This is a genomic window from Paenibacillus terrae (assembly GCF_005217525.1).
Classification (GTDB): Bacteria; Bacillota; Bacilli; order Paenibacillales; family Paenibacillaceae; genus Paenibacillus; species Paenibacillus terrae_C.
In genome coordinates, this window is record NZ_PNXQ01000011.1 from 123,147 (window position 1) to 165,752 (window position 42,606).

Here is a 42,606-nt window from a genome sequence, read left to right on the forward strand (position 1 = left end):
GTGGGTCCAACAGGCCCAGCGGCTCCGATAGGCCCGGCAGCACCAACAGGCCCGGCAGCACCAACAGGTCCAACAGGCCCCACAGCTCCTTGTGGTCCGGCAGCACCCACCGGCCCTGGTCCACCGACAGGTCCTGGAGCACCGCCCGGACCAGCAGGTCCAGCAGGCCCAGCAGGTCCAGCAGGTCCAGCGGGCCCTTGTGGACCGGGGGTTCCTGCCGTGCCACCCAACGCAATACTGATAGCCGTTTCGGCGCTTCTGATTGCACTGATCAAACTGTCTTTAAGAGCAGGATCAAGGGGTTCCTGCAAAATAATAGACAATAAGACCTCCAACAGTTGTTGCAGTGTCGTTCCAACACCGATCGGGGAGAAAGGAGTGGCTTCCGACGCTACGATAGCCAGTTCCAACGCCGCTAATAAATCTGTCTTGACTGAGCCTCTAAGTCTCAATTTATTCGAGAGAGCTAATAACCGATGTAAAATCTGATGCAATGAAGTTATATTAGCCGCAGACGGGTGCGCGAAAACGAGCGGGATGATGGCGACTAATTCCTTAATCAGTTTGAGAAGTTCTTCCGTTTCTCTGCTAATTTTAGGTGGTTTGCAGTCCTCGTCTTTTTTTGAAGCCCCACTGAACCTGAACGGTTTTCTGTGTTTCATGTTCAAATATCTCCTCCTTCACATTTCTCCCTACTGTAGAGGTGACAGGTGGATCATCGCCCCGCTTCGCAGATATAACAGTATATTTTCTGAAGCGAAAAGGGTGAATCACCATACAACAATTATTATTGGAGGCTTGTACATAAGCTTTAATATCGATTTTCTGTATTTCCAAACCGGGCTTCCAACTTGTAACGCTGTATAAAATATTCGTTAATTGCGGAACGCGAGCTGTTAGCCGATCTGATCCAACCAAAATGAACAGGCTGCTGTGCAAAGCGCTCGATTTCCAGTAGATGAACGGATTGGCCTCGCTCCATGGTCGCCTTTTGAAAGGAATAGTCGTGACCTATTGAAATAGCAAGTCCCTCTAATATTGCGCTCTGAATTGCACTATCCGAGTTCGTCTTGAACAAAATATTCACGTCACCAAACTGTTCGGTAAAGTCTCTGATAAACATATTGATATAGTCATCCTTATATAAAACAAAGGAATAGGCTCTCATTTCCTCAGGGGTAATAGATTTCTGTGAAGCCAGCGGAGAGTTCCTTCCGACAACAACCATCATTTTGCCTTGGTAGAGGGTATCGAAGGGCAGAGCCTCCTGCTGTAGTAAATCCTCGGGAAGAGCGATCATGCCCAGATCAATTTTACCTTGCCGCACCAGTTGAAGGGTCTTTAGAGAGCCTTGTTCCGTGACCTCAATGTGAACTTCCGGATGCTCCTCTTTTAGCGAGACAATAACGTTGACCAGTGTCGCCATTTCCGCAGGCATAGTGCCCAAACGCAGTAAACCACTTAAGGCGTGCTTGCGGTTTTCTGATTCCAGCAGCATTTCTTGAATGATTTTTGTTGCTTCAAAAGCTTTCTTAATGAATAGCTGGCCTTCTTCCGTGGAGGTTGTACCGGATCTTGAACGGATGAACAGCTTGAGTCCAAGTTCTTTTTCGAGAGCGGTTATGGCCTGACTGATGGCGGATTGAGACACATGCAGACGTAGGGCTGCCTCGGAGAGTGATTTTACTTTATCGACCTCTACAACATAAGTTAATTGTTCCAAGTTCAAAACAACATTCACCCCACATATAAGTGTTACTTAATTAAAAGTAATTATAATTAATTTTAATTAACTTCTCAAGAAGAGTAAAATAACAATGACATAAAATTTGAAAGCGCTTAAAGGAGTGACATCATGAAAGCAGCCGTAATTTATGGAACCAAGGATGTACGTGTTGAAGAGGTCCAAGAGCCTGGCATACAGCCTGGCAAGGTCAAGGTCAAAGTTGAATGGGCCGGAATTTGTGGAAGTGATCTCCATGCGTATCATCACGGGGTAGGTGTATCTGAAACACCACATCCACTTACCAAGCGCGGACTTCCACTGGTGCTGGGGCACGAATTTGCTGGAGTGGTTACTGAGGTGGGAGAAGGCGTAGCCCATCTTTTACCCGGAGATCGGGTGGCGGTTGAGCCGATTGTGTACTCACAGGATGATTATTATGTACAGCAAGGGAAGTATAACCTGGCAAATAATTTCGGATTTCTAGGTCTTCAAGGTGACGGAGGCTTTGCTGAGTTCGCTCTGGTTGAAGCGCATCAGGCGCATAAGCTTCCTGACTCCGTGTCTCTTGAGGAAGGAGCCCTTATTGAGCCAACTGCTGTAGCAGTTCATGCCGTTCGGGAAAGTCAGTTGAAGATCGGGAATAGCGTGGTTGTCTTTGGAGCCGGCCCCATCGGTATTCTAACGATTATTGCCGCCAAATCGGCGGGTGCTGCGGAAATTATAGCCGTGGATATTTCCTCGGAAAGACTGGAGAAGGCTCTTGAGGTAGGGGCAACCGTTGTGATTAACAGTGCCAATGAAGATGTGACTGCCCAAATACTCTCCTTGCATGAATACGGGGTTGATATTGCTTATGAAGCGGCAGGCGTACAGGCTACGTTTACGAGCGGGTTGGAGGTGCTGAAAAAAGGAGGACAATTGGTCGTTGTCGCAGCATACGCGAAACCGGTGACTTTGGATGTGAACAGCATCCTGATCAAAGAAGTATCCATTCGAACCTCAATCGCCTATCGGCATATCTTCCCTGAAGTCATTGCTATGATTGCGGCAGGCAGACTGGATATTAAGAAGGTCATTACTCAAAAAATAACGCTGGATCGTATCGTAGAGGATGGTTTGGAGCTTTTAATTTCAGACAAGCGTCAATCTAAAATCTTAATTGATACGCAAGGTTAGTCCATATCATTCACAAATACAGCGCGGTCTCCGAATAACTCGGAAACCGCGCTGTATTGGTTTATAATCCATTAATCTATATAACTTAGTCAGTCTTATTTGAAAATACGTTCCAGCAGTTCAGCCATTTCACCTCGGCTGATAGCTGCTTTGGGTTGGAGCGTTCCATCAGGATAGCCGCTGATCCATCCGGAGGATACGGCTTTTTCCAAGGCTGCGGAAGCCCATGCAGCGATCTGCTGTTTATCCTTATAGGATTGCAAGGTGACCGCGCTTGTGGTGGCAGATGCCTTATCCGCCATCGCATGTGACAATATCACCATCGCCTGTTCACGAGTAAGACTCTCATCGGGGCTGAATGTCTGAGTAGTTATGCCTTCGATCCATCCCTGACGATGAGCGGCTTCCACGGTGGATGCAGCCCAGTGCCCTTTCATATCTGTAAATGAGGTAGGCACACTCTCATCTCCATTGGTCCCCAACGCTCGGGTCAGTATGGATACAAATTCTGCGCGGCTTACTGCACGCTCCGGACGCATCTTGCCATCTTTGTAGCCTTGTAGCCAGCCTTTGTCTGCCAGCGATTGCAAGGATTTCGCCGCCCAATGGCCTTGGATATCCGACCATACCGTAGCTGCACCTTGCGAATCCGCTGAATTTGTTGTGCCGTCCTGCACGTTTGTATTATCGGATGGAGATTTTGTATGGGTAGAAACTGCAATCGCAAAGGTACTAAACCGGGTCGTATCGAAGCCCACAGCCGACAGGTTCCCTTTTGAATCCCTCACAGCCGTACCTTTTAGAATCTCCTGCTCTCCATTGTCATGAATAACGAGAATAGAAAACTGGGGTTCCTTGCCCTGCAATTCACGGATGGACTCGGCATCCAGCGGCAGAACGATGTGCGATGTACTACCTGTAACGTTAGCCTTGATTTCCACAGCCGTGCCAATCAGTTTCAGGCTGGATTGTTGTCCGGCCCAATCGCGGATCTGCTGTGTACGCTGTGCATCTGCCCGTTGGAATGACAATGCAACGTCCTGCTGACCCGAGAACATACGGGTTAAGGCATCACTGGATAGCATCAGTGTTCCATATTGGGATATGACTGCGGCCCCGACTTTATCCCATGTATTCAGCGAAGAATAGGGAAGAACAACACGGCTGGTATCCTTTTCCTGTTCCAGATGAATATCCGCGTAAGCCTTGCCTTCCAGGCGGGCCTGAGTGATTTGTCCATCCAGAAATGCCGAAGAAGGAGTAAAGATGATGATGGCTTTTCCCTGTTCAGAAAATCCGGGTTGCAGTTGTATAAGAGAGTTGTTGTAGTCTTCGTCTTGGTCTTTTTTATTAGAATTGCCCGTGTCTACAATGACCTTAGCAGGAACGGTTACTTCGATCTGTTGTGTCAGGGCGTGAGAACCGTCGCTTACCTTGGTGACCTCCAGTATTACAGCAACCGTCGTTTGGGTTGCTGCTGGGAAGATAGCTCCATCTGTACGGATAATATCCGGCTGGCTACTACTGCTGATGATCAGGCGGAAGCCCTCGGGTACAGCAGGCAGCTTGAGCAGGGTATCATTTGCAGCAGGCGTTGTTAGGCTTGAGATGGAATCGGCTACACGTTGGGCAGTCAGTCCTTGGGCATACACCAATCTGGAAGGAGCGCTCTCCATGCCATTCACGATCTGTAGCACGTAATAGCTGATTCCCTCAGGAACAGGCGTAAATATATATTTCCCTTCTCCCGAAGCGGTCCCTTCGGCAATAAGCTCCTGCTGGGCATTGTACAGCTCAAGCCGTGCGCCCGGCCAAGCACCTGTAACGATCACCGAGGCGGTAGCGTCATTGCCTGCTGCGGCTTCAATAGCACGGGGCAGCACGTTTATGTGGCGTTCGGCTGGCTCAGCAGACCAACTTGAATTATCACTATAAGCATAGTTCAATACGTATACACTGGGCGTATTCGTATCCACGTTGCCGATACCTGTTAGTTCAGGTACCAGAACATTACCGTACACGCTGTCCAGCACGCTGGCTCCCGGATCGGTGAAGCTGCTGCCAGCTTCCAGAATGATCGGGTTGTTGCCGTTCAAACGTACATAGGGTGTATTCGGCAACGCCTTTAATACCGTGATCATGAATGATCTTTGTACGGAGGCTGAACCTTTGGATATAGTGGCCTTTAATTGTACATTCACATCACCGTCTATAAACTTCGGCCGATTTACTTGACCCGTACTGCTGAGAACGTCCGGTTGATCCGAGGACCAATCAATACGTGTGTCAAATGCTCCTGTATTGGGCAGAGTGATGGAATCCTTAATCCCCTGCGGGTAATCCAGTTTCAGGGTATTTGCTGCCAAATTCACTGCTTCATCAGCACTTACGGGCAGTGCGGGCACGAGCAGGCTGAATGTTTTTCGAAGTTCAACTCCGCCTCTTGTCAGAACAGCTTCCAGTGTAATGGGTTGATCGCCCTGTACATAGCTCGGGAACGTGACCTGACCGTTGTGATCCAGGAACTCGGGGTGATTCGAAGTCCATGACACCTGAACGCCGTTCAAGCCTTCTTTCGGCAAATATACGTCCCCGGTTACGGTGGTTACGGGTACATCAAGTGCCGCGTAAGCCGCGTTTACAGCTTCAATATCGTTCATCGGCAGACTGAGCACGTGTGCAGTGAAATTTTTTGTTTTCGTTAAGCCTTCGAGACGCAGGACAGCCGTCAGGGTAACATCTGTATTTCCATCAATATAGGAGGGTCTGCTAAGTGTTCCATCGGGTGCAATAACAAGCGGGTTAGCAGAGGACCATTCGATCTGGACGCCACCATAGCCGGATAATGGGAGAGAGACGTTTTCTTGCACTGCGGACAAATTGCCCAAGGATAGGCTATCTGCTGCCTGGTCCAGTGTGTCCTGGGCATTTACCTTCAATACAGTAACCTCAAAGGTTTGAGTATCCGAAGCGGTTCCCTTAGTAATCGTCGCGGTCAGTTTTACTTTCCGGTCGCCCAGATCGTAGCGCGGGCGTGTGACAGTCCCCTCATTGGTGATAATATCCGGGGTATCCGAACTCCAACTCACCGTTGTATCGTTCAATCCAGTCAGTGGGAGTGTCAGCCGTTGTGATACCGCAGCAGCCGAATCTCCTGATGCAAAGCCAGGAGCCAGTGCAGCTTTGGCCTGTGCAACATATTCCGCATCGGTCACCATATTCACTGTGACCTCTACGGGAGTACTATTGCCCTGAACGTTCACAGCCTGAAGGCTGTAAAGAGCCGCACCGGAAGGTAACGACGAAGCATCTGTGAATTGGGTTAATGGCCCTGTATACAGGGTAACGTTATTTCTGATGACCTTGTATGAAGTTGCGTAAGGAACGGCATCCCAGCTCAATTCCACCGCATTTCCTTTTTGGGTTCCTGTAAAATGACCTGGAGCCTGTGGAACGGGCAATCGTTCCCCATAAGCCTCAAATTCCATGACAGAAGCCCACTGGTTGTTTCTCGCATTTCCTTGATCAATATATAAGCGCAAGTATCGTGCAGTCACCGGGGAAATGCTTCGGCTATAACGAGCGTTAGCGTTATTTTGAACAGTATCGGAAGTAACCCAATTCGTTCCATCACTGCTCGTTTGCAATCGGAAACTGTAAGGGTCGCGCTGATCCTGCCATCCATTCATGATTCCCATCCCTGCTACACCGTAGCGATCCACGATATACCAGTCTCCCAGATTTACCTGAATCCATTTTTCACCGTTGCTGGCTTGATACCAGCGGCTTGTCGGCTCATAGGAGCCGTCCACTGCTCTGGCGGGTTCATAGGGCTGGCTGTAGCCGCTTGATGTTACGGGTTTGTTAAGCACTACATTTTCCGTACCAGCAGCACGGGCTTCATCCGTCCCTATAAGCAGAACCGCACCGCCGATAATGGGCAGCAGTGGAATCAGCAAACGATAGGGTTTTATTTTGTTGCGTGTGAAGTTATTGCCTTCGAGCACGCGATCACCTCTTCTTTAGAAAAATAGCATAGCGTTTTGCACACTCATTAGTCACGAGGCGGGTATGCGCCCTGAGTTGCGATGTAGTAGTTCACGTTCGGCATTGGAGAAGCCCCGCGCAGGTCAGGTAAAGCAAAGGTGCTTACTCCATCGCCACCAAAATTAGTGCCCAGCAGAGAGAATAATGCCGTATTTTGCGAAATGCTCAAGATCTGCCCTTCGCATTTTAACCATCCCCTGGGAGCGAAAGTGTAAGGATACATCGTAATTTCTCCGAGGTAAGGCATATCTGCTGCTTGTGCCTGCTTGGGACTTACCGCCGTTCCTCCTACCAAAATGACCGCTAACAAACTCAACACAGCGGCTTTCTTCCAAAGATGATTCTTCATACCTACAACCCCTTTTTAGATTCGAATAATGGACAAAAAATTCAACGAATTTGTGACGCTAGTCATGGAATGAAATGATACTATCATGGATTTGGGCTTTTTACATCGCTAGACACCTATCAAATAAACCATTTTATTCCTTTTATTAGGCAAGAATTTTATTCCACCAAGTAAGTATTCCTTGAAGGAATATCCCTTGTTATGTCTCGAATGTGTATCTGATGGTGGGAAAGCGGATCAATGCTCATGCATTTTTTTTCTAATCCAGGTAAATATATATACAAATCGTATGTATGCGAAGGGGGAAGGGACATGTGGCAGGCAATTGTAACTCATATGCCCAAATGGACAGTGTTAGTACAGGCTATCTTTTTGTCTCTTGTATCTTTACTCATCTTGTTGGCGTTCGACAAATTAAAACGGTGGACGGCAGAGAAAGCAGACGCAAGGAACGAATAGAGCTGCTTGAAGAACGCGACCGTACAGAGGAAGATGCTCGCGATCCTTCTGAAAGCAAAGATCCGAATGTACGTAGGAATGAGGACGAGAGCTATTCTGAGGATTATGAGGCGAATGTAACGAAGATGAGACAAGCCATAGTCGATATGGCGGATGTTAACGAAAAGTCTATTTTTCTGGATCATTTACAGGCCAGGGTGAGTCTGTTTTGTGTAGATGGCTTAACGGACAGGGCTAGCATGGATCAAAATATAATCAAGCCATTATTAGATTGGGGAAACTCAGACCAAGAGGAGGAAATACCGAAAGGCGACGCGCTACGGGATGTGGTTATCCGTCAAGTCATGCTTGTAGCAGAGACAGAGCATGCACAGGATGTGAAATATTCTTTGCAGAAGGTTTTGTTTGGCTCGATCGTACTCTTGATCGAGGGTACTTCAGGTGTACTTATTCTGGGTTCATCCAAGGGAAAAACTCGCGGAGTGGAGGAACCATTATCAGAATTGGTATTGCGAGATCCCCGGATTTCTACCCCACTATAGATTTTATTCCAGAAATCCGGGGGCGGTGGCGATGGCGATGGGGAGCACCATCCGACTGCGCAGTGGCGCGATAGGTAACTTTTAAGTTCGGCTTATACATTTCCCTAATTCTCTTGGATAGCAATTACGGTTTAATCAAACAGCGGCAGCGTTTCTTCCAACCACGTAATATAGCTTTCTTCCCGATTAATGGCACGGCTCAGCACCAGATAATGTCCGAATTGTTCAGAGTCGGGAGATTGAAGGTTTTCGTCCAGCAGCCGGAGTGAAGTCTTGCTCTCGTATAAATGCTCCAGCTTCTCTTTGCGTTTGGCAATCTGGTCCTCGAACAATCGTTTGTTCTCTTCTTTCGGGATGGCTGCTGAAAAATATAGCATAAGCATAAATTCATCCTTTTCCGTTTCCGGTAAATCTTTGGGACTCAGCAGCCATTCGGTCAGCTCCCGGGTTCCCTTGGGCGTGATGCAGTACAGCTTCTTTTCCAGCTTGGCTCCTGTAATGGAGGTGCGATATTCGATTAACTCTTCTTCGGTCAGCCTTTTGAGCTCAGGATAAATCTGACTGTGCTTGGCGCTCCAAAATTGCCCGATTTCCTTCTTGAATTGGCTCGTAATATCGTAGCCGCTCATTTCCTCTTTGTGAATTAGGCCCAGAATGGCATATTTTAATATACGTTTCAACGTAGCTCTCCTCGCAATGCGGTATTTGACAGTAGTATACCACAGTGCTACAATTTATATGTAATTAAAAACATGTTTAAGTTTACATGTTTAAGATTCTATACTTATTATTTTTGCATGATGTTCAATTCATGACAACTCATAATACGGAAAGAAGGATGCAGGATGGACAAGTTTATCGGCAGTCACATGATCTACACCTACGAGAATGGTTGGGAATACGAAATTTATATTAAAAATGAAGACACAATCGATTATCGCATTCATAGCGGCATGGTAGGCGGACGTTGGGTACGTGACCAGAAGGTGAATCTGGTAAAGCTGGTGGAGAATGTGTACAAAGTGTCTTGGACCGAACCGACTGGTACTGACGTTTCTTTGAACTTTATGCCAGAGGAAAAACGAATGCACGGCATTATTTTCTTCCCTAAATGGGTTCATGAGCATCCGGAAATCACTGTACGCTATCAGAACGATTTTATTCCGCTGATGGAAGAATCACGTGAAAAGTACGAAACCTATCCCAAATATGTTGTCCCTGAATTTGCAGATATTACATTCATAGAAAATGCGGGTGTAAACAACGAAAAATTGATTTCTCAAGCACCCTACGCAGGAATGACAGACGATATTCGTGCGGGTAAGCTGCAAGCATAATCAAGCATTTGCTGATGGTGTAAAGCCTGGGTCTGTGATGAGCAGCTCAGGCTTTTTTGTGCTGATTGGAGAGAGGGGGATTATCAGTGAGCGGGATTTAGAATGAATAGTAGACCAGACCATGCTCGATCAGATAAGAACGGCTAATCCGTGGTTTGACGATGGGCGTTGCAAGAGAGAGACTTTGCAGGTTCACGTGGGTGGTCAGGTCGGATAAGGCGGACAGAGCCAGCTCTGCTTTGACATGTCCCCAGTTGTCAGCGTGGTGCTGAATGTATTGGTGAGCCTCGGTAAAGGATAGACCCTTGAGCAAGGTAAACACGGAAGCCCATCGGACGAGGTCGAAGGTTCCTTTGATTTCAGGTAGCTCATATTCTGCCATACCTTGAGCGCCGTTACACGACATGGTGAGCAAGCCACAGCAGCGGTGCTGAACATGTTTAGAGTCTGGAAACTGACGATAGTCATACTGAATGATTGCCATGAAACCAATCCGTAATTGAGTTGCTTTGGACGTTTTGGGCTGGGCAAGCGTCATGCTCATGCTAGAATGGCCTCCTTCGATTCACCGTAAATAGGGATGGGAGAATCATACGTCACAGCGGATGTAATGTAAATCACAAACAAGGGCTTAAAATGAGGATGAGTAACGAAAACCGACTTTTAATACTCATGAAAGCGGATACTTTCATCCGTTTCTTTTATTATCTTGCCGATAGTCCTTTACAATGACAAAAAGACAACCCCGGATATCCTTATCCCGGGGATTGTCTTTATGCTCTCTTAGATCCAAAAATCATAAAACTGATCGCGGCTAGAACCCAGACACCAATACCGCCATAGAGCATGATCAAGCCAAAGCCGTGCACAAGCGCTGCATGGACGACGGCTCCAGACGCATCCAGTGAGGATAGTTCTGGCAAACTCTGCTTGAGAGATACAGTATTTCCGGCGGCTATTTTTTCGGCTACAGACCGCAATTGCACTGCATTGAGAGTCCCGGAAAGGGCACCCTTCAAATAGGACAGAATACCTTCCTGCAAGATGAATCCCATCACAGCGATGTTGATGGCTAGACTGATCAATCTGGCACTCATATCTATACCGGAAGCCATGCCTGCACGGGCACTCGGGACAGAGCCGGTAGTCGTGTTGGTCACAGGCGTGTTGGTTAAGCCCAGTCCTATACCAGCCAACAAGGAGCCAGGGAGCATGGTCAACCAACTGGCGTGATCGCTGCCGCTGCCATATTTCATCAAAATGAAGCCCATACCGAGGATGAACATACCTGATGGAATGACTATGCGCGGCTGATAGCGGAGTGAAAAACGCTCTGCCAGAGGTGGAATTACCAAGGTGGGCAGAGCATAAGCCAAGAGAGACAGCCCGGCGGGTACGATGCCGTAACCCAGGCCACTCTGGAAATAGATCGGCAGATAGATCATGAACGGCCAGAAACTGAAGTTCATGCCGATGGAGCCAAGGAGAGCGCCAGAGAAATTACGTATCTTGAATACGGAAAAGTCAAACATCGGATGGGCGCTGAGCTTTTCCGCGAATAGAAAAATAATGAAACTTATTGCTACTGCAATAAGGATGCTGATGGATGCTCTGCTGGTAAAGCCGAGTTCCGGCCCTTGCGTGATAAAGTATGCAAGGCCAAAAACTGTCAACGAAAGCGTGATGATGCCGATAATGTCCAGCTTTTTCACCTGCGGATCGCTGGACTCCTCTATGCCACCGAAAACAAGAATCAAAGTGAGGATGGTCAACGGAACGTGGACCAGGAAAACCCAATGCCAGTTCAACACGGCCACGATCATGCCGCCAATGATAGGTCCAAAACCGAGGCCGATACCGAACACGATCCCCCATATGCCAAAGGCTTTGCTGCGTTCTTGTCCTTCCTGAAACCGATGTGAAAGAATTGCTATCTGGCAAATCTGCATCGCACCAGCACCCACCCCTTGAAGAAACCGGCTGATGATCAGAACCGATGTGCTTTGCGCCAAGCCACAAATCAAGGATGTAATACCGAACAAGACGAGGCTGATAATAAAAATACGTCTCCTTCCATACCGGTCAGCCAGCGTTCCAACAGCCATCAGAACTGTGGCACATGCAATGGTGTAAGCGTTCATAATCCATTGCATATCCTTAAGATCGCCATGCAATACTTTTTCCAGAGTTGGCAGTATCACTGGCACACTGGAAATTTCGAGGCCGAACATCAATGCGGACAAACATATAGCGGCCAATGCAATGATGTTTTTGCGGGAAAAGGATAGGCTCACTGCGAGGTCCCCCCAGACTTTTGTTCATCTGCTACTGTTCCTGCCTTATTTAATACGTATTTGCTCAAGGGCAGCCATCCTCTCTATCTTTTCATGTTTGGTTCACCTTATCGATGTGAGTTTTATTATATAATCTATATCATTCATTTTACATAACGCAATCCATCCATTATGATGACTATACAAAGTAATTAAATGAATTTCTCAAAAAAACGTTAAATTTAAAGGAGAGCATTCAAAGTGGATCATGTAGACAAACAAATCCTCTTTCATCTTCAAAGTCAGGCAAGGATTTCAATGACGGAGCTAGGAAAATGCGTGGGTTTGTCCCAACCTGCTGTAACAGAACGAGTCAAACGAATGGAAGAAAAAGGGGTTATCAAGGAGTATCGCACTATCATCTCTCCTGAAAAAATAGGAAAGGATACGGCAGCCTATATATTGTTTCGGACTAGAGATTGCCATGCATTTCTTGATTTTGTCCATACATCTCCACATGTTGCCGAGTGCCACCGTATAAGCGGAGAACACAGTTATTTATTAAAAGTAGTGACCAGCTCGACGCGCACCCTCGAAGAGTTTAGCAACCAGTGTGATAAGTATGGAACCTACACGAGCCTGCTTGTCATGTCGTCACCGATCGATCATAGACTTCTCATTCATTCTCTGGAAGAAGCAAGTGGAGCTGCTCATTCAGAAAAAGATTAAGGATGAAAGAAGACACCCTCGGGTATCGGTATCCCCGGGGGTGTCTTCATCATGAAAATATATAGTTAAGCTGATTAAACGGGCGTTACGTCCTGAATCGCTTCTTCTTCTTTCCAAATCACGTTCTCGCGATAGTTTGATCCCCAATCGTACATCGCTCTCAGTACCGGAATCAGGCTTTCGCCATGCTCGGTCAATGAGTATTCCACATGCGGAGGAACGACAGGATAGACTTTACGAAGAATGAGTTGATCCTCCTCCAACTCGCGCAACTGGTTGGTCAGCATTTTTTGCGTAATGTGGGGAATCAGCTTTTTCAGTTCACCGAACCGCTTGGTGCCTTCTAGGCCGAGATGCCACAAAATAATCAGCTTCCATTTTCCGCCGATGACTGCGAGAGTTAATTCTTTATCACAATTAATCAGCTTCAAATCAATCCGATCTTTTACAGTAGTGATGTTCATCGACCTCCTGTCCGTAGTTACTCTAAGTATACTATTTATGGCTACTATACGCAAAAGGGGATACATCCATTTTGGAAACTAACCATACTTTTGGATACGGATGGACCGGACAGTGACGAGTAATGGTTTGTGAGCGTTTGGGAAAGCTATGACAGTTAAGAAGGAATGACGATGGTGTTAAATGATTCCGGCTCCAGCTCAAAATGATGTGTACCCTCTCCAGCGGACAGATTCAGCACACGTGATTCGTGGAACGGGTTGGCAATGACCACTACCGTTTGTCCGTCAGCATTGCGGAAAGCAACGGCATTTCCCGTCCATGATCCACGGAGTCCAATGCGTCTCGCACCCGGCAATACAAAATGAGAAAAGTGCTTCATCACGTAATATTCCGGGTTCAGGGTACGCTTACGATCCGCCGGATCAACGGTGATCATCGAATTTTGCTCCCATCCCCATGTGCTCTTGCCTTTTGGCTCCAAAACCATGTTCCAGTAAATATAAGCATTCACGCCATTGGTGAAGTAGTGCTGGTACAGGTTATATACATATTTGGCATAGTCCCACGAATTTTCTCCGTTCCCGCACTCATTTTCTGTCTGCATGTAACGAAGCTCGGGATAGCTGGCTACGGTGCGCTGGATGGCGTTTTTACCTGCCCACTGATAGCCCACGCCCTTAATATATTTGTAGGCCTCTGGGTCACTCAGCACGGTATGAGCATATTCATCGAATCCGGTGGACGTTTTCTTCATTAATTCTTCCCATGGATCGGGGGCATTGATGGTACCCAGCCAAATTTCAGTATCCAGTCCGTGCTCCTCGAAGGTAGGGCCCAAGTAGTCGCGGATAAATTCCCGCAGTTGTTCTCCGGTCCATACACAGGAAGGGAATTTTTGATCGGCAATGACTTCATTTTGAACATGGACCTGATGAATCGTAATGCCTGCCTCGCGGTAAGCCTGCACAAATTTGACGAAGTATAATGCATACGCTTTCAAAATATCCTTTTCCCAGCGCAGTGTGCCATAATTGTAAGCCTTGGGCGATTTCATCCATGTCGGCGGGCTCCAGGGTGAAGCGAACAGCTTCAAGTCCGGGTTAAGTTGTAACGCTTCCCGAATAAAAGGAATGAGATACTGCTGATCACGCTCGATGGAAAAATGCTTCATTTCCACGTCGCCATCCGTTTCATTGTGGCTATACCATTCCAGCGCGTAGTCACTGGCTCCAATAGGGAGTCGGCAAATCGTGAATTTGTGCTCGCCCTCCGGGTGGAAGAGAGAATGAAGCACCTGCGCCCGTTCGTCGCTCTTCAAATGATTCAAGGCCACATAGCCCAGTTCATTAAAACAGCCGCCAAAGCCTTCGACGAGCTGATGCGTTTCCCCCGTAATGGTCAGGTTGGCCTGCTCTTGGGTTTCGCTAAGATGATGAGATCGGGATTGCCAAGCTTGAGCTTTGGAAGTGGAAAACCACTGAATGGTCTGATTGGACATATATTACCCTCCTGTGAACGCTTTTTGTATCTCTTCTTATTATAGGGTAGGATCATAGGAGATGAGATGGTCTGAGCCAAGACAAATTTGCCCTAATCCAAGCTGGATTCTGCTGATCAGAAGTGCCAAGAACACATAAAGAACACATGTCTTTGGTATGCTGATGTCCTAGAATGACCGAAAGAGGTAAGTCAATTGAAAAAAAGGGTTCTTCTCGTCGAGGATGAAATACGAATCCGTGAAGTCATTGCGGATTATTTTAAACAGAATAATTGGGAAGTCTATGAAGCAGGCAATGGAAAAGATGCGCTAATCTGGTTTGATTCGGTGCAGCCCGACCTGATCATACTCGATATTATGATGCCGGAGCTGGATGGTTGGGAGGTATGCCGTCAGGTTCGCAGCCGTTCCGGGGTGCCGATCATTTTACTGACCGCCAAATCCGGTGATGATGATAAAATATTGGGCTTTGAGCTGGGAGCAGATGACTACGTTACCAAGCCTTTTAGCCCCAAGGTGCTGATCGCCCGCGCGAATGCGCTGATGAAACGGGTAGAGGGCCATGTGCTGCCTGAGTCGCATGTCCAGCGGTTCGGCACGGCGATTCTCAATACGATGGCTCGTCGGCTTGAGGTGGATCAGGCGGAAGTCGAGCTGACGCCCAAGGAGTATGAGTTGCTGCGGCTGCTTATACATAACAAAGGTATGGTCATTTCACGGGATGCGATACTTAGCCGGGTATGGGGGATCGACTTTGAAGGAGACACACGGGTCGTGGATACGCATATCAAAAAGCTGAGAAGCAAGCTGGGCCGTGAATCACGCCATATCCGAACTGTTTTTGGTACAGGCTACAGGTTTGAGGAGGAAGAATGAACAAACGGGGAGTTACCTTTAAATTGTTCATTATGACCGTTGTATTTTTTCTTTGTTTTTACGGCATGGTGATTTTGAGCCAATTGCTGTTTTTTGAAAAATTTTATCAGCAGCAGAAGATTGGACGCGTGGAAAGCCGTTTGCAAAGCTTTGGTCAAAGCTATGTCAAGGAAGCTTGGGGCTCCGACAGGGTTTCACGGGAGGCAGCCCGTTTTATGTTTCAGAATAAGAATCAGTTGGCGATTGTCACTTTGGACGGCAAAGTAAAGCTGGATGACCCGTTCCATATCAATCTCAGAAAAGCAGACGGACAGATCGTTAAAATATCGCTGTCTCTGTTTATGAGCCAATTTGGAGATGAACTGAGGGCGGCCCGGATTCAGCCGGGCGACTCATTAACCGTTGAAGGCGAAGTGTTGGAAACCAACGGCATCTCTTCTGCCAATTTCATTTATCCGACAGGCATTCAGAAGCCTGGCTCCAAACATATAGGAACGACATCGGAAGAGGCGAGCACAGAGGGCGGTGTAAGGTTGTCCGGTACGGTGACAGAAATTGTGCTGCCGGATCTGAAAACCTGGAGCCAGCGGCAAGGCTTGCTGTTTAGTGCTTTGGAGGAATGGTTTCCTTTGTCGCAGACCCATTTGGAGAAGCTCAAGAATTTTGAAGTGCTGGAGGAAGAGTGGAAGGAGCCTTGGACGGGTGTGCGTAATGCGGTCATTGTCCATCCTGTGCGACAAAGCACCGGAGAGATCGACCTGCTGTTCACAGTGACATCGTTGCAGGAAATCAGCGAGACGAATGAAGCTCTGCGCTGGTTCTATCTGTACTTGGGCATCGGGGGTTTTGCGCTGATTCTTATATTGTCCTTGTTCTATTCACGAATGGTAACCCGTCCGCTTATTGCCTTGAACAATACTGCCAAACGGATGGCTAAGCTCGATTTTACAGCCCATACACCGATTCGGCAAAATGATGAGCTGGGCAGCCTGTCCTACAGCATGTATACCCTGTCCCAGAACCTGGACACCGCTTTGCGCGAGCTTCAGGAGGCTAACCAGCAACTGATTGAGGACATGGAGCAGAAACAGAGGATGGAGGCTGTGCAGCAGGACTTTTTTGCCAACGCCTCTCATGAGCTGAAGACCCCGCTTAGTATTGTTAAAGGCTTCGCAGAAGGGCTACAGGATGGCGTTAGTGCCGGTAAGCAGGACCACTATATCAAGGTGATTGTGGAGGAAGCGGACAAAATGGAGCGACTGGTCAAGGATATGCTGGATCTCGCCAAGCTGGAGTCCGGTACTCTCAAGCTTCGCAAAACGACCTTTATACTGAGCGAGCTGGTGGAGGAAGTTGTGGATAAGCTGTTCCATCTGCTAAAGGAAAAGCATCTGGAGGCGGTCATTATCCCTGCGAATGAGCTGCCGATTCATGCCGATGCCGGATGGCTGGAGCAGGTTATTTTCAACTTCGTCATCAATGCCATCCGGCATGCCGATGAAGGAAGTTCGATTACGATCCGAATCGAAGGCTCCGGGGAAATCAATACCTTTTCCATTGAAAATAAAGGGGAAACGATTCCCGACGATCAGCTGGAGCAAATTTGGGAACGCTTTTACCGGGCCGAGCTTTCACGCAGCCGTCAGACAGGGGGAACCGGACTGGGACTGTCGATCGTCAAACGGATTTTGGATTTGCACGATTTTCGCTATATGGCGGAGAATACCAAGGATGGCGTTCGATTTGTCGTCATATTCGGAGGTTAAGCTATGGCAAAGGAGTCAAGCAGTATGAAATGGAATTGGTTACCCTCACTATGCACGATTGCAAATCTGGGGGCAGGGGTACTATCCCTGTTTTACACGATTCATGAGCAATATACGACCGCTTTTATTCTGATTATGGTGGCTGCCTTGTGGGATGTGCTGGACGGTTTACTGGCAAGGCTGCTGCATTGCTCCAGTGATTTTGGCAAGCAGCTCGATTCGCTGGCGGATGTAGTCTCATTTGGCGTTGCCCCTGCTTTCTTGACCTTGTTCTACCAACTGGGAGGTACACATTGGATGGGGCCCCTTGTGGCTGTTTTGTTTGTGATATGCGGTGCGGTAAGGCTGGCAAGATTCAATCTGTTAGCTTTTAGTAAAGGCTTCGTAGGCATGCCAATTACGGCTGCGGGTGTGATCTTGTCCTTCATGTTTTTATGGAGTGAGCATTTGCGGCCCGAATTATTGCTTGGGCTCATGGTAGTGCTTTCTTTCCTGATGGTTAGCCGTATTCCGTTCCCGTCCTTCAAAAAATAACCGATCAGGAGGTGGCACCCTATGGAATGGGCTATGAGCATGATTACACAATACGGGTACATTGCTATTTTTGCACTTCTTGCTCTCGGGATTATCGGCCTTCCGATTCCTGATGAAATTATTATGGTCTTTGTCGGCTATCTGTCCTCCATCATGGTACTGAATTATTCAATGTCTGTACTGGTCAGCTTTATGGGGGCCATGACAGGCATGATGATCAGCTACACACTGGGCAAAAAGCTGGGACAGCCTTTGGTGGATAAGCACGGCAAGTGGTTCGGGCTGACACCAAAGCGGTTTGCAAGGGTGAAGGTGTGGTTTACACGCTTCGGGCTGTGGACCATTCTGATCGGTTATTTCATTCCGGGAGTCAGGCATGCGACAAGCTACTTGTCTGGAATTAGCGCAATGCCTGTTCGAAAATATATGCTGGTGGCAAGTACAGGTTCTCTCGTATGGACCCTTATTTTTATCTCCATTGGTTATGTTACCGGAGCAAATATACACTTTCAGTAAGGCTATACCAAAAGTAATGTAGCATTTTTCATGTATTCCACCGATAATAATAAAGAAACGGTACAACCAGTGAGGGGATCTGTAGTGAACGCTTTTATGAAGCATACTGAAAAATTACCTAGTTTTCTGCAAATGATTCTGAATATCTCGTTGTTTCTGGTCGGACTGATTTTAAGCTTCTTGCTGCTGAAAGAAACATGGTCCATTTTCTCCTATGTTTTCTTGTCTACAGAGTTGGATAAGAATTACTACGAATTCACGGATGAGCTGCTTGTATTCTTTATGTATTTTGAGTTCATCGCATTAATTGTTAAGTACTTTAAAACTAATTTCCATTTTCCTTTACGTTATTTCATCTATATTGGCATTACGGCTGTCATCAGGCTCATTATTGTAGATCACGATGATGCCAAGAATACATTTTGGTGGTCCATTGCCATCCTGATCATGGTAGGTTCTCTATTGATCGCTAACAGTAAATTGTTAAAAAGAGAAAGCTGATCGTTAGGACAGATTACAAGGTTGACAGTCAAGAAGGAGAGAGGGAATAAAGACGAATGGTAAGAAATTGGATGAATCATGCGGGTGTTAGGCGGGTAGCCGTCCTTGCGATAATCATTTTGGCGTTGTTTTTATTAAGAAGCATGATGAATATTATTTTGTTAACCCTGCTGCTTACGATCCTGATCGGCAGTATATATAACGGAGTGACCAAGCTGATTAAGCGGTTCGCCAATGTGCCGCCTACGATTGTGCTGCTACTGGTGTATGTGGTGCTGATTCTGATCATCGTATGGGGAGTTTACCGGATGGTGCCGCTGATTAGCGTGCAGGTCAAGCAGGTGTACCTCATGATTCAGCAAGCATATATGTACCCGGATCGTAACAAATGGAACGAAACGATTATCGAATTTATGAATACGCTGAATGCTCAACGACTATTTGAGCCTGGCTTGAATGCAGTCATGAAAGTAAGTCAATTGGGCACACAACTGCTGGTGTCGATTATTTTGAGCTTATTCTTCCTGATGGAAAAATCCTATATTACACGCTTTACAGCTACGTTTAAGTATAGCAAGCTGGGGTGGTTTTTTGAAGAAGTGGGTCACTTTGGCCGCATGTTCCTGGATACGTTCGGGAAGGTGCTGGAGGCTCAACTGCTGATTTCACTGATTAACTGTATATTGACCACAATAGCGCTCTGGATTATGGGTTTTCCCAATCTGCTCGGTCTTGCATTGATCATCTTCGTATTGGGTCTGGTTCCGGTGGCAGGTGTGTTCATCTCACTGTTGCCGCTCGGTCTGATCGCCTTTAGCGTCGGAGGCATTCATTATGTTATCTATCTGATCATTCTGATCGTGGTGATCCATGCGATTGAAGCTTATTTCCTGAATCCGAAGCTGATGTCATCCAAAACCAATTTACCGATTTTCTTTACCTTTGTTGTCCTGATTTTCTCTGAACATCTGATTGGGATTTGGGGGTTGATTGTTGGTATTCCGCTGTTCGTCTTCTTCCTTGATCTGATCGGGGTACAGCGCAAGCAAGAGAAGGATACCTGATTTAACGAATGCCTGCGAAGCCGCAGGCATTTTTAAATTCTGGGTTATCTGTAGTACACTGAGTATAAAGATGTTGCCAGTTAAATAAGGAAACGAGATGATAAGGGTGGATCAGAAAACCAAGATACTGGCTATATCGGGGAGCCTTCGTCAAAAGTCCTCCAATACAGCCTTATTAAAGGCTACCATTGGGTTAGCGCCAGAGAATATGATATTTACGATGTATAACGGATTGGGTGAGCTTCCTCATTTTAACCCGGATCTGGATGTAGAAGACGGGCCGGCTTCCGTCAAGGAGCTGCGGGAACAACTGAAAGAAGCGGATGGGGTATTGATCTGTACGCCGGAATATGGGAATGGTGTTCCGGGTACTTTGAAAAATGCATTGGATTGGATCGTTTCTTCGGGTGAATTTGTAAATAAACCTACAGCAGTTATTAGCGCGTCACCTTCTCCTATGGGTGGGAATCTGGCCCATGCCTCTCTGTTGCTCACACTGCAAATGATCAATGCCGAGATTGTGGAAAATGGAAAGGTTATTATTCCGCATATCACATTGAAACTAAACCAGGAAGGCGTAATTACCGATTCTGAAACCAGGCAGGAGTTATATGCATTACTTCAAGGGCTTGAGCAAGCTTGCTCAAGATAGACAGTTTAGAGTAAAACAAAAGCAGACCCTTCATGAACACATCATGGAAGGATCTGCTTTTTAACTTAATCAAATGTTAGATAGTATCCAATAAGCTCTCATATACCTTTAATCGGGCATATACCGTTTCAAGTATCGGATATGCATCATTACTGCCAGAAGCCAATGCAAGAAGTGAACCATGCAGGTGACTCGCTTCAATCGGAAGCTTTTTATGCATATCACGCTGCATGGATGACATCATCTCCGGTCGTAAGGACTCCATCGTTTTCAATGTATGAGCTTCCATCTCTGAATCAATCGGCATCCCTGCGTTGCGAGCAAGTGTGACCATCTCATGCAGCAGCTTTTCGTATATAGCACGTGACTCTGCCGTGGCAAGTATAGTCCCGACAGAGGTATCCATTAGTGTTGTGATTCCGCTCAAGCTGGCAACAAATATATATTTCTGCCAAACTTCACGCTGGATGTCCTGACTGCGTGTGACTATGAAGCCTGCATGATCAAGATGATTCAGCAGTATTTGTGTACGCTCTGATTGCACACCGTTCCATTCACCGAAGACGATACGGTGGAATGGACTTGTCTGAACGACAGAACCATCATGATCTAGCGTAGTTTCGATATAACAAAGTCCGCCTAGCACTTTTTCCGGCCCGAACTGCTTGCGTAAAGAGTCAAAATGTTCATAACCGTTAAGTAACGGAAGAATCATGGTATGTTCACCGATATAGGGCTCAAGATCGAATTGCAATTGGGGCAGATGATACGCTTTGACCGCAACGATAATGCAGTCGAACGGCTCGACAGCTTCACCATATGTAATAGTACGGATTGGCGTCTGGAAATCTCCATGAACACTTTTAACAATCAGACCGTTCTCTTCCAACTGAGATTTTTTGGAAGGACGTACGAAGAAGGTCACGTCTTCTCCTTTTTGAACAAGACGTCCCCCGAAGTAGCCTCCTATCGCCCCTGCACCTACAATCAAAAATCGCATCATATGGTCCCTCCCTTTGCTTTTGCATTCCCATACAGTCGTTCTACTACGTTCTCATCTGCTTTAAAAACACGCTCTTCGCCCGGAAAAGAACGATCCTTCACGTCCTTGACATATTGCCCGATGCTGTCGCGGATCAGAGTACCTATATCCGAATATGTTTTTACGAACTTTTTCTCCCGGTAAGGAGAGGAGTATTGCAGCATGTCATGGTGGACTATACCAGCTTCCTCAGCCAAACGAGCAGACGGATAGTCATACGCCGTGATCATGCTTATAGGTAAACCTTCTCGTTTCATTTTCTTCAATTGCAAAATATTAAGCGCTTTTGGGGTTGCCATGGTTACATCCAATCCTTTCCCTACCTTTGTTTTAGATCACAAAAAAAACCTTTCAGCACATGGCCGAAAAGGTCCGAAAGGCAAAAAAAGAGTCAATTTGCGACCGTTCTTTTGTCTCGGTCCTTGCGGATCAGAGCAAAATCCAACGAGTTCACCTCCATAGGCTCACACATCTACATATTGAATTACACTAAACTAGAGTACCGTTCGAAGTTGTCGATACAGCCTCTCACGGAAGTATATCAAAATATAGGGTTCTTGCATAACTTTCTCTGCAATACGAACAGAACAAGCCCTTCCAACTTCCTGATAGGAAGTGAAAGGGCTGTTCAGCTTGCAGATACAGTATATGAAATATCGCTCAAAGCTTTAGGAAAGGTAAACGACCATTAAGAAAATCCGGGCAGAACGGCGGAAGCGGACATAAAGAAATCCCGTCAGCATTAACGCCCATAGAACAAGGTCCACAATCGGAATCGTCCCGAAGGTCACTCCTTTTGCCTGCGCGTCATACTCTAATTGTAGCATGGACGTGATGTATTTGAAGAGCATGAAGATGATATAATAGGGCACAAATAGCTTTATAGGCTATGTCTGAGCAGAGGAGAGAAGGCTGATGTATGAGAAGATTGTGGCATATGGTCTAAGCAAAAAAGAAGCGATAGAGGATTACCCTTTTGGTCCTGAGCCACTGGTGCTGAAGGTGGGAGGCAAAGTATTTGCTCTCCTAAGGGAAGCGAATGGAATTTGCCAAGTATCTTTGAAATGTGATCCGGTTATTGCGGAAAACCTGCGTGAGCAAAACAAGGCGATTAAGCCGGGCTATCATTTAAATAAAAAGCATTGGAACACGGTAACGGTCGATTCTACTTTCCCGCTGGAGGATTTGTACAGCATGATCGACCACTCGTACGATCTGGTTTTCAAAAGCTTGACCAAAGCGCAACGTGAAGCCATTACGATGAGAATACGGGTAACCGATCTGTGAAAGGTGTGTTATAAACCAGCATACCATCTTTGGCGAGGTAACCGATGGAATGGAGCATGTCGAAGCACTCAAGCGGGGAGACCGGATGCTTGAGGTTAAAGTATGGGATCAATAAGAGGCTTGATATCGAACATTTTTACTTGACAGAAAATACGTAAAGATATATTCTTAATTTAAAGATAACTCATTTAAAAATAATATCAAGGAGTGGAACTGGACATGGGCGAATTGGTAAATATTATTCAAGAGAGAAGATCTGCTTCTAAATTTATGCCTGATGTTACAATAGATAAAAAAGAACTGGAAGATATATTCCAGCTAGTGAAGTTTGCTCCATCGGCTTTTAATTTACAGCATGCGCATTATATCGTGGTACAGGATGCAGATACGAAACAAAGACTGCATGACGAGGCAAGCAAGCAGTATAAAATATTAACGTCTTCGGCCGCAATTGTGGTGCTCGGGGATACAGAGGCTTATACAAAAGTGGCTGAATATAATGAAGGCTTCCTAAACCTGGGCGTTCTGAGCAAGCAGGAATATGACAGAGAGGTGGAATCGGTGACCCAGTTCTATCGCCAGCGGGGACCTGTCTTCCAAAGAGAAGAAGCGATCCGCAATGCCAGTCTGTCGGCTATGCAGTTCATGCTGATTGCCAAGGACAAAGGCTGGGACACTTGCCCGATGATCGGCTTTGACCCGGAGAAGGTACAGGAAGTATTGAATATTCCAGAAAATCTCGTGCCAGTTATGTTGATTACCTTGGGCAAAGAGGATGAATCGGGTCAGCGGCCACGCGGATATCGCAAGCCGGTTGGACAATTTGTGAGCTATAACGGATTTTGAAATTTATTAAAAACATGAGTCTAACAAAAGGAGTGATTGAAATGTCATTGAAAACCGCAGGAATTCACCATATCACGTCCTTTGCAGCAGATCCGCAGGGCAACGTTGATTTTTACGCAGGCGTGCTTGGACTGAGATTAATTAAAAAGACGATCAATTTTGATGCTCCTGAAGTATATCATTTGTATTTTGGTAATGAACAAGGCAGCCCGGGAACGATTATTACCTTTTTTCCGGCTCCGGGTACACGCAAGGGTAAGCTCGGAGGCGGGCAAGTAGGAATTACAACGTATGTAGTGCCGCCGGGTACTCTGGATTACTGGGAAAACCGCTTGCACAGCTTGAAGGTATCCTTCACGAAATCAGCTCGTTTCGGCGAATCATTTATTCAGTTTCAGGATAATGAAGGCTTGCGTCTTGAACTGGTGGAGCGGGAAGAAGGCCCGGCGAACACGTGGACAGCAGGCGGTGTACCTGCGGATAAAGCCATCAAGGGCTTTGGCGGTGCCGTGCTGTTCAGTGCTAATTCCAAGCATACGCAAGGTGTACTGGAGAACGTTCTGGGCATGACTCCCATCGGAGAAGACGCTGATGCAGGCTACATTCGCTATCGGGCGACTGGGGATTTGGGTAACCTGATCGACATTCCGGTCAAAGATGTACCGTGGGGCAACGGTGGCGCGGGTACGGTTCACCATATCGCCTGGCGTGCACAGGACGATGCGGAACATCAGGTGTGGAACGAAACGGTTCGCCAGCATGGCTTTGGGACGAGTGGTATTGTGGATCGCCAATACTTCAATGCAGTATACTTCCGCGAGCAAGGTGGTATTTTGTTCGAGATTGCGACCGATCCGCCCGGCTTCACTGTAGATGAGGAATTGAATGAATTGGGTCACAAGCTGATGCTGCCTGAGTGGTATGAGCCTCAGCGTTCCGTGATTGAGTCTAATCTGGTTCCCGTTGAAGTTAGAGTATTGAAGCAGGATTAATCATGATGGTTCAGGATATATAAGGATAAGTAACAAAAGGTCCAATTGCGGGGTGGTTCTATCGCAATTTGGACCTTTTCGTTTTTGGATTTTTCCAGTGGGCCATACTCCATGTGCTGTCTTAATAGTTCGGCTTCATAGCAGTTAAAGCTGCCTAGATCATTAGCAGTTCACGAATCTCCAACTCAGTTAGTGCCGAAAGGGTTTCTTGTCCCGGCTGGATAACCTGGTCGATGAGATTTTTCTTTTTTTGCTGTAATTCATACATCTTGTCCTCTACGGTACCTTGTGCGACGAGACGAATTACCTGCACGACTTTTTTCTGGCCCATCCGGTGGGCGCGATTGGCAGCCTGCTCCTCTACAGCAGGATTCCACCACAGATCATACAAAATGACGGTATCTGCTCCAGTGAGATTCAGGCCGGTTCCTCCTGCTTTCAGTGAAATCAGGAACAGATCGCGTTCTCCTTCATTAAAACGGCTGCACAGCTCCACACGTTCCGAAGCGGGAGTCTGCCCGTCCAGATAAAAGTAGGGCACTCCTTCCTGAGCCAACTCGCGTCCGATCAATCGAAGCATCGTCGTGAATTGTGAAAAGATGAGCATCCGCTTGCCCGAAATAAGGCATTCCGTAATGATCTCAAGCAACTGCTCAAACTTGGCTGAGCTTCCGGTATAGCCCTCGATGAACAAGCCCGGATGACAACAAAGCTGGCGAAGCCGGGTCAGCCCCGCAAGGATCTTGATCCTGTTTTTCTGGAAGCCTTCCTCATTCAGATGCTTTAATGTCTCATGCTGGAGCTTGGCCAGATAGGCCGTATACAGCTTCTTCTGATCCGGCAGGAGCCGCGACACCTGAACGGATTCGATTTTTTCAGGCAGTTCCTTCAGGACGTCGCTCTTGAGGCGGCGCAGCAGAAATGGCCGTACCCGCTTGGCGATCACATTCCGGGTGAGATTGTGAAATGCTCTTTTTCCACCGGGAAATAGCTCGGGAAATACAACATCGAAGATGGACCATAGCTCCTCCAGCGTATTTTCCACCGGTGTTCCGGTAAGGGCAAAACGGTAACGGGCTTTCACATCCTTCACAGCCTGTGCCGTTTGGGTGGCATGGTTCTTGAATGCCTGCGCCTCGTCCAGAATCAGCGTGTGGAACGATAGCTTGCCGTACAAGTCTGCATCCCGACGCAGCAGAGGATAGGAGGTGATAATGACATCATACCGAGCTGCGTCCCTAATGATTCGACTACGCTCATCCGCGTTACCGTCTGCAATGGCGACGCGGATATGGGGTGCAAACTTCTCCAGCTCATTCCGCCAGTTGTACACCAGTGACGCAGGAGACACGATGATGGCTGGAAGCTGCTGCTTACGGATTTCCGGCAGCACAGAGACGAGGAAGGCGATGCTTTGCAGCGTTTTGCCCAGTCCCATATCATCTGCCAAAATGCCCCCGAAACGGTAATGCGCCAGCGTCTTGAGCCATTGAAAGCCGTAAACCTGATAATCCCTCAGGATTGGAGCGAGTGTGTCGGGTACTGGAAAGTCGAGATGATCGGGATTACGAATATTCTCCAGCAGTTGGCGAAACGTTTTACCCAGCGTCAGGTTCTTCCCTTGATCATGGGGATCTATTAAATACAGTCCTTGCGTAACGGGTATGCGAATTTGTGCGGCATCCAGGTCGCTTTTGCGAATTCCCGTTTCGTTCATGAACCGGATCAGTTCCATGTATTCCTCTGTTTCCAGCGGCAGCAAAGCGCCATTCGGCAACCGGTGATATCTTCGTTTTTCCTCCAATGATGTTAGCAGCTGGCGGATTTCGGATTCCGGAATGCCTTCGATATCAAATTTAAATTCAAGCCAATCGGTGCGTTCGTCCAGCTCTACTCGTACCTTCGGGGTGGGCAGGGTATTGTTTATTTTCGATTTAACAGCACCTGTGGCATATACCTCTACCAGCTTTTCTAGCTGTGGCACCGTATGATACAAAAAATCATATTCCGCATCCTCATCTTCCATAACATATCCACTGTCTGTCTTGGCGAAGGAGCTATGCTCCATCAGATCCAAAATCTGCTGTTCCTGCTCCCCATCCCGTATCAGAATGCGCTCGTTGTCAAGTTTTCGTTCGTCGGTCTCCAGTGGGTTCATGATGATCTCCCCGTATTGGAACTCTAGTCCAGCCAGCAGCTTGTCTCTTACCCGATCCAGATATAGCTTCGCCTTCAATGGCTGCTGTGTGACCCGCTCAGAGACAGAACGTGTCATATGGACACGTCCAAGTTTCATCAGCCCGGGAACAACCTTGTCCATAAAGGACTCCATCTGTTCCGGCGCAATCTGAATCTTCCGCTTATGATGGACTTCGACCATCCGTTTTAGCTCGGACAGACGTTGCAGCGGATCATTCTTTTGCTTTACCAGCTTGCCATCGGCAATGACGATGCCGTAGTCCTCCATAATAGTTAGATCATCCAGCCCTTGAATGCTTAGCTGGTAGCCTTCGGTGTCATTCTCGGCTTTATCGAATTCGAATTGCAGCGGCAGCATGTTGTCCGACTGAGGAATACCCTCGGTTGTGTTTCCGTGAATTTCAAACTGGACGCCCTGTGCTGCTGCCAGCAAGGGGAGCAGCTTTTCCCAGGCCGCAGGTGGAATGAGCAGCATCCGTTCTCCACTCATATGACTGCCAGAGGATGAATACGTACCTGAGGTTTCCCGGATCATGCTCTCATTACGACGAACCTGAACCAACTGCTGAAGAATAGCGTCATGCTCAAGTTGAAATCGGTACAACTGAGGCTCGTATGAAAAGTTTCTCGTAAACATGTAGCTGTCACCACGATCAATGCTGTCGAGAAAAGGTCGTATTTTCTGAACGATATACAATCGTTTGGGTCCTGCTTTCATCTCTATACCAAACATGTACTTCTGGTAACCATAGGCAAAGGGACGAATCACAAACTGAAAATCCAGAATAGCGCGGGTATCCAGCAGGGTAGGGGTGCTGCGAAGCGGCTTCTTGCTGCTGAATAGCTTTAGCATACTGTCGGTCAGCTGGAGGTCGCTCTGCGTGATACCGGAGAATCGTGCCGTCCGGGCGTGATCATACTGAGCGGCGGTAGTGGTATAGATTCCGTCTGCTTCAGTTCCTTTTACTGAATCCTGGGTCATGCCCGAATGGAGTCTGGAAGCATAAGAACGCACAGACATACTTTTTCCGCTCAGCATTTCATGGACGTTAATAAGAACAGCGGCAATATGCTTACAATACCGTCCAGTGGTCTGAAATGTGCTACAGGTGCATTCCGCGCGGATACTGCCGTTGGGGCGGATCATAGCGGCAACCGCATAGAAGCGATTTCCTTTGATCGTAGCCTCATACACACCATCATCATGATCTATTTGCGTGAAGGCCACTCTTTTGGCCCGATAATAGGCGTCCCCGTCGTCATAAGCGGCTTGACTGCATAGCTGTCTAATGACCCGCCGGGTAAGTTCAAAGCTCATGGTTCGCAATCCTCTCCTGAGTCGTTCCGTTTTCTTTTATGATAACAGAACAGGCGTGATCGTGGACACATGCGGGTGGTTATTTGGGCGCCGTTTGGAATATTTTGATATTGTTTTTACAAGCTGTACATAGCAGGATACAATGGAAGTGTATAGAAAGGAGGCGGACGCTTTTGCAAGAAGAAGATAAAAAGGCTAATTCCAAATCCGGCTCATCCAAATGGTATCTAGGCAGTGCGGCGGCGCTGCTTCTTTTGAAAGGGAAGTCGTTGCTGGCTCTATTGAAATTCGGTAAATTCGGCGGTGCGCTGATATCTATGGCGACGACGATTGGCTTCTACGCGCTGCTGTATCCGTGGGGATTTGCGGTCGGTTTTGTGCTGCTGCTGTTCGTGCATGAACTGGGGCATGTATGGGCTGCCAAGCGGAAAGGACTTCCCGTATCGGCACCGTTGTTTATCCCTTTTCTGGGTGCGCTGATTACGATGAAACGGTATCCCCTGGATGCGCAAACAGAGGCGTATGTGGCGATGGGCGGCCCGTTACTGGGAACGGTTGGGGCTATGGCGGTATATGCGGGAGCCTATGCAACGGACAGTCCGCTATTGTACGCGCTGGCGTATGTCGGTTTTTTCCTGAATCTGCTCAATCTGCTGCCAATTCACCCGCTCGACGGTGGACGAATTTCCACGGCAGTAACGCGGTGGTTGTGGCTAGTCGGCTTGGTGGGTGGAATCGTCGTCATTGTGTATTTAAAATCTCTTCTATTTTTCCTGATATGGGCGCTCTTCGCATACGATTTGTATAAAAAATATGTTAAACGCAATAAAGGAGAGGTCAAGGTCCTATCTTCATTGCAAAAGCCGCTGGTTAACGTACAGCATCTGTATGAGCAAGGATACCCGCTACCCGGACCGGAGCATACCCGTAGACTATCCTTTAATACCTACTCGGATCTGGAAGGACAGCAATATGTGACGGTGTATATGGAAAGTCTGGATGTGGAGCAGACGCTTTTGCTGCCACAGCAGTGTCTTGTCCAGGATGTAAGGCTGAATGGTGTGGAGCATATCCCGACACCGGATGCGTACCAGCTTAAATTGCTGTGTGAGATTGACTACCTTCCGTTTGAAAATGATAAATATTACGAGGTACCCACGTCATCACGCTGGAAATTCGGGATCGGTTATTTGGGGCTGGCCTTGTTCTTAATGGCGATGATGTATGTGGTGCATCAGCATATTGGGGATGTAAGGCTGTGATGTAAAAAGGCGCGGAATTTTGCTATTTTTAACCTGCGCCTTTTTGCAATTATACTGAATAAGCAGTATCTTACATTTCTATTATTTAAAATCAGAAGCTGCTACGGGTACCTTTCCTTTAATTAGGAACCACCTGTTATTTTTGTAATTTTGAATGATTCCAATATCAAAAGTGATTGAATCCACATTGTTTTCCAGAAGAATATCGTGGGAGATATTGGCTTCCAACGTATACTGAACGGAGTTATCATTTGTTTTATGATGAGAGAACTTTAAATCAGACGCATACTTTCTAATATGAGACGGAAGCAGATATTCTATTTTGGAGTTGTTATCTTGAGGAAGTATGATATCTGCCAGCAAGTGTCCGTTTTTGAATTTCAAATGAAAATTCTTAACTTCAAGAATTTGCTTTTCAAAATCATTTAAATTTTCTTCCTTGAATTTTTCCAAATAGTATTGACCAGGATTTAATCGTACAATTTTCCCATCCTCAAGAAGGGCCTCAATGGCATTAAATTCAGGAATGAAATTGATATTTGCAGTCAATTCATTTTCATTGATCATAGTTATTTTGACATTATCTAATACAACTTCATTATTTAATAATAAAGATGCCTTTTTAATGTTTAGGCCTTCTATTCTGTAGGGGAAACTAATCTTAATTTTTTGAGGACTGTCATCATGAGAATTGAAAATAAAATAACTATTCTCACGTACATGTACTTGTCGTATATATTCCAATTGAGTGTTTCTAGTTTCATCTGATTTATCTATAATTTTTTTTTGGCTAGTGTTGGTACATCCAAATAAAAAAATAGAATTAGTCAGCAGCATCATGATGATTAGAATAAAACGTAGTCTCAATATGTAGTCACCTCTTTTTGTAATTGGTAAACCCTCCTCATTTCGAGGAGGGTATGTAATCAGATTATTTTAAATTAGCTTGGATTATCATAGAGCCAGTATTCTACACCGCCGTTGTTATCATAACTTGAAGCTGTGTATTTGGTATCTCCGAACCATCCCGTATCTGTATACTCATAATTTCTTTTTATACCTCTTGCAGCGCTTTTTAATTCAGCAGTATGCCAGGGTTTAATGGTCACGTCAATGGAAACTTTCTTTCTGTATTCCTGACCGATCTTTAAACTCATCTCACCTTCTGCAACTGCTGAAAAACCATATTTTATAGTTCCAGTTACTTCGCCAGTCATTTTTGATTCCGTTTCCAAATTCATTTTTACACTTTGATTACTTCCATTGTTGAATCTGTCGTAATCTTGACCCGTATAATAATTACTAGAGTTTACGAATGTCCATTTATTGGTACCCATTGGTTGAATTAAATTATTTTCTCTACTTAGAGTTTGTATATCTTCTTTTTGTTCTTTATCAAATTTCCCAATGTCTTCAGTGGAATAATAGGGAACACCATCAATATATAACTGATCCCCTAGGCTACTTTCAACTGGGGGTCTGAAATTCCCTTCTAATTCATTTTGGTCTGATGCAGCCTGAGCAGTCAATGCTGAGAGATTTAGCGTTAAACCCAAAATAAGTGTTGATTTAATCAATTTCTTCAAAATATTTCACTCATTAATTATTTTAATATTTTATTCAAATAAATGTTAATATTTATAGATAAATGGTACAATCCTACATAGGAACTAATTGGATGATTTTTTTGTTTCGCAAATACGCAGTTTAGTTCTATTAATGGCTAATAATCATTCAGACGAGAAACATAAATGTATGCCATTCTCCATCCAGTAGTTTTATCTGTAAAAAAATGTCATAAGCTCTTGGATAAAGAGCCTACGACATTTTTTTGGGAAATTTTATTGTGTAAATCCTTTGAAAAAACTTTTGTACACCAACTGTAATCACCTTAATCCTGCTCAGTAACCGGACTCAGCGTTTGGCGGTATTTGAGGGGACTGGTGCCAGTCCAGCGCTTGAATTGTCTGCTGAAATGAGCCAAGCTGGAGTAGCCGAGCAGGGAGGCCACCTTGTTCAGCGGCAGATTGGGTTGCTGGATCAGCACTTTCGCCTCATGCAGCTTCGTCTCCGACAGGTAGTGACGCGGCGAATAGCCGTATACCTTGCGGAATACCTCCTGTGCGTATCCGGGACTGATCCCGAGGGAGGCTGCCACATCCTCAATTCGGAACGTCGGCTCGGCAGATTCATCATCCCGATAAGGTTTGAATCTGGATTGAATGGCCTCCATAATGGCCTTGGCATACTGAACGGATGAGGGCGAAAGCGTAGGCTCCATCCCGGTAGATATCATTTGCGAGAATATTCCGAACAGCTCAAACAAGGCAATTTGCATGCGAAAACGATCCGCTGTCGTATATTTTCCGTTCTCCTGCATCATGCCAATCCAACTGTGCACGACCCTTTGCAGCTTCATGTTCGTTTCAGTACCGGCCGGAAAAAAAAGCTGGTTGCTCTTAATCATCTCCTGACGGAATAACGGATCATCTATATTAAAATGAGTGCTGAAATAATACATCCCGTCTGGGGAAGCACATTGACTCACATGCTTGAATCCCGGTGGAATGATCAGAATATCCCCGACACCAACCGAATACACATTATTTTCCATAATCGTCTCCTGACGACCCTCCAAAATCAGTACAATTTCAAAACCGATATGCGACTCTTCTGGCATACACCAGGTTGTTTTTACCCGGTGAATATGTGCGCCGAAAAATTTTACATTCCAGTCAATATTAGGAAGCCAATGGCAATTTTCGAACAGAGCTGGATCCACTCCAGGATTCAATATCATCAGATCACCTTCGATTAGGGCAAATTTTACACCGCTTAGACAATCTCATTGTACCTAACATGTAACTATAATAAAAGAGCGTTTACAAATCCTATAATATAAGCTTTTATATATAAGAGAGCACTTATATAAGGATTGATTGAAAACGGTTCCATTTTGGAATCAGTGGGAACTATGCAAACAACTTTCCAAACCGCAAAATAATGCGCATAGCACATGACACTCTACTACGAACATATTGGAGGACGATCTGATGAAAAAGCTGCTGTATGGCGTTGCTTATTATGATGAATATATGCCTTATGACCGTCTGGACCAAGATATTCAAATGATGAAGGATGCGGGCATCAACGTGGTTCGAATTGCCGAATCCACCTGGAGTACGCATGAACCGCAAAACGGAGTATTTGATTTCACCTCGGTAGACCGGGTGCTGGATGCAATGCATAAGGCGGGTATTGAGGTCATTGTAGGCACGCCAACCTATGCTGTACCGACATGGCTGGTCAAGGAGCATCCTGACGTATTGGCGACAACACCACAGGGCCCGGGTAAATACGGGGCCCGTCAGATTATGGACATTACGAACCCGGTGTATCTGTTCCATGCTGAACGAATTATACGCAAGCTGATTGGACGGGTAAGCCAGCATCCGGCGGTGATCGGTTTTCAGACAGATAACGAAACGAAGCATTACAATACAAGCGGGCCGAATGTGCAATTGCGATTCGTTAAGCATTTGCGTGAGCAGTTTGAATCACTGGAAGAGCTGAACCGCAAATTCGGCCTTGATTACTGGAGCAATCGGATCAATAGCTGGGAGGACTTCCCTTCGGTGGTCGGGACGATTAATGGAAGTCTGGGCGCAGCCTTTTCCCAATTCCAGCGCAAGCTGGTCACAGATTTCCTCGCCTGGCAGGTTGCGCTTGTGAATGAATACAAGCGGGAGGATCAGTTTGTTACGCAAAACTTTGATTTTGAGTGGAGAGGCTATTCGTTCGGCATTCAGCCGGATGTGGATCATTTTGCGGCGTCTCAGGCATTTGATGTGACGGGGGTGGATATTTACCATCCAACACAGGATGATTTGACCGGGATTGAAATTTCCTTCGGTGGTGATGTGGCGCGCTCCACGAAGAATAATAATTATTTGGTGCTGGAAACGGAAGCGCAGGCTTTTACCCATTGGGTTCCTTATCCGGGACAATTGCGACTGCAAGCGTTCAGTCATCTGGCTTCCGGGGCCAATATGGTGGCCTACTGGCATTGGCATTCCATCCATAATTCCTTCGAAACCTACTGGAAGGGTCTGCTGAGTCATGATTTTGAACCCAATCCTGTCTATGAGGAAGCACAGACGATTGGGAAGGATTTTGCAAGATTATCCCCTCATCTGGTGAACCTGAAAAAGAAAAACAAGACAGCGATCCTCGTCAGTAACGAAGCGTTAACGTCGATTAACTGGTTCAAGTTCAATATGAACAGTCCGCTGAATTACAATGACATTGTACGTCGCTTGTATGACGAGCTGTATAAGCTGAATATCGGTACGGACATCGTTCATCCAGGTACGGAGTCATTTGACGGCTATGATCTCTTGATCGTACCCGTTCTCTATTCTGCACCGAATGCGTTACTGGAAAAGCTGAACCGTTATGTGGAAAACGGCGGTCATGTGGTATACACGTTCCGAAGCGGGTTTACCGATGAGCATGTGCAGGTGAGAACCTCCCGGCAGCCGGGCGTGATTAGCGAAGCTTGCGGCATTCATTACAGTCTGTTCGTGGAGCCGAAGAATGTAACGCTCAAGGATAATCCTTTTGAAGTGACAGCAGAGGAGAATCAGGTGGATACGTGGATGGAACTGATTACACCGACAACTGCCGAGGTGTTGGCCTATTACGACCATCCGCATTGGGGCAAATATGCCGCAATTACACAAAACCGTTATGGTCAGGGAACGGCGACCTACATCGGCTGTGTCGTAAGCTCGGCGGTCATTCGTGAGCTATTCCGTTCTGTTGCGAAGCAGGCGGGAGTGTGGGGAGTGGACCAGGAAGCGTCGTATCCGATCATTGTTAAATCCGGTACAAATGAGCTGGGACGGACGGTTCGGTATTATTTTAACTATTCCGAACAAGCAGGCTCAGTTGTGTATCCGCATGGAGGCGGCAAGGAGCTGATCGGACAGCAGACAGTTGCTCAAGGACAAACGCTTCAATTAGAGCCTTGGAGTGTTATAATTATCGAAGAAGCGTAAATGATGAGTAATGAGCTGAAATCGACATATAAATGAAATCATATATGTGTCCAGCCGGGAATACCCGGAAAATGAGCGCCCCTGCGTATAGCGGGGCGTTTTCGCATATGGCTGAACAGAGGAGAGCATCACTATGCCAACCCGAGTAGTCCGCTGGTTTCGGGCGCTGACAGCCCCGTATCGACGCAGCATTCAGCTCAAGCTGATTCTGACGATGATCGTCCTTTCTGTGTTGCCGGTCATCGCCGTTACGGTGCTGGCTGCGGAAAAAAGCAGAGCGTCGATGGAAACCGAAGTGGTGGAGACGAATATGTCCAATATGAAATGGACGGGAATCTATGTCAGTGACCAGTTAGATCGTCTGAACCACCTGATTTACAGCATTCAGATCAGCCCCGATCTGAGCGATTATTTGAATGAGCGTGAGCCGGGCAATCTTTCCAGCCAATTTAATGCACAGCGGAAAATGCTCAATACGCTGGCGAATGTATATTATTCGGCCGGGAGCCATGTGATCGGCATCCAGCTCTATTTGAAGCAGCCGCAAACGCTGTTTACCTTCAATGGTATGCAAAATGACATTACGACGGTGAACGGTATACCCTCTCAGTATGCTGAGATGTGGAAAGCGAATAAGGATTATTCGATTCGCACAAGCCACGCTGACCCGGAACGATTTATACTGACGCGCAGTATTCGGCGTTTTGAAGATCGGAAGCAGACGGGAGCTATTTCGCTGGATGTGCTGTGGTCCCAATTCGATCAGACGCTGGGTTTGCTGGGTCGGGGGGACCAGCAGCAGGTTTTTATTACAGATTCGGATGGAAAGGTGATGTATCCGTCGCAGGTCCACCAGTCGCCTCCTGCGGAGGTACTAACAGCACTGGGTGATGTTCGGCCGGGTCCGGGAATGATCAAGACTGCTGGTAATTATGTGTTTTATAATGATTTGAATGTGGTAGGGCTGCGGCTAGTCAAAATCGTACCTACTTCCTCCATTAACCATAGCGCTTTTTCGACCATGCTGTACGGGATTATTATAGGCGGTATTTCCATATTGGTTTCGATCTGCATTGCTGTTTTCATCGCATGGCGTACAGCACGCCCGATTGTTCATTTGGCCCGTTCGGTGCAGGAACTGGATATGATCAAGGGACCTGCTGGAGAACCCAGTACACGCCCGGATGAGATTGGAATGCTGGAAAGAAGTTTGCATGGCATGGCAGGACGAATCCGCGAGCATATCCAGACGGAATACAGTATAAATTTACAAAAAAAGACGGCTGAGCTAAAAGCGCTTCAGGCGCAGATTCATCCCCATTTTCTGCAAAATACGCTGCAAATGATCGGCAGCATGGTATTTTCCCAAAAGCCGGAGGACACGTATGAGGTCATTCGGTCGCTGAGTGAGATGTTCCGCTACGTGGTACGGGAGCCGCAGGATATGGCCTCTTTACGTGCGGAAATTGACCATGTAGGCCATTATATGCGCATCCAGCAGCGACGGTTTCCGCGACGACTGGTGTTTCAGGTGGAGACGGATGAACAGGTGCTGGATGTTCGTCTGCCCAAGCTGTCGCTTCAGCCATTGCTGGAAAATGCGTTTCAGCACGGACTGGACCGTAAGGCGGGAGCATGGTGGGTGGGAATCCGAGTAGAGATTATGGAAGAAGACCTATGCATTACAGTCTGCGATAATGGTAGCGGCATGACTCACGACAGGCTGGAAGAAGTAAGGGCACGACTGGAAAATTCATCAGAGGAGCCGATCTGGGCGCAGGGCAGTCATATCGGATTAAGCAATGTGGCTTCACGCATAAGGATGAATTTTGGAGTGAATTACGGGGTGACAATAGACAGTAAGCCGGGAATCGGTACACGTGTCACCATTCGCGTTCCATTCATATCAGCAGGGGAGGGAAATGGATGATCCGAGTATTAATCGTCGACGATGAGCCGTGGAACCGGGATATTCTAAAGACATTTGGCGCATGGGAAAGGCTTGGAATGTCGGTGGTTGGCGAAGCAGAGGATGGAGATGAGGCGTTCAGGCTCGCCGGGGAATTATCCCCGCAGATTGTGATTACCGACATGCGTATGCCAGGAGCGGACGGAGTGGAGCTGCTGCAAGCGCTGAATCACCATTTTCCCGATATGAAAATTATTGTCGTGAGCGGCTATGACGACTTCGCGTATGCCAAACATGCCATTCGGTACAAGGCCGTTGATTACTTGCTGAAGCCCGTCAATCCCGTCGAGCTGAATGCGGTGCTGCTTAAATGCAAAGACGATCTGGAGGCCAAGGCAGCGGAACAGCAGCAGCAGGAGGCGGTGGAGCTGGACTATGAGTTCTTCCACAAGCTGTCCCGGTATAAGCAACTGCTGCGGCTTTATTTTAATGAGCTGAACCGGGAAGGCGTACAAATGACATGTAAGCAGGTTTTGCAGGAACTGGAGAGCTACGGGGAATCCAGTCCTCATATGCTGGGCAGGCTGGTGCAGGAGCTTCTTTCCCAGCTTAAAGAGCTGGCAGCGTCCAACGGGCTGGATACGCCCACTGCCAAGGCTGGATTTCCGCTTTCGCAGGACACGCTATCCTCTGCGGATCGTGCGCTGGAGTTCCTGTCGGTATGTTATGTGCAGGAGCTGGAGCAGCTCATTCGGCAGCGGAAGTATAAGAACAAGCTGAATCTGGAGGAGGTTCGGCGCTATATGGACAGCCACTTTGCCGAGCCGATTACACTGGAGCAACTGGCGAAAAACTTTTTTGTCAGCAAGGAGTATATGAGCAAGGTATTCAAGCAGGAGTATGGTCAAAATGTAACGGACTATATCGTGCAGCGGAGAATGGAAAAAGCGCGCGAGTGGCTGACAGATAAACAGATTTCGATTAAAGCGGTGGCGGAGATGGCGGGATATGAGGACGTATCGTATTTCTATCGGGTGTTTAAAAGGCATTTTGGCATGGCGCCCGGTGAAATGAGGAAGGAGCAATGATGTAGAGAGGATCACAGCCGTAGTTTAAAAAAATCCAACCCAACAGGCTAATGATGTCCAATGGCAGAAGTGACCTCCCACTTTATAATGAAAGCGTATACAAAACAAGCAGTACAAAGGAATTAGCAGCCAGTGGGTCACAGTTATTTTCAAAATAGGGGAGGTCATTTTGCATGAAATTATGGAAAGGTGTATTGAGCACAATGCTGGTTGGCACGTTGTTGGCCGGGTGTGGAGCGAATTCTTCAGGTAGTGACAGCAGCGGTTCCGGTGGAGACGGTAAAACGGTTAATCTCAAAATGTTTATCGCCCAGCCTCGTTTGAAGGAGCATTACGATAAATATATTAATGCATTCGTAGCGAAGGAAAAGAAAGATAAAAATATCGACGTTACGGTGCAACTGGAGATGCCGCCTGCCGACAATGCCCCACAAATTTTGAAGACAAGACTCGCATCTAACGATGCGCCGGATGTGTTCGCTCTGCATGCAGTGAATGAAATTCCTCCGTTCTATAAAGCGGGCTATTTGGAGGACTTGTCCGGGCAGCCATTTGTTAGCAAATTAATGGATAGCGTGAAGCCTTCAGTGACGACGAAAGACGGCAAGGTCGTGGCAGTTCCTTTGGAAACAATTTCATGGGGCTACTTGTACAATAAAAAGATATTTAAGGACCTAGATTTGAAGCCACCGGGAACACTGACCGAAATGAAGGCTGTGGTCGAGAAGCTGAAAGCGAATAATGTGAAGCCGTTCCTGTTGTCCTACAAGGAATCCTGGATTCCACAGTTATTCGTGCCGCTGACAGCGGGTGCGATGATGAACACACAGAACAAGGATTTTATCGACCGGATGAATCAGGACAAAGGCTCATTTTCCGAAATGAAGAGTATGTTCGACATTATTGATCTGGTGAACAGCAACGGTACAGACAAGGCGCTGGAAATTGGCGGGGATGACGGTTCGGCGGCCTTTGCTGCGGGGAAAGCAGCGATGTGGATTCAAGGGCCATGGTTTGCGGAAACGATTTTGAAATCTGATCCGAAGATGGATTTTGGGGTAGCCCCACTCCCGATCAACGATGATCCGAATGCGACATTGATCAATCTGTCCACTTCGACTTCGCTGGCTGTATCCTCTACAAGCAAAAATAAAGAGGTTGCGCTCGATTTTGTCAACTATGTATTGGACGATAAGGATTCCAGCGCATTCTATGAAGCATTGAAATTCAACCCGATCTCTAAAGTGCATACGTTCAAAAGCTATCCTTGGGTCAATGACGCTACCGAATATGTGAAAGCAGGAAAGTCGTATCAAGATCCGTCCATTCCGCAAGCGGTCAAGGATGAGGCAGGCAAATCGCTGCAATCCTACTATGCAGGCCAGCTCTCGCAGGATGACGTGATTAAGGCGCTGGATAAGGCATGGAAATCGTATAACAAAGTGAACAAGTAACGGAAACCTACAGAAATACATCAGGAGGGGGAGACTCCATGCCCTTTAAAATCTATAAAAAATATGTGATGCTGCTGGCGTTTACCGCCCCGGCGCTGATCTTTTACGCCATCTTCCTGCTTATTCCGACGATCAGCGGCATGTACTACAGCTTTACAGACTGGAACGGTTTGAATCCGAATTACAGCTTTATCGGCTTGGGAAACTTTGTGGAGGCGCTGAAGGAGGACCCGGATTTTCTAAATTCACTCTGGTTCACGCTCAAATATGTACTGGTCATGATTGTACTGCAAAATGTGCTGGCGCTAGTGCTGGCGGTGCTGATTGAATCACGTACGCGCACCAAAGGATTTTTTCGGACGATATTTTTTATGCCCAATATGATCAGTACCATTATTAGCGCATTTATGTGGACGTTCGTGTTTTCCTCCGTGCTGCCGCAGATTGCCGAAAAGACAGCTATCGCCTTTTTGGGCCAATCGTGGCTGGGCGATCCGAAGGTATCTTTCTTTTCCATCATTATTGTGTCGCTCTGGAATGGTGTCGGCTATATGATGATCATTTATCTGGCTGCGCTTCAGGGTGTACCGCAAAGCTTGAAGGAGGCCGCTATTATTGACGGGGCGAACGCGTTCCAGACGTTAAGAAGTGTGACGCTGCCGATGATTACCCATGCGATTACGATCTGTTTCTTCCTCACGCTGAACGGTGCCTTCAAGGTCTACGAGGTCGTCTATGGACTGACTGGCGGGGGGCCGGGGCGCAGTACGCAGGTGATTACGATGAACATTTATGAGGAGGCGTTTTCCAACAACTTCCGTTATGGTTATGCGAGTGCCAAATCTCTTATTTTGTTCGCCATCGTGCTGATCTTCACGCTGATTCAGCTACGTGTGATGAAGAAGAGGGAGGTGGAGGCATGAGGCTAAAAAAAGCCAATTCCTTGCTGGTTACCCTGATCCTCTGTGTGGGCGCTGTGGTGTCCTTCTTCCCGATCTACATGGCGGTAATTAATTCCTTTAAAACGCAGGGTGAGATGTTCGCATCCTTTACGGCGCTACCGACGAAGCTTCATTTTGAAAATTACAGTCAGGCTTTTCACCAGACCCATTTGCTGAACAGTGCTCTTAATTCCACAATTATTTCTTTTATTGGAATAGGCGGCATCGTGATTTGTTCGGCGCTGGCGGGCTACAAGCTCTCTCGTACACGGGGAAAAATGAGCAGTGCGATCTTCTTCCTGTTTGTCGCATCCATGCTGGTACCGTTTCACTCCATTATGATACCGCTTACACGTATGGCAAAGGATTTGTCCGTCCAAGGCAGTACGTATGGCCTGGCGCTGATCTATATCGGCTTGGGTGTAAATATGGCGATCTTTTTGTACCATGGATTCGTCAAATCCATCCCACGTGAGCTGGAGGAATCGGCTCAGATGGATGGCTGTAATGAATTCCAAACGTTCTTTCGGATTATATTTCCTTTGCTGCTGCCAATCACAGTCACGATTGCGATTTTGGATTTCCTGTGGATTTGGAACGACTTTTTACTTCCATTGTTGATGTTGACGGATGTGAACCACTACACCCTGATTCTTTCGACAAACATGCTGTTCGGGGAGTATAACAAGGAATGGTCGCTCATTCTGGCTGCACTTGTACTGACCTCCATCCCGGTTATCCTGATCTATTCGTTCTTCCAAAAATTCATCATGGAGGGCATCGCAGAGGGAGCAATTAAGGGGTAAAATGGAAAGCCTTCCTGTCAACAAGGAAGGCTTTTTTTCTGTTCATAGTTATTGGGAAGGTACAACATGAAGGTTATTGACCACCCATAGGTTTAAAAAGAAACAGAGAATAAAGAACGCTAAAATGGCTCCGACAATGATTAAAATAGTTTTCTTATTCATTTTCCAAGTTAGATTCTAAAAACTTGATCCCAACAGTATCTATCATTTTAAAATCCCCCTCCAATACACAGTAAGTACGATTATAGAGCAATGTCCACTATCCCTCAGCCATTTTTTGAGTGACTTCTATTTTTACTCCAGCTATACAGGATGCGAACGATAACGACTGCACATCCAACAATAAGGACTGTTGTATGCCATGTCCACGCCTGTAGTCCGCTAAGGAATACAGGAGTTATACCCAAAGCGACTGCAAAAACAAGTCCTATAATGGTTACTATATCTGGAGCCTTGCTGTCCTTTCCCATGGAGCTTTTAAAGATGTTAAACAGTAGGCTACCAGCAGGGATTAAAACAAGGATCACAAACAAATAGACATTCATTAAATCACCCCTTAGTCGTTCCTTGTAATCCAGGCACTGCCGCCATTAAAGCAAAGACCAGAGACGATGTGGACTGTATATTTTTAGCTTATAATTAAAAATAAAAGCGTAACTGTTATCAGAGTTAGATATATACTAGAAACCAGTTTTCCCATTTCGGCTCCAAATGCTTTAGGATTTTTATATCCAATGATTAAACTAGGAATAAAGAAAATAATGGATAGAAAAAAGGTGTAGTGAAACCCAGTATTATTAACACGGTTAGACCATGCGGGCAATCCTAAAAGGGAAAGCAACTGATCCCCCAATATGTAATTGCCAAATTCAAAAGAAACAAGCATACCAAGAAGAGATAAAAGCAGTGAAAGTGATCCCCAACCTACTTTTTTTTCGTTTTTCTTTAGAAAATTGAATATAATTAGTAAAATCGCAATGGCTTGTATGCTGTATGTCAATATTGATGAAAAAGAATGCTCCATGAAGGACCTCCTTGAAGTATTTGTCTATGTATTAAAGGTTTTGTCTATGTATTATATGAAGTAAAGTCGACAAACAATACTGGTGGCCCTTAAAGATGTGTTAGGAGCCACCAGTAAAAACTAATTTATTGTTACATAATGAGAGCCAGTTACACTTTCACTGTATACTGTCCCAACACCTTGAAAGAAAATAACTAAACTATATCTTCCAGAGCCCTTTGTTAGCCACTTTTTGTTGTAATAGCTATTTTTTTGTTTTATTATCTCTGCCTTTTCTCCAGCCATACAGGATGCGTCCAATAACAAGAGCAGAACCAAGCACAACGACTGTATAGTGCCAAGTCCACTCTTGTATGCCACTGAGAAAGACAGGCGTGATGCCTAACGCCAGTCCGATCACTAATCCTATAATTGTTACTACATCAGGCGCTTTACTACCTTCTCCTTGTCTTTTCTTAAAGATATTAAATAGTATGTTGCCAGCAATGATTGCAATAAAAAGGACAAGCAAATATATATTCATATATTATGATCCTCAGTTCTTAGTTACTTGTTACTTCGAAGTACCCGGGGTGAAAATTAATAGTTACACCTCTTCCGTAATCGTTAGCCTTCAACCGACCTAGCACCACCGAAACTCCAGTAGTAAGTATCACCGATGGTACGCAGCATCCGAGGAAAGACCTTTTCGCTAACCACTTCTTTCATTACTAAACACAACCGTAACATAGATAAGGAATCATTTGTATATTTTTTTTGAACAAAATGTAAAATCATACTAAGGTACCATACTACCACATTTATCCTTTCGTTTATAAAATTCCTCTCATTCAAGGCATATATTTCTATCTTTATGAAAATAAGGATC

At 46.4% G+C, this 42,606-nt stretch carries 40 protein-coding genes and 1 pseudogene; 21 read left to right on the forward strand and 20 right to left on the reverse strand.

Annotated features, from left to right (window positions below; genetic code table 11):
• Together C1I60_RS25500 and C1I60_RS09415 are read right to left on the reverse strand one after the other, a co-directional pair.
• Window positions 1–662: collagen-like repeat preface domain-containing protein (locus C1I60_RS25500; protein ID WP_252361650.1), on the reverse strand; the 662-nt coding region annotated here is incomplete at its 3' end.
• Between the two features lie 149 nt (window positions 663–811).
• A complete protein-coding gene (locus tag C1I60_RS09415) occupies window positions 812–1,729 on the reverse strand; it encodes a LysR family transcriptional regulator (protein ID WP_137061477.1) in 918 nt (305 codons plus the stop codon).
• Between the two features lie 126 nt (window positions 1,730–1,855).
• Here C1I60_RS09415 and C1I60_RS09420 point away from each other — a divergent pair, with 126 nt between their 5' ends.
• Complete coding sequence (locus C1I60_RS09420) at window positions 1,856–2,902, forward strand: 2,3-butanediol dehydrogenase (protein ID WP_137061478.1); 1,047 nt, start codon at window positions 1,856–1,858, stop codon at window positions 2,900–2,902.
• 95 nt (window positions 2,903–2,997) lie between these two features.
• Here the strand turns inward: C1I60_RS09420 and C1I60_RS09425 are convergent, their stop codons facing one another.
• Window positions 2,998–6,909 carry an immunoglobulin-like domain-containing protein gene (locus C1I60_RS09425; protein ID WP_137061479.1) on the reverse strand — a complete coding sequence of 1,304 codons (3,912 nt, stop codon included), beginning with the start codon at window positions 6,907–6,909 and terminating at the stop codon, window positions 2,998–3,000.
• Window positions 6,910–6,956: 47 nt separating this feature from the next.
• The gene (locus tag C1I60_RS09430) at window positions 6,957–7,298 is read right to left on the reverse strand and encodes a phage tail protein (RefSeq protein ID WP_137061480.1); all 342 of its coding nucleotides are present in this window, start codon (window positions 7,296–7,298) and stop codon (window positions 6,957–6,959) included.
• Window positions 7,299–7,612: 314 nt separating this feature from the next.
• Here C1I60_RS09430 and C1I60_RS09435 point away from each other — a divergent pair, with 314 nt between their 5' ends.
• Entirely contained in the window at window positions 7,613–8,299 is a 687-nt protein-coding gene (locus C1I60_RS09435; RefSeq protein WP_170970769.1) for a spore germination protein, read from the forward strand.
• A gap of 131 nt (window positions 8,300–8,430) precedes the next feature.
• Here C1I60_RS09435 and C1I60_RS09440 read toward each other — a convergent pair whose 3' ends face one another.
• Window positions 8,431–8,979, reverse strand: coding sequence for a PadR family transcriptional regulator (locus C1I60_RS09440; RefSeq protein WP_137061482.1), 549 nt, complete (start codon window positions 8,977–8,979; stop codon window positions 8,431–8,433).
• A gap of 165 nt (window positions 8,980–9,144) precedes the next feature.
• On the opposite strand from C1I60_RS09440, the gene padC reads away from it, so the two are divergent.
• Window positions 9,145–9,636 carry a phenolic acid decarboxylase gene (padC, locus tag C1I60_RS09445; protein WP_014279672.1) on the forward strand — a complete coding sequence of 164 codons (492 nt, stop codon included), beginning with the start codon at window positions 9,145–9,147 and terminating at the stop codon, window positions 9,634–9,636.
• A 97-nt stretch (window positions 9,637–9,733) separates the two neighbouring features.
• Here padC and C1I60_RS09450 read toward each other — a convergent pair whose 3' ends face one another.
• Together C1I60_RS09450 and C1I60_RS09455 are read right to left on the reverse strand one after the other, a co-directional pair.
• The gene (locus C1I60_RS09450; RefSeq protein ID WP_137061483.1) at window positions 9,734–10,180 is read right to left on the reverse strand and encodes a hypothetical protein; all 447 of its coding nucleotides are present in this window, start codon (window positions 10,178–10,180) and stop codon (window positions 9,734–9,736) included.
• A 229-nt stretch (window positions 10,181–10,409) separates the two neighbouring features.
• Window positions 10,410–11,930, reverse strand: coding sequence for an MFS transporter (locus C1I60_RS09455; RefSeq protein ID WP_137061484.1), 1,521 nt, complete (start codon window positions 11,928–11,930; stop codon window positions 10,410–10,412).
• A gap of 240 nt (window positions 11,931–12,170) precedes the next feature.
• On the opposite strand from C1I60_RS09455, the gene C1I60_RS09460 reads away from it, so the two are divergent.
• Window positions 12,171–12,638 (forward strand): Lrp/AsnC family transcriptional regulator, encoded by a 468-nt coding sequence (locus tag C1I60_RS09460; RefSeq protein ID WP_137061485.1) that lies wholly within the window; start codon window positions 12,171–12,173, stop codon window positions 12,636–12,638.
• Between the two features lie 74 nt (window positions 12,639–12,712).
• Here the strand turns inward: C1I60_RS09460 and C1I60_RS09465 are convergent, their stop codons facing one another.
• Both C1I60_RS09465 and C1I60_RS09470 read right to left on the reverse strand, forming a co-directional pair.
• Entirely contained in the window at window positions 12,713–13,102 is a 390-nt protein-coding gene (locus C1I60_RS09465; protein ID WP_137061486.1) for a winged helix-turn-helix transcriptional regulator, read from the reverse strand.
• 155 nt (window positions 13,103–13,257) lie between these two features.
• Complete coding sequence (locus C1I60_RS09470) at window positions 13,258–14,601, reverse strand: glycoside hydrolase family 30 protein (protein WP_137061487.1); 1,344 nt, start codon at window positions 14,599–14,601, stop codon at window positions 13,258–13,260.
• Between the two features lie 195 nt (window positions 14,602–14,796).
• Here C1I60_RS09470 and C1I60_RS09475 point away from each other — a divergent pair, with 195 nt between their 5' ends.
• From C1I60_RS09475 to C1I60_RS09505, 7 genes are all read left to right on the forward strand, one after another.
• The gene (locus tag C1I60_RS09475; protein ID WP_137061488.1) at window positions 14,797–15,477 is read left to right on the forward strand and encodes a response regulator transcription factor; all 681 of its coding nucleotides are present in this window, start codon (window positions 14,797–14,799) and stop codon (window positions 15,475–15,477) included.
• Window positions 15,474–17,243, forward strand: coding sequence for a sensor histidine kinase (locus C1I60_RS09480; RefSeq protein ID WP_137061489.1), 1,770 nt, complete (start codon window positions 15,474–15,476; stop codon window positions 17,241–17,243). The genes C1I60_RS09475 and C1I60_RS09480 overlap by 4 nt, the downstream gene beginning before the upstream one ends.
• A gap of 24 nt (window positions 17,244–17,267) precedes the next feature.
• Window positions 17,268–17,777 (forward strand): CDP-diacylglycerol--serine O-phosphatidyltransferase, encoded by a 510-nt coding sequence (gene pssA / locus C1I60_RS09485; RefSeq protein ID WP_137061596.1) that lies wholly within the window; start codon window positions 17,268–17,270, stop codon window positions 17,775–17,777.
• 21 nt (window positions 17,778–17,798) lie between these two features.
• Window positions 17,799–18,293 (forward strand): DedA family protein, encoded by a 495-nt coding sequence (locus tag C1I60_RS09490; protein WP_137061490.1) that lies wholly within the window; start codon window positions 17,799–17,801, stop codon window positions 18,291–18,293.
• An 84-nt stretch (window positions 18,294–18,377) separates the two neighbouring features.
• Complete coding sequence (gene psiE / locus C1I60_RS09495) at window positions 18,378–18,794, forward strand: phosphate-starvation-inducible protein PsiE (RefSeq protein ID WP_137061491.1); 417 nt, start codon at window positions 18,378–18,380, stop codon at window positions 18,792–18,794.
• A 56-nt stretch (window positions 18,795–18,850) separates the two neighbouring features.
• Window positions 18,851–19,858, forward strand: coding sequence for an AI-2E family transporter (locus C1I60_RS09500; protein WP_137061492.1), 1,008 nt, complete (start codon window positions 18,851–18,853; stop codon window positions 19,856–19,858).
• 97 nt (window positions 19,859–19,955) lie between these two features.
• Window positions 19,956–20,510 carry an NADPH-dependent FMN reductase gene (locus C1I60_RS09505; protein WP_137061493.1) on the forward strand — a complete coding sequence of 185 codons (555 nt, stop codon included), beginning with the start codon at window positions 19,956–19,958 and terminating at the stop codon, window positions 20,508–20,510.
• 76 nt (window positions 20,511–20,586) lie between these two features.
• Here the strand turns inward: C1I60_RS09505 and C1I60_RS09510 are convergent, their stop codons facing one another.
• The 4 genes and pseudogenes from C1I60_RS09510 to C1I60_RS24800 all read right to left on the reverse strand — a co-directional run bounded on the left by C1I60_RS09510 (window position 20,587) and on the right by C1I60_RS24800 (window position 22,379).
• On the reverse strand, window positions 20,587–21,510 hold the full coding sequence (locus C1I60_RS09510; protein WP_137061597.1) for a ketopantoate reductase family protein: 924 nt from the start codon (window positions 21,508–21,510) through the stop codon (window positions 20,587–20,589).
• The gene (locus tag C1I60_RS25505) at window positions 21,510–21,716 is read right to left on the reverse strand and encodes a hypothetical protein (protein WP_434784386.1); all 207 of its coding nucleotides are present in this window, start codon (window positions 21,714–21,716) and stop codon (window positions 21,510–21,512) included. Before C1I60_RS25505 ends, C1I60_RS09510 begins: the two co-directional genes overlap by 1 nt.
• Window positions 21,717–21,728: 12 nt before the next feature.
• Window positions 21,729–21,851 (reverse strand): annotated as a pseudogene (locus C1I60_RS26140) (3-methyl-2-oxobutanoate hydroxymethyltransferase); the annotation flags it as partial.
• Between the two features lie 369 nt (window positions 21,852–22,220).
• Window positions 22,221–22,379: a hypothetical protein gene (locus C1I60_RS24800; protein ID WP_212734454.1), complete on the reverse strand. Its 159-nt coding sequence runs from the start codon at window positions 22,377–22,379 to the stop codon at window positions 22,221–22,223.
• Window positions 22,380–22,467: 88 nt separating this feature from the next.
• Here C1I60_RS24800 and C1I60_RS09520 point away from each other — a divergent pair, with 88 nt between their 5' ends.
• The 3 genes from C1I60_RS09520 (at window position 22,468) to C1I60_RS09535 (ending at window position 24,677) form a co-directional block, all read left to right on the forward strand.
• Complete coding sequence (locus tag C1I60_RS09520; RefSeq protein ID WP_137061495.1) at window positions 22,468–22,839, forward strand: MmcQ/YjbR family DNA-binding protein; 372 nt, start codon at window positions 22,468–22,470, stop codon at window positions 22,837–22,839.
• A gap of 219 nt (window positions 22,840–23,058) precedes the next feature.
• Complete coding sequence (locus C1I60_RS09530) at window positions 23,059–23,685, forward strand: nitroreductase family protein (RefSeq protein WP_137061496.1); 627 nt, start codon at window positions 23,059–23,061, stop codon at window positions 23,683–23,685.
• 41 nt (window positions 23,686–23,726) lie between these two features.
• Entirely contained in the window at window positions 23,727–24,677 is a 951-nt protein-coding gene (locus C1I60_RS09535) for a ring-cleaving dioxygenase (RefSeq protein ID WP_137061497.1), read from the forward strand.
• Between the two features lie 154 nt (window positions 24,678–24,831).
• Here the strand turns inward: C1I60_RS09535 and C1I60_RS09540 are convergent, their stop codons facing one another.
• Complete coding sequence (locus C1I60_RS09540) at window positions 24,832–28,194, reverse strand: DEAD/DEAH box helicase (RefSeq protein WP_137061498.1); 3,363 nt, start codon at window positions 28,192–28,194, stop codon at window positions 24,832–24,834.
• Window positions 28,195–28,367: 173 nt separating this feature from the next.
• On the opposite strand from C1I60_RS09540, the gene C1I60_RS09545 reads away from it, so the two are divergent.
• Window positions 28,368–29,456, forward strand: coding sequence for a site-2 protease family protein (locus tag C1I60_RS09545; RefSeq protein WP_137061499.1), 1,089 nt, complete (start codon window positions 28,368–28,370; stop codon window positions 29,454–29,456).
• Window positions 29,457–29,537: 81 nt separating this feature from the next.
• On the opposite strand, the gene C1I60_RS09550 is transcribed toward C1I60_RS09545, so the two are convergent.
• The 3 genes from C1I60_RS09550 to C1I60_RS09560 all read right to left on the reverse strand — a co-directional run bounded on the left by C1I60_RS09550 (window position 29,538) and on the right by C1I60_RS09560 (window position 32,256).
• A complete protein-coding gene (locus tag C1I60_RS09550) occupies window positions 29,538–30,296 on the reverse strand; it encodes a hypothetical protein (RefSeq protein ID WP_137061500.1) in 759 nt (252 codons plus the stop codon).
• Between the two features lie 101 nt (window positions 30,297–30,397).
• Window positions 30,398–31,042 (reverse strand): hypothetical protein, encoded by a 645-nt coding sequence (locus tag C1I60_RS24445; protein WP_170970771.1) that lies wholly within the window; start codon window positions 31,040–31,042, stop codon window positions 30,398–30,400.
• A gap of 305 nt (window positions 31,043–31,347) precedes the next feature.
• On the reverse strand, window positions 31,348–32,256 hold the full coding sequence (locus C1I60_RS09560) for an AraC family transcriptional regulator (protein WP_137061502.1): 909 nt from the start codon (window positions 32,254–32,256) through the stop codon (window positions 31,348–31,350).
• Between the two features lie 253 nt (window positions 32,257–32,509).
• Between C1I60_RS09560 and C1I60_RS09565 the strand changes: the two genes are divergently transcribed.
• The 6 genes from C1I60_RS09565 to C1I60_RS09590 all read left to right on the forward strand — a co-directional run bounded on the left by C1I60_RS09565 (window position 32,510) and on the right by C1I60_RS09590 (window position 40,714).
• Complete coding sequence (locus tag C1I60_RS09565; RefSeq protein ID WP_137061503.1) at window positions 32,510–34,516, forward strand: beta-galactosidase; 2,007 nt, start codon at window positions 32,510–32,512, stop codon at window positions 34,514–34,516.
• Window positions 34,517–34,649: 133 nt separating this feature from the next.
• Window positions 34,650–36,446: a sensor histidine kinase gene (locus C1I60_RS09570; protein ID WP_137061504.1), complete on the forward strand. Its 1,797-nt coding sequence runs from the start codon at window positions 34,650–34,652 to the stop codon at window positions 36,444–36,446.
• On the forward strand, window positions 36,443–37,513 hold the full coding sequence (locus C1I60_RS09575) for a response regulator (protein WP_137061505.1): 1,071 nt from the start codon (window positions 36,443–36,445) through the stop codon (window positions 37,511–37,513). The genes C1I60_RS09570 and C1I60_RS09575 overlap by 4 nt, the downstream gene beginning before the upstream one ends.
• A 173-nt stretch (window positions 37,514–37,686) precedes the next feature.
• Entirely contained in the window at window positions 37,687–38,967 is a 1,281-nt protein-coding gene (locus tag C1I60_RS09580; protein ID WP_137061506.1) for an ABC transporter substrate-binding protein, read from the forward strand.
• Window positions 38,968–39,005: 38 nt separating this feature from the next.
• Window positions 39,006–39,890 carry a carbohydrate ABC transporter permease gene (locus C1I60_RS09585; RefSeq protein WP_137061507.1) on the forward strand — a complete coding sequence of 295 codons (885 nt, stop codon included), beginning with the start codon at window positions 39,006–39,008 and terminating at the stop codon, window positions 39,888–39,890.
• Window positions 39,887–40,714: a carbohydrate ABC transporter permease gene (locus C1I60_RS09590; protein ID WP_137061508.1), complete on the forward strand. Its 828-nt coding sequence runs from the start codon at window positions 39,887–39,889 to the stop codon at window positions 40,712–40,714. The genes C1I60_RS09585 and C1I60_RS09590 overlap by 4 nt, the downstream gene beginning before the upstream one ends.
• A gap of 628 nt (window positions 40,715–41,342) precedes the next feature.
• Here the strand turns inward: C1I60_RS09590 and C1I60_RS09600 are convergent.
• The 3 genes from C1I60_RS09600 to C1I60_RS24805 all read right to left on the reverse strand — a co-directional run.
• Complete coding sequence (locus tag C1I60_RS09600; protein WP_137061510.1) at window positions 41,343–41,738, reverse strand: hypothetical protein; 396 nt, start codon at window positions 41,736–41,738, stop codon at window positions 41,343–41,345.
• Between the two features lie 244 nt (window positions 41,739–41,982).
• Window positions 41,983–42,261, reverse strand: a complete 279-nt coding sequence (locus C1I60_RS09605; RefSeq protein ID WP_044645315.1) for a hypothetical protein — start codon at window positions 42,259–42,261, stop codon at window positions 41,983–41,985.
• An 83-nt stretch (window positions 42,262–42,344) separates the two neighbouring features.
• Window positions 42,345–42,606 (reverse strand): hypothetical protein (locus C1I60_RS24805; RefSeq protein WP_212734455.1); only part of this gene is annotated, 262 nt, incomplete at its 5' end.

Excerpts from the sequence above, each read along its gene's own strand:
- C1I60_RS09420 (WP_137061478.1), top strand. The coding sequence starts at position 1,856 with ATGAAAGCAGCCGTAATTTATGGAACCAAGGATGTACGTGTTGAAGAG.
- C1I60_RS09430 (WP_137061480.1), bottom strand. The coding sequence starts at position 7,298 with ATGAAGAATCATCTTTGGAAGAAAGCCGCTGTGTTGAGTTTGTTAGCG.
- padC (WP_014279672.1), top strand. The coding sequence starts at position 9,145 with ATGGACAAGTTTATCGGCAGTCACATGATCTACACCTACGAGAATGGT.
- C1I60_RS09450 (WP_137061483.1), bottom strand. The coding sequence starts at position 10,180 with ATGAGCATGACGCTTGCCCAGCCCAAAACGTCCAAAGCAACTCAATTA.
- C1I60_RS09465 (WP_137061486.1), bottom strand. The coding sequence starts at position 13,102 with ATGAACATCACTACTGTAAAAGATCGGATTGATTTGAAGCTGATTAAT.
- C1I60_RS09470 (WP_137061487.1), bottom strand. The coding sequence starts at position 14,601 with ATGTCCAATCAGACCATTCAGTGGTTTTCCACTTCCAAAGCTCAAGCT.
- C1I60_RS09480 (WP_137061489.1), top strand. The coding sequence starts at position 15,474 with ATGAACAAACGGGGAGTTACCTTTAAATTGTTCATTATGACCGTTGTA.
- pssA (WP_137061596.1), top strand. The coding sequence starts at position 17,268 with ATGAAATGGAATTGGTTACCCTCACTATGCACGATTGCAAATCTGGGG.
- C1I60_RS09490 (WP_137061490.1), top strand. The coding sequence starts at position 17,799 with ATGGAATGGGCTATGAGCATGATTACACAATACGGGTACATTGCTATT.
- C1I60_RS09500 (WP_137061492.1), top strand. The coding sequence starts at position 18,851 with ATGGTAAGAAATTGGATGAATCATGCGGGTGTTAGGCGGGTAGCCGTC.
- C1I60_RS09505 (WP_137061493.1), top strand. The coding sequence starts at position 19,956 with ATGATAAGGGTGGATCAGAAAACCAAGATACTGGCTATATCGGGGAGC.
- C1I60_RS09510 (WP_137061597.1), bottom strand. The coding sequence starts at position 21,510 with ATGCGATTTTTGATTGTAGGTGCAGGGGCGATAGGAGGCTACTTCGGG.
- C1I60_RS25505 (WP_434784386.1), bottom strand. The coding sequence starts at position 21,716 with ATGCTGCAATACTCCTCTCCTTACCGGGAGAAAAAGTTCGTAAAAACA.
- C1I60_RS24800 (WP_212734454.1), bottom strand. The coding sequence starts at position 22,379 with ATGCTACAATTAGAGTATGACGCGCAGGCAAAAGGAGTGACCTTCGGG.
- C1I60_RS09520 (WP_137061495.1), top strand. The coding sequence starts at position 22,468 with ATGTATGAGAAGATTGTGGCATATGGTCTAAGCAAAAAAGAAGCGATA.
- C1I60_RS09530 (WP_137061496.1), top strand. The coding sequence starts at position 23,059 with ATGGGCGAATTGGTAAATATTATTCAAGAGAGAAGATCTGCTTCTAAA.
- C1I60_RS09535 (WP_137061497.1), top strand. The coding sequence starts at position 23,727 with ATGTCATTGAAAACCGCAGGAATTCACCATATCACGTCCTTTGCAGCA.
- C1I60_RS09540 (WP_137061498.1), bottom strand. The coding sequence starts at position 28,194 with ATGAGCTTTGAACTTACCCGGCGGGTCATTAGACAGCTATGCAGTCAA.
- C1I60_RS09550 (WP_137061500.1), bottom strand. The coding sequence starts at position 30,296 with ATGATGCTGCTGACTAATTCTATTTTTTTATTTGGATGTACCAACACT.
- C1I60_RS09560 (WP_137061502.1), bottom strand. The coding sequence starts at position 32,256 with ATGATATTGAATCCTGGAGTGGATCCAGCTCTGTTCGAAAATTGCCAT.
- C1I60_RS09565 (WP_137061503.1), top strand. The coding sequence starts at position 32,510 with ATGAAAAAGCTGCTGTATGGCGTTGCTTATTATGATGAATATATGCCT.
- C1I60_RS09570 (WP_137061504.1), top strand. The coding sequence starts at position 34,650 with ATGCCAACCCGAGTAGTCCGCTGGTTTCGGGCGCTGACAGCCCCGTAT.
- C1I60_RS09575 (WP_137061505.1), top strand. The coding sequence starts at position 36,443 with ATGATCCGAGTATTAATCGTCGACGATGAGCCGTGGAACCGGGATATT.
- C1I60_RS09580 (WP_137061506.1), top strand. The coding sequence starts at position 37,687 with ATGAAATTATGGAAAGGTGTATTGAGCACAATGCTGGTTGGCACGTTG.
- C1I60_RS09585 (WP_137061507.1), top strand. The coding sequence starts at position 39,006 with ATGCCCTTTAAAATCTATAAAAAATATGTGATGCTGCTGGCGTTTACC.
- C1I60_RS09590 (WP_137061508.1), top strand. The coding sequence starts at position 39,887 with ATGAGGCTAAAAAAAGCCAATTCCTTGCTGGTTACCCTGATCCTCTGT.
- C1I60_RS09600 (WP_137061510.1), bottom strand. The coding sequence starts at position 41,738 with ATGGAGCATTCTTTTTCATCAATATTGACATACAGCATACAAGCCATT.
- C1I60_RS09605 (WP_044645315.1), bottom strand. The coding sequence starts at position 42,261 with ATGAATATATATTTGCTTGTCCTTTTTATTGCAATCATTGCTGGCAAC.